The organism is Geovibrio thiophilus, assembly GCF_004087915.1.
Taxonomy (GTDB): domain Bacteria; phylum Chrysiogenota; class Deferribacteres; order Deferribacterales; family Geovibrionaceae; genus Geovibrio; species Geovibrio thiophilus.
Genome location: NZ_CP035108.1, coordinates 230,551 through 288,221 on the forward strand (window position 1 = coordinate 230,551; position 57,671 = coordinate 288,221).

Consider the following 57,671-nt stretch of genomic DNA (forward strand, 5'->3'; position numbering starts at 1 on the left):
GAAATGCCCGACAAGGATTTTCCCTTCTTCCTCACTACAGGAAGAGTCGTGGAGCAGTGGCACACGGGAACCATGACAATGCGTATTCCCGAAATAGCGAGAACTCACCCGAACGCATATATAGAACTGCATCCGGATGATGCAAAACAGCTCGGTATAACCGCAGGGGACATGGTGGAGATCGTGAGCAGAAGGGGCAGAAGTTCTATGCCCGCAAGAATAACAAAAGGGACTCTCCCGGGTGTTGCCTTTGTTCCTTGGCATGATCAGGCAATGGCAAGAATGATTAACTTTGTGTGCAATGACGTGGTTGACCCCGACTCAAAGGAACCTGAGTACAAGGTAGCCGCTGTGCGCATTAACAAAATAAGCGGACCGAAAGACGTTGCCGACAAATACATAATCAGTGACGTAAACGCTCCTTTCGCTTAAACCTCCATCTCTTCGGATCCGCCTCTTCGACCTGAGGCGGATCCTGCCTTGTAAGGAGAATTTATTATGATATTCACAGGCAGCATCATCAATTTTGAAGACGGAAAAAAGGAAGCGGCGCTTGAAGTGCTTAAAACCTGTCCGCAGATAGAAGTTCACACCTTTTCGGAGGATGGGCGCAGCGCCGTGGTCTCCATAGAGACCGAAGACAGCAAAGAGCTGGAAGCTATCACGGACAGGCTGAAAAAAGAAAGCAGCATAAAAGATATAGCTCACCATTACATGTACTTCGGAGAGGAGACGGAAAAGCTTCTTTCAGAGAGTGCGCAGTCCCCTGAGCTCGGTGAATTTTTTAAAAGCGCGAGGACAAAAAACGGCAAAGCTGTATGAGTCTTCGTGAAAAGGTAAAAAACTACCTCAGCAAAAACCCGTTCAAGGGTTACTTCAAACGAAACAGACTCCGTCCGCCCGGCGCGGTGACGGAAGAGAGGTTCATGGAGCTCTGCATCCGCTGTGCGAGGTGTATCGAGGTCTGTCCTTACGAATCCGTTAAAAGAGCGGATCTCTTCGACAGGCTCCAGATCGGAACCCCGTACATATACGCTGATGAGAGGGCATGCTATCTCTGCATGCTCTGCCCCTCCGTGTGCCCCACTGGAGCCCTTGATCCCAAGCTTAAGGAGCCTGAAAAGGTGCGCATGGGTCTTGCCTACATAGAGCAGGACAAGTGCCTGAACTACCTCTACGTAAAGGACGAAAACGCAGGCGGAACCCAAGGGTTCGCCACCATCTGCTCCACATGTTACAACACCTGCCCCTACACGGATGAGGCGATCAGGATGGAGCAGTTTCTACTCCCCGTGATAACCGACAAATGCACGGGCTGCGGAATCTGTGTGGAGAAATGTCCCACCGATCCGAAGTCCATAAGCATTATTCCCGCCGGAATGGGGAACGAAGACTTGGCAGGGCTTTATTATCAGCGCTCCCGCAAAAATTTCAAAAAGGCTGAGGAAGCCGAAGGATACAGCGGGGACGACGCCATAAAGAAAAAAATGAGCATAGACACGGCGGGCGAAAAGCCTGAGTTCAAATTTGATTATGAAACCACGGATAAGATAGATGGCTGGACAGAGTAGAATAAAAAAATACAGGCGGCTCGTGCAGACTGCGGTTTTTTTGATGATGTTCATCATCCCGCTGCTGAACATGTTTGAGATATATTTCATCAAGGGAACCTTTTATTCCATTGATGTGGGCAGCGCGGCGGCGGCGGATCCGATCGCTGTTTTTCAGGCGGCGATGTCGTCGAAATCAGTGAATGTTTACATGGCGCTCTCGGTTGTGATACCGATACTGCTGATGCTGCTGGCGGGGCGTGTGTGGTGCTCATGGATGTGCCCCTATCATTTCATAGCCGAGGGTGTGAGCTTCATTAAGAAAAAACTCGGCATGAAAAAGAGCTTTCCAGTTTATTCTCCCGCCGCCAAAAGGCGGACAGAGAACCAGAGGCTTATTATTCTCGTATGTTTTATCGCCCTTGCCGGAGTTGCGGGCATTCCTCTTTTGAACCTTATATCAGCTCCGGGTGTCATATCATCACAGGCGCTTGTGCTGGTTAAATTCCGATATGTCACATTTGAGCTGGTGTTTATCTTAGCGCTGATAACCGCCGAGTTTGTGCTTTTCCCTTTCTTCTGGTGCAGGCTTTTCTGCCCCACGGGAACATTCCTATCTCTGTTTAAGACGGAGCGGGGGATGCACCTGAAAAGAACGGCTGAAAGCTGCTCCATGTGCGGCTCATGCAGAAAGGTATGCCCTATGGGGCTTGACCCTGTGACAGACGGCAGCAGCCTCCTGTGCCACAACTGCGGTGACTGTATTGACGCCTGTCCCGACAACAGAAAAAAAGAAACCCTCCGCTTCATAAGCGGCAGGCAGAACTTCCCCTCATAGACTTCTCCTTACAGCTTCCCTTCTTTCCGAGGCATCGGGAAGAAGGGTTTTTCTTATTCACTCTGAAAGCTGTTTCCGCACTTGTTTAATCTGTTTATAAATAAGAACATTCTTCCTGCAAGCGGAATAAAAGACTTGATCTTGCGTATAAAAATGCTTTATATATCAAATATAGCAATAACCAATATTCAGTTATTCATATTTGATAAGGACAAGGTATTATGTGTAAAATTGAGGTTAAAAACCTTTATAAACTCTTCGGTGAAAATGTCTCCCATGCCATTAATGACATGAAAAAGGGCAAGGGAAAAGAGGAGATTATGAAGAAGCACGGCGCTGCCGTGGGACTTGACAATGTGTCCTTCTCAGTAAAAGAGGGGGAGATTCTTGTGGTTATGGGGCTTTCCGGCTCGGGCAAATCCACGCTGATACGCTGCCTTAACAGGCTCATAGAGCCAACAGAGGGCGTGATCACCATCGATGGGCAGGACATCACCCGCTTTAACAAGGATCAGCTGCGGGAACTGCGCTCAAAAAAGTTCGGTATGGTTTTCCAGCGCTTCGCACTCTTCCCTCACAAAAGTGTCATCGAAAACGCCGCTTACGGGCTTGAGGTGCAGAATGTGCCCAAGGAGGAGAGGCTTAAGCGTGCGGCGGACTCCCTTGAGCTTGTGGGTTTAAAGGGTTGGGAGGAGTATTATCCCGAAAACCTCAGCGGCGGTATGCAGCAGAGGGTGGGACTTGCCAGAGCCCTTGCCGTGGAGCCGGACATTCTGCTCATGGACGAGGCGTTCAGCGCTCTTGATCCGCTGATAAAGCGTGAGATGCAGGATGAACTGCTCTCTCTTCAGGCGAGGGTTAACAAGACTATAGTTTTCATCACCCATGATCTGGACGAGGCTCTGAAGCTGGGCGACAGGATTGTCCTGATGAAGGACGGGCGTGTGGTGCAGATAGGCGAACCCGAGGAGATACTCACAAACCCCGCAAACATGTACGTGGAAAAGTTTGTGGAGAATGTGGATCTTTCCAAGGTTCTTACCGTTTCCAGCGTGATGATAAAACCCTTCGCCGTAACCTATCCGAAGGACGGTCCCAAGTCTGCGCTTCTTAAGATGAAGGAGGCGGGTATATCGTCCGTCATGGTGGTTAACAGGGAAAGGCAGTTCATGGGCATAGTCCATGTGAAGGACGTGCGCAAGGCGGCGGAGCTTAATCATAAGACTCTGGAAGAGGTTCTGGACAGAGATGTTGTGAGCGCTCTGCCGGATGAGAACATAAGCGGGCTTTTCACGGCGGCTAAGTTTCCCATAGCCGTTGTGGACGAAAAGGGCGTGCTGAAAGGCGCTGTTGTGAGGGGTTCGCTCCTCTCCGCGCTATCATTTGAAGGTGGCGTAGGCAATGGATAGCATACCGAAGTTTCCCCTCGGGGATATAATTGAAAAATTTATCGATTTTACCACTGAGCATTTCTCCGATTTCACAAGGGCAGTGTCTGATATAACGGAAACCGCTCTGGATAACCTCATAGACGGGATGCTGTTTTTTCATCCCATATTGTTCATCGCCGTTGTCGGCGGGCTTCTGTTTAAGTTTTCAGGCAGAAAAATAGCCATAGGCAGTGTGGCGGGCTTGCTGTTTATACTGAATCTGGGACTTTGGAACGCAACAGTCTCAACTCTTGCTCTCGTGCTGTCGGCGACTCTGGTATCAATTGCCGTGGGCATACCTTTGGGTATTATGGCGGCGCTCTACAGACCGTTCAACAGGGTGCTTATGCCTCTGCTCGACTTCATGCAGACTATGCCCGCTTTCGTTTATCTGATTCCCGCTATTCCGTTTTTCGGTCTGGGTCCCGTGTCTGCCATTTTTACGACTGTGATATTCGCTATGCCTCCGTCCATAAGGCTCACCTGTCTCGGAATAAGTCAGGTTCCCTCAGAGCTCATTGAGGCTGCGGATGCGTTCGGCTCAACCAAAAAGCAGAAGCTGTTCAAGCTTCAGCTTCCCCTTGCCATGCCTACCATAATGGCGGGCGTGAACCAGACAATCATGCTGGCGCTCTCCATGGTGGTTATCGCCGCTATGATCGGCGCGGGAGGACTTGGCGGAGAGGTCTGGAGAGCTATACAGAGACTCTGGATGGGCAGAGGCTTTGAGGCGGGTATTGCGGTGGTGATCATTGCGATGATCCTTGACAGGGTCACGCAGAGAACAGCAGTTAAAAAGAAATAGAGGATTGCTCAGTGTTATTTCGCGGTCATTGCGAACGAAGTGAAGTAATCTCTTATGCGTCAATCAGGCAGAATGTGCGGGTTGACGCTGTTAAAACAGTTCCAAGTATGGAACTGCGCCGTGCGAAGCGAAGCCGCATTCACTGCGGCGTGAGCGTGTATGCTGAATTTCCATGGATGGAAAATTCAGCATTATCAATACATGGCGTTTGCGGAAACGCAACTACAGTTCCAAGTATGGAACTGCGCCGTGCGAAGCGAAGCCGCATTCACTGCGGCGTGAGCGTGTATGCTGAATTTCCATGGATGGAAAATTCAGCATTATCAATACATGGCGTTTGCGGAAACGCAACTACAGTTCCAAGTATGGAACTGCGCCGTGCGAAGCGAAGCCGCATTCACTGCGGCGTGAGCGTGTATGCTGAATTTCCATGGATGGAAAATTCAGCATTATCAATAAAAGGAGGAAACTTATGAAGAAGATTACAAAGTTATTTACAGCGGCGCTGCTCAGTCTCGTGATTTTCACGGGTGCGGCACAGGCTAAGGAAAGGGTGGAGCTTGTATATGTGGAATGGGCAAGAGCCGTTGCCATAACCCATGTGGCGGGGGTATTGCTTGAGGAGATGGGATACGATGTCAAAACCAGCTCAGTGGCAAACGCCGCCATGTGGGCTTCGGTTGCGGAGGGTGATTCCGATGCTCTTCTCTGCGCTTGGCTGCCCGTTACCCATGCGGATCTTTACACTAAGTACAAAGAAAAAATAGTCGACCTCGGTCCCAACTATGTTGACGCCAAGCTCGGTTTTGTTGTTCCAGCTTATGTCACAATCAACTCTGTCAGAGAGATGGGCGCGAACATAGACAAATTCAGAGGGAAAATAATCGGTATCGATCCCGGCGCGGGCATGTCAAAAGCCGCTGAGGAAGCTATAGCAAAAAATACCGCAGGCATCGGCAAGTTTGAATATGTCTCCGGCAGCGATGCGATAATGGTAGCCTCGCTCTCAAACGCCATTAAAAGAAAGGAATGGATAGTCGTTCCCGGCTGGCAGCCCCACTGGATGTTCGGCGAATGGGATCTTAAGATACTCGATGATCCGGATAAAATATTCGGCGGTGCGGAAACAATCAACACAGTCGTGAGAAAGGGTCTGGATAAGGATATGCCCGAAGTCTACACTTTCTTAAGTAAATTCGACTGGAAGCAGATTGATCTCAGCAGCGCCCTTGTGGACAACAAAAACGGCATGGACCCCAAGAAAAGCGCCGAAAAATTCGTAAAAGCCAACAGAGCCAAGATAGACGAACTGCTGAAAGCAGTGAAGTAAGCTTTTCAGGAAGAAAAGCCGCATTAAGATACTTGAGAAGACCTTTCTTTAATGAAAAAGAAAGGTCTTCTCAAACTCTTCCCAAAGAAACCAGATTTTTGAAAGAGTACAAAAGCTTTGAATAATATTCGGTTTTTTGAAGGGTTAGGGAAACTTTTTTGCCGTAAAAAAAGTTTCCCTAAAAAGTTTAGAATATAAAAAGCCTATTTTACAGGTCTATCTTTTTAACTTCGGGATCAAGCAGGCTGATTATCTTGCCCAGATTCTGGAGAAGATCCCCTGTTTCCTGCTCCGTTACCTTTGTATTGTCAAAAAAACAGTCATGATCAAATATCTGCAGCGATTTTTCCGCAAAGATTTTCCCTTCCTCAGTGAGGCGGAGGTGGATTGCTCTTCTGTCTTTTCCGGTTTTAACCCTCTGAACATAGTTCTTAAGCTCCAGCCTGTCTATTATGCCTGTGATTGCGCTGTTGTTGAGGTTCAGGCGTCTGGTAAGCTCAGTGAGGTTCAGCTCAGGCTCTGCACGGAGCTCATTCAGACAGAGGAGCTGCGGAAGCGTGATATGATACTTGTTGCTGAGGTATTTTGAATATTTGTCCAGATAGCGGGAAAGTTTTCTTATTTCGTTTATAATGCTCACAGTGGTTTCGGTGTTCATCTAAAAAATACCTCGTTCAAATGGTGATGTTGTAAGATTTCCTGTTATAAAAGTCAACAGAATTAGGGAAAACCGAAAGAAAGAGGTTTTTTGAAGGCTATTTTGTGGTTTTAAAACGTGACATTTTGGTGAAGTCCGGCTTCTCTCTTCCGTTGAAGAAACCGCAGGCGGAATAGTAGCGTATGTCCTCAAGCCAAAGGCGGAAAAATTCCCTGTCGTTGGCGAAGCGGCTTAAGAGCCCCGCCGGATGTTCAAAAAACTCCGTCACAGGTCCCAGAAGGGTTGAGGGATCACGGAAACATTCCCAGTCGCACTTGCGGCAGGATGCTTTGATACCGAAGCCTTTTGCCTCAAACTGTTCATACGCTCCCATGTCCTCTCCCTCTCTGAAGCCGCAGGGGTGAGCGTGACCGTTTTTCCCGTCTATGTAGAAGAAGTCTATGCCGCCTCTGCATCCGTAGTCGGCGGTTTCATCTCCTTTGTATTGTCTCAGAAGGCTCAGCAGGGAGGAACGGGGAGTGAATATCCTGAGGCGAGAGCGGTATTCGGGTATGGCTTCAGAAAGAGCTGTGAACAGCTCGATCTTCTCCTCTACAGTAAATTTTACTATGCGGTCTGCGGATTCCGCCCTGTAGACGGTATTTCCGTCAGCGCTCATGGGATAACAGGCGTTGACAATGGTAAACCCCAGATTCTCCGCAAAGGAGTAGAAGCGCCTGAATCCTTCCATAAAGCTTTCCCTGAAAACAGCCTTTGATTCGCCGGAGGTCAACTCAGGAATGTCCCCGAAGGAGACATTCCTGTTTATGCCGAGATTGGCAGAAGGATATATTCCGTATTCGGCAAAGATAGGCAGCGCCTTTTCCATACCTTTTACAACGCCCCTGAGCCCCCGCATTTCCTCGTGAAGCTCTGCGTTCCACGTGTCCAGACTGAACCAGATCGTGTAAAGCTTCGTTGCGGCTATCCTCTCCGCCATGCGTTTCACTTTATCGGTGAAGTCGGGCTTGTCATGCCCTGTGAGGAAATAGGCGTTTGTGCCTGTGCGGATAAATTTTATGCCGTTTTCGGATGAACGGTTTACACAGTTTATCAGAGTATCGGTGTGGAGGAAGGGCTCGCCTCCGGTAAAGGATATTGCGTTTACTCCGTTTTCCGCAGCGCGGTCTATCATGGCGAAAAGTCTTTCATCGCTCAGGCGGTGGCGGTCAAACTTCTCCTGTACACGCATGCCGCATTGAGGGCATCTGGCGTTGCAGTGGTCTGTGAGCTGTATTATTGCCTGCCCGGGCGCCCTGCCCTTGAGGAAGGTTCCGGTGTTTCTGAGGAAATCGCTGAGCTTCAGTGACATCAGGCAACCGAGGCGGAAATTTCCCTGAGCCTGCCATCGCTTTTTTCAGGGAGGCTTTCGGGTTTATTCTTTGCGAAAAGATCACGCAGCACTTTGTCCCAGTTGAACACAGACATGACTCTTGAACGTGCCGCCTCTGAGAACCTGCGGTATTCTGCGGGTTTTGCCGCCGCAAGATCTATCATTCGGGATGCCTTGTGCAGCCAGTCTTCCATATCGTTCGCGTAGGCGACCAGTCCGGTTTCCTTATCGGCGATTATCTCCTTCGGTCCGCCCTCATCGGAGACAATGGCGGGAACGCCGCACGCCTGCGCCTCCAGAACCACCATGCCGAAGGTGTCCGTTGTGCTGGGGAAGAGAAACAGATCCGCCATTGCATATACCTCCGGCATTCTGGCATGTTCTATTTCATTGAGAATAACCACGTTAGGCATACCAGCCGTTTTGCTTTTTAATTCATCGAGATAGGGACCGTCACCCGCCATCACCAGACGGAGACTGCTGTATTTCTCATTCAGTCTGCCGAAAAGCTCAAGCAGGAAGTCGAGGTTTTTGTCCTTAGAAATTCTGCCCGCGTATGCGAGGGTGAATAAGCCTTCCTCCTGCTTTTTCATCGGGCAGAAAAGCCTTGCGTCTATTCCCCTGTGGAAGACGCTCATTTTGTGGCGCGCCATGCCCCGTTCCGAAAGCAGGCTCATGTATTCGGCTGAGGTTGTCTTAAGCTCTGAGACGGAGTCAAAGAACCAACGGGTGTAAGTTTCCACAAGTACCTTGAGGGAGTCGTTGGAGGTTATTTCATAAACTTCCTTGGTGAAGTCGGTGTGGTATATGCCTGAACTCTTCACATTGAGCAGCTTTGCCGCCAGAAGCCCCACCAGTCCCACCGGTCCCGGGGTGGAGATGTACACTTCATCGGGATCGAAGGCATAAATATCCTCAAGCGCCTTGAGCACGGAGGGTATCTTCACAGTGAGCTTTTCGTAGTACGGCATGGAAAATGAGTATATGGGCTTAAGGTTCACATAGTTCGGAGGCAGGCGGTGGTCTATCTCGTCCTCAGTGAGGCAGGAGATTATTTTGAGGTCGTACCCCTGCTCGTGCGCCAGTCTGCCTATGGTGCGCAGAGTGACCGAGACTCCGTTAAGGTCGGTGATGGTATCCGTGAACCAGAGTATCTTCTTCTTTGCTCTGCCGGAGCGTACGGAGAAGCGCTGCTCTATCTCATCCACAAGGTGGCGATCCTTATACATATGCCCGAAGGAGGTGAAGAAAGGAACGCTTAAGAATATTCCCGGCAGAGAGGAGGTAACACTGCGTACCAGCTCTTCCGGTCTGTAGTTTTTCGCGTCTCCGGTGAGCCCTGAGAGAGCCATCTTGGTGTATTCGTCGGCAATATCTGTTGCTTTTTCATAAACAACGGAGAGCTTGCGGTTTATATTGCCGTCCGTGAGACCGCGCACATCCTCTATGAGCTCGGTCACAAGACGTTTTACCTTGCTTCCGTCTGCGGATTTGCGCATCTTCATGCTCTTCAGCTTAAGGCGTTCAAGGAGAGTGGGCTTTTTGTCTTCAAAAATGTATGAGGTTATATTGTTGAAGAGCCCCTGAGCGCCCGCCATGTTTTTGTGATTTCGGGTGAAGTCGTAGGCTATTTTGTAAACTGTGAAGGCAAGGGAGTGAAAGCTGCTGTAGTTTCCGGAGTGTCTGGTCTGCTTGGTTCTTATTTTTTCCAGAAACTCCTGCGGTGACGCCGCTTTTGTGATTGTGTAGGTGTTGCCGAGGAACAGACCCGCATGGTCGTCAGAGCCTCCGGTGAAGCCCTTTATCCACGGGCACGAACCGAAGGTCTTAATTTTATGCTTGGCGGTGAGGTCGTCTATTTTATCGGGAGAGAGCCCCTCAAGGGCGTTTACCCATGTTGTGTTGTGAAGTTTGCCCCGTCCGCCGTTTATCCCCTCAAAAACATCAAAGAGGAGTACAAGCTTTTCAAGGTGTTCAATATTGAGCCTGCTGTTCACTGAGTATGTGGCGTGGGCGACCGAGTAGGCGATGTTCTGTTCTTTTATGTAGTCACGGAAATCGTAAATATCACGCCGTATTTTCTGTATCATCGCGAACTGGCTTTCATTGAGTCCGTAGACGAGGCAGTGTATCTTGCAGCCGTCCTCAGGGAAGTACACGGTGGATTCCACTCCGGTGAAGGTGTCTTCGGGGTATTTCTCATTGAGAATGAGAGAAGCCTCCATCTTGTTATGGTCTGTGACGGTAACAAAGTCCATCCCTCTGTCTTTCATGGTGCGGTATATGTATTCGGGTTCTGTGTATGATTCGGCGGAGCCCAGTCTCTGTAGAAACCATTCTGTCGGGTGGTTGGAATATTTGGAGTGACAGTGCAAATCTGCTTTTGCCATTTGTTTTCTCCTATGTATTGTCATCTGTTTGCTAATGTTTTCTATAAGCCCCCTTTGTCAGTTTTATGTCGCAACTGTGTAAAACAAATGTCAGGTTTATTTTATTTGAAGAATTTCTTACAACGGACGCAATAATTCCTGACAACAAAATAATATCCTCCTGACATAAGAAAACATACGGAGTGGCAGAATGAATGCTGTTAAGAAAGGAAAAATCAGAAAAGCCGCGGATTTTCTTCAGGAGCTCTCCAAAAAGTTCAGGTTCCGCCTGAGAACCTACAGACCGAATGTCACAATTAGTTTGGATTCACGCAAATATCTTGTTAAGACTGTGGAAAACGGAGACGAGCTCGGCGATGTTCTCCGCCTGCGCCACGAAGTTTTTTACCGCGAGCTGCTGGAAAAGAAGCGCTTCCGCGGGAAGGACGTTGATAAATATGACTTTCAGTTCGATCACTTAGTTGTCATAGATAAGGAGGCGGGGCAGATAATCGGCACGTACAGGCTGAACAGCTCCCTTTTCAGCGATAAGTTTTACTCCTGCTCCGAGTTTAAGATGGATAACATAGTGTCTCTTCCCGGGGTTAAGCTTGAACTGGGCAGGGCGTGCATACATCCCGACTACCGCAGCGGAGCGACAATAGCCGCTCTCTGGAAGGGGTTAGGCACATACATAAGCGAAACAGCCACAGACTGCCTTTTCGGATGTTCATCCGTTAAAACCACAGACAACCTCACCATCGCCCTTGTGCACTACTACCTTGAAAAAAACTTTCTGGCGCCGGAGGAACTTAGGGCTATGCCTAAGGCGAAGTTCCGCACGGATAAGTATCACAAAATGCTGGACATGATTCAGGAGAAGCGCTTTGCCCCGTTCCGTGAGGCAGCGGAGAACCTTGTTCCCCCGCTGATGCTCTCATACTTCAAGGCGGGCGGAGTTATCTGCGGAGAACCGGCTTACGACAAGGCTTTTAAATGCTATGATTACCTCACATATCTTGATATAAAAACCATGGACGAATCGTTCAGAAAGAAATTCACGGAGAAGAAAAATGAGGAAGTATGCTGTTAAGTTCCTCATATACCTGCATATAATAACAGGGAAGCTCACGTGCTTTTTTGTGCGGGACGAACTTAAAAAACGAAAGACGCTGAACGCCAATACATCCTTTTTCTGCCGTACAGGGCTTAAGCCTCTTGGTTTAAAGCCCGTTTTCAGCGGGGAGGAAGGGCTTAAGAAAGCGGGCGGCTGTCTGGTTGTCTGCAATCATATGTCATATCTGGATATTATAATAATGGCGTCCATGCGCCCCTTCGTGTTCGTCTCATCCGTGGATATGCGGGAAACCCCGTTTGTGGGGATGATGGCGGAGCTGGGCGGAACATACTTTGTGGAGCGGCGCAATGCCTCCCGCCTCAGGGAGGAGATTAAGGAGCTTGCAGCGCTGATGGAGGCGGGCTTTGCGGTGGTTCTGTTTCCTGAAGGCACAAGCACCGACGGTTCAAGAGTGCTTCCTTTCCGCGCGCCGTTCATAGAATCCGCAAGGAAGGCAGGCGTTCCGGTTTATCCGGCATGCCTGAAATACGAGAGCGTAAACGGCGAGCCATTCGGCGAAAAAAACAGGGATCTGGTCTGCTGGTACGGAGATATGGCGTTTGAGCCTCATTTCGAGTCGCTTTTCAGGATGGATTCGGTGACGGCGTCGGTGAGGATTATGGACCCTGCCGATGCCTCGCATGCTGACAGAAAGGAGCTTGGGGACTATCTGTTCTCTGAGGTGGCTTCGGCTTACTACGCCTGATACGGGGTGCTCAGGGGAAGGCATATCTCAAACACGGTTCCCTTCCCTTCCTCGCTGGTGCAGCTTATGCCGCCGCCGTGCTGTCTTATGATGCCGTAAACTATTGAAAGTCCGAGACCCGTTCCCTTGCCCGGGTCTTTTGTTGTATAGAACGGATCGAATATGCGGTTTTTAATCTCCGGAGACATTCCGCAGCCGGTATCCTCAAACAGAATACAGGCAAATTTCCCTTCGGCGCATTCTTTTATGAATGATGTTATGGTGAGCGTGCCGCCGTCCGGCATGGCGTCTTTGGCGTTGGAGGCAAGGTTCATCAGCACCTGTTCAAGCTGTATGTAGTCCGCCATCACGGGCATGTGCTCCTCCGAGAGATGAAGAACGACACTGACGTGCTCATCCACTATCTTCTCTATCAGATCAACATATTCCCGCAGAAGAATATTCATTTCCAGACATTCAGGGTGGTTGGGCTGCTTTCTTCCGAAAGTGAGCAGACCGTTTGTGAGCTTCGCCGCTCTGGTTACCGCTTTCATTATATGCACAACGTACTCGTGTTCGGGGGATTTTTCATCCAGCTTTTTCTGAAGCCTGTTTGCGAACCCGCCTATGACTAGGATTATGTTTTTGAGATCGTGGGCGAAGCTGCCCGCCATCTCTCCTATGATGTTCAGCCTCTGGGCGTGGCGCACCTGTTCCTCAAGGATTTTCTTGTCGGTGATGTCTTCCTTGAGCCCGATGTAGTTTACTATTTCCCCGCTCTGATCCTTCACGGGGAAGATTATGGCAGATTCCCAGTAGAGCTCGCCGCTCTTCTTTTTATTACAGAACTCGCCCTTCCATATTCTGCCGCCGGAGATCATCGCCCACAGGTCTATGAAGACCTTAGGATCCATTTTATCGGATTTGAGTATTCTGGGGTTCTGCCCTACAACCTCGTCTGCCGAGTATCCTGTGAATTTTTCAAAAACGGGGTTGACGTACTCTATGCTGCCGTCCTTATCGGTTATCACCACAGAGACAGTGCTGTGTTCAATGGCGTTTTTCAGCAGATTAAGCTGTTTTATTGTGCGTATTTTCTCAGTGATGTCCCGAACAATGGAGACTATATATTTGTTTTTGCCCATGGAGAAGGTGTGGCAGCTTATGCGCACGGGAAGGAGCGCGCCGGATTTGCATTTTATGAGTGCCTCTATATGCGCATGTCCTGTTTTGAGGAGTATTTTAGAGGTTTCCCCCATGTCAAACTTGCCGCAGGGGTAGTTAAGTATCTCGGGGCTGAGGCTCATGAACTCTTCCTGAGTGTAGCCGAGTTTTTCGGAGGCGGATTTGTTTACCTCTATGAATCTGCCGCTGAGGACGTTATCTTCGGGCATTTCATGAACAAAGATAGCGTCAGAGGTGTTGTTGAAGAGGACGCCGAATTTTTCGATTAAATCTTTATTGCCTGATTCGGCTCCGATGATTCTGCTTCTGGCGGAGACAGCGCTCATGCAGGCGGCGGTCTCTTCGGTTATCTCCTTCAGCAGGCTGATTTCCTCGGGGCAGAACCGGTTTTTTTCACGGCTGAGAACGGTGAACACCGCTGTAACCTTGCCGCCTGTTTTTACGGGAATCGAGCAGAAGGAATTGATACCGCATTCCAGTGTTTTGTACTGCCAGAAGGAGAAGTCTTCCATTGCGGAGATGTCGTTCACGGCGACTTCGTGCTCCTTGATCACAGCCTCGCCCACGGGACCGCAGTTGGGGTCGTTGCAGCATATACATATTTCGTGGGGGTTTATGTAGTCTTCGTATTCGCCGGAATATGAGGAGGGGATGATGCGCTTATCGGTGAATTCAACAATGAAGCCCGCCCATGCCGCTTCGTAGCCCATCAGCTCCGCCGACAGACGGCAGAGGGCATCCAGCAGTTCGCCCTCATCGCAGGCGCCTGCCGCCGCACGGCTGAGACTTTTGTAAAACTCAGCCGCTTTCACGCTCAGTAACTTGTTCTTATCCGCCGGAGAAGGTTTAATGTTCATAACAGTTTGTATTTTCGGGGATAGTCATCCCGTTTGCAAGCTATTTCACGTCAAAATTGAAAAAAGTCTTGGGAAACGGTTCCTTTTCAAGGGTGTAGTGCCACCACTCCTTTTCATAGTTCACAAAACCGTACTTTTTCATCAGATCCTTAAGCAGAAACCTGTTTGAGAGCTGCTTTTCCGTCAGAGACTCATTCTCCGTGGCGGAAAGCGGACTGAAGCAGTCAAACCCTGTGCCCATGTCTATGCTGTTGTCGCCGAAGCGGCTTGCAGCAGTGTTTTCACAGCTTCGCAGCTTGATATGGGGTATGTACTCCTCCTGCTCGGAGGCTTCATAAGGGATAATGGTGAGATCCACTGTGCTCCCCCGGGAATGACCGGATTTCGAGGCGATGAAGCCTTTTTTGAAGAGAGTCTCCTTTGCCTCTCCGGGGTAAAATTCCGCCTTGGTTTTTGTGTCTTTCGGATCCTTTGCCCAGCGGACGAAGTGGTCTACCGCTTTCTGCGGTCTGTAGCAGTCGTATACTTTCAGGGAAAAGCCTATGAGCTCAAGATCCTGCTGAACCCTGCCAAGGGCTTCCGCCGCCTGACGGGTGAGTATGCAGACCGGGGAGAGATAGCCGTCAACCCTTGTTCCGACAAAATTGTGGGAGGACTGATAGCGTATCTCCTGAACAACTGAGGAATTAACATCGGAGAGGTAGACAAATCCCTTGGGCAGCTCGGCGTGAGCCTGCCGGAATACTGTAAGAACGGATAAAATAAGAAACAGTTTTTTCATTTAGGAGTACCTCCCCGCCTCAGCATGCGTCTTGTCATTAAAGTATTTCTCATAAAAGCACCGCAGTCAACCTATTTGCCTCAAGCGGGTTTATCCGCATAGGCTCAATTATTTGACTGTATGCGGGGCGGTTTTTGCTGTATCATTTATATGTAAAGCTCATGGGTTTATACGAGGTTCGGGGTTGGTTCGCAAATCTATAGCGGTTTTGTTGCTTTTTATTGATATTGCCGGCTGTATTTTTTTGTACGGCAAGCTTCAGGAATCCCGCGAAAACGCGCTGGGAAACGCTGCTTCCATGCTGAGGAGCGAATATGAACGCTCCCTTTCCATGTACTCTCGCCATGTTGACGAGGTTTACCAGTCCATAGTAAATATTCCCGGGCTTACCGAATCAGTCGCCGAGGCGTGGCTCCACCCGGAAAAGCGGGATGCGATGCGTGAGGATGCGGTTCAGAAAACCTCAGTTATTTACAACACCGTGGAAAGGCTGGGCTACACAAAAATCCAGTTCCATTTTCCCGATACGGTGAGCTTTCTCCGCCTTCACGAACGGCAGTTCTACGGGGATGTTCTCGGCGATAAAAGATACTCCGTCTACATAGCGAATATCAAAAACGGCTTCACCGAAGGGCTGGAAATGGGCAGAAGCGGGAATGCCTTCCGTTTCGTCTATCCTCTCTCCCATGGAGGAGTTCATGTGGGAACCCTTGAGATAAGCCTTGATGTGAAAGGCTTCATCACCGGAATGCTTGAAAGCTACGGCAACTACTACTCCATGGGAGTCAAAAAGGAGGTGGCCGAGAGGAAGCTTTTCGCAGATTTTCTTAAGAACTCCGCCTCTTCGGCTTTTTCCGATGACTACATCACCGAGGGTGATCTCACAGGCTATGACTTTGACCTTTCGCAGGACATAATGCCGGCGGAAACATTCACCGCGGTAAACGACAGCCTCAGACAGAGCGTTGCGGAAAGGCTTGCCGCCCATGAAACATTCTCTGTTTATCATAAAGAGCGGGGCATAGGGGTTATCGCGTCTTTTATGCCCATAAAAAGCGTTTCGGGCGATTATGAAACCTATCTGGTGAGATACGCCATAGACACTGAGTTTGACGCTGCGTACATGCGGTTTGTCAAGCAGGCGGTGTCATTTAACCTCACTGTGCTTCTTTTGCTTATGGTTCTTCTTGTTATGGATTCAAACAGGCAGAAGGTTGTACTGGCAAACAGCGAACTGGAAGAGAAGATCAAAGAACAGGAAGAGTTTGAAAAGGAACTGAAAAAAGCCAAAGAGGAAGCGGAAGTGGCAAGCATGTCCAAGGACGTGTTTCTGGCGAATATGAGCCACGAGATCAGAACGCCGATGAACGGTATAATAGGCATGAACAGCCTGCTGCTGAATACAAAGCTTACGGACGAGCAGCGTGAATACGCAGAAACCGTCGCCACATCAGCGGAGGCGCTGCTTGTGGTCATAAATGATATACTCGACTTCACCAAGATAGAGGCGGGGCAGCTTGAGCTTGAGTATCTGGATTTTTCCGTGAGAGAGGTTGTGGAAAACAGCGTGGATTCCATCGCCTACAAAGCCTTTCAGAAGGATCTGGATATGGCTTTTAATGTTGACGGAAAGGTTCCCCGGCTTCTGGCGGGAGATCCGTGGAGGCTGAGGCAGATTCTGCTTAACGTAATCGGAAACGCCGTGAAATTCACCCACGAGGGAACCGTTTCCATAGATGTCAGGCTCCAGAAGGAAACCACCGGATATGTGAAGCTGCTGTTCAGGATTAAGGACACAGGCATAGGCATACCGGAAAACAGGATGGGCAATCTTTTTGACTCGTTCTCGCAGGCGGATCTCTCCATGTCGCGAAAATACGGCGGTACAGGGCTCGGTCTTGCCATAGCCAAACGCCTCACGGAGATGATGGGCGGCGAGATAGGCTGTAAAAGCCGCGCGGGGGAAGGCTCGGAGTTTTGGTTCTCCGCAGTTTTTGAAAGGGTCGCCTCAGCGGGGGCTGTAAGGGAAACAGACAGAAGGCTGGATAAGCGCCGCATCCTGATTGTGGACGCAAATGAGTTTGCGGCCTCATCCGGCGCGGACAAGCTCCGGTCTCTCGGCGCTGCCGCTGAAAAAGCGCTCAGCCTGAAAGAGGCTTCGGAGATGATACACATATCCGCCGCCGGAAACAAAGCCTTTGAGGCTGTGCTTATCTCCGATTCCCTGATTAAAAAAGGCGAGGCGGAATTTGACGCTCTCATGAAGGAGATAAAGCATTATCCGGGCACAAGGACAGTTCTGGCTTATCCCATGGGGCAGCATGTGTCCGCGGACTACCTCACGGAGAAGGGCTTCAACGGGCGCATCTTCAAGCCGCTGAAAGCAAACCATCTCAAAAAATGTCTTCTGGAGCTTTTCGGGTATGAGGCGGAGAACGACACTCCTCACGGAATGAACGGCGGCAGTTTTGCTCCCTATTCCTCAGAGGCGAGGAATAAGAAGATTCTCCTTGCCGAAGACAATATAGTCAACCAGAAGCTGGCGGTGACTATTTTTGAGCGTCTCGGTTATAAGGTCACAGCGGCGGAGAACGGCTTTAAGGCTCTGGAAGCAATGAGAAACGATGATTTTGACATAGTTTTCATGGATATACAGATGCCTGTAATGAACGGAATAGAAACAGTGCAGGCGATAAGGAGCGGCGAAAGCGGTGTCCGCAGAGCCGATATACCGATTGTGGCAATGACAGCGCATGCGCTCAAAGGCGACAGGGAAAAATTCATAAGCGCCGGAATGAACGACTATCTCTCCAAACCCTTCAGACATGAAGAGCTTGTGGCGATACTAAACAGATTCCTTTACAGCACCGATATAAATGAGATCCCTTCGGAGCGCAGAAGCGGGACTTTCAGCCCGGATGAACTGATGTCCATAATGGGAGACAGGGAGTATTTTGTTGAAGTTCTTGAAATATTCATAAACGACACCGAAAAGCAGCTTGACGAGCTCAGGCGCGCCATTGCGGAGGCCAGTCCATGGAGAGTTATTGAGCTTGCGGTTTACCTCAAGTCTTCCTCCGGAGATCTTACCGCCTACGGGCTTGAGAGCATAGCTGCCCGAATGGAAAAATGCGCCGACGCAGAAGACATTGCGGGTGCAGAGGACTGCTACAACGCCTTCGTGAAGGAATTTTATGATTTCAGAAAGGAAGCTTCCGTATATACAGAAAAACAGGACAGAGTAAATTCCTGATTTTATTTTTTTTCATCTTAATGAAGTTTTTTATCAGCATTGATATTCATTTGTGCTATTGTTAAATATACGTTGTTAAAAATACGTGTGATTAAAAAACGGAGGCGTTAAATGCGCGGTATTCGGGTATTGTTATTGTGTGTGGTATTTTCAGTTTTTCTTGTTATGGGCTGCGGCGGAAGCAGCAGTTCATCAGGATCTACTTCGGAGAAGGGTGTTTTTACGGATGCGCCTGTTCAGGGACTCTCTTATTCCGCTGAGCCCAGCGGTCTTTCAGGCGTTACAAACGAAAAGGGCGAGTTTGATTTCCTTGAAGGGGATAATGTAACCTTCAGAATCGGCAATTTGGTTCTCGGCTCTGTGCGGGCAACGGCGTTTGTGACTCCGTTTGACATAGCCGATTATGATAATGCGGTGGATATAGCCCGTCTTCTCCAGAGTGTGGGCAGCGTGAGCAGCGGAGTAATAGTTCTGGACTCTCAGGGCGCATCCTCCGTGAACGGCATAGTCAGTGATAATATGACTCTCAGGGACGCTCTGGATGCCCTTGAAACAGGCAATGTTATTACAACGTCCGCAGAGGATGCGCTGGAGCATATGAACTCCCGTTCGATCTACGGCGCATACAGCGGCTACACCGCGCTTCGCTGCGAGCCTGACGGTTATAAGTCGGTTGATTCCGTTATGGTTTTTGACAAGGGAAAGACATTTGCTTTTAATGTCGGAGGCTATGAAGTTTTAGACTTTCCGGATTCCGTTTCAACACCTTCTGTGGCACTGAGGAGAACTGTCAAAGTCTACAGCGGCAAAAGAACTTCTCAGGATTCTTTCAGGTTTACCGGCCTTGCCGACGAATCGGAGCTTATTTATAACATTTCCGCAAGCTCCGCTGAGGTTTTCAGCACAAGCGTATCATCTCCGGATAATTCGTGCAGCGGCACGGGGTTCATGGTGAGGGTGGCTGATGCGAAAAACGACAACGAATCCTGCGTTATGCCTGAAGAAGGTGATGATGCGGAATACGGCATCGAGCTGTTATCCTCAAATGTATACAGCGAGGACAACTACACCGACATTCCCCGAGATATTCTGCTTAGCGTAAGTGTCAGCGGATGCAGCATAACAGCGGAAGCGGATTTCATGGGTTATGATGAGTCTGACAACTACACAGTACTGCATAAAAAAAGCCTCAAAGGGTATGCCGACATGAGCAAACGCAGCATATTCCTGTCAGATGATTCGGGTAACGGAAGCTATTCCGTTTTCATGATCAGTGTCAGCGATGATTATTTATATCGTTCCGCCGCGTCTGCTCCTATGGCAATAGCAAATCCATTCACCGGATACTATTTTGAATATGCTGAGGACAACGAAACAGGTGCTCCTCTGTGGTCTCTGTTCAGCGTAGGACAAAGTTACAAATAATACTTAGAGGCGGGGGTTCTTTCCCCCGCTTTTTTCTTTTATTGATCAGATATTTAGTTTAAAAGATAAAAAAAGTCTTAATTAATCCTTGCCGAAACCGGAAATCTTCATATCTTGTTGTATAAATACAAGTCGGGAGGTTTCCGATGAATGCAGTGAATTCAGCACCGCTGACCCCGAGTCAGGAAAATTATCTTGAATGGGTGTACAGGTTTTCTGAAAATGGGGAAGTAAGAGTAAGCGATATAGCGAAAAAACTAGGCGTGAGTCTGCCCAGCGTAAGCAGGGCAGTAAGCACACTAGCTAAAATGGGGCTTCTTACTCATGAATCCTACGGCAAAATCGGCATGACCGCTGAAGGAAGAACCGTAGGCAAATCAATAGTAAGACGCGATAAATGCCTCACTAAGCTTCTTGTGGATATTCTGGGAATGGAACCCGAGGAAGCAGATCCGGAGGTGCACAGGCTTGAACATCTTATAAGCGGAAGAGTCCTGCCGAGGCTGGAAATTCTGGTACATTACGCAGTATCGGATCCGGTCTGGCTTGAAAGGCTCCACAGGCAAATCAATGACGGAGCTGAGGGGAAAACAGAAGAATCCTCCTTCGGCATTGGAGAGACCCCGATTCACAAAGGGGCTGTTGTAGAGAAACGCAATAAATGACATTTAACAACGCAAACCCGAACGTCGTGTCGGGTTTGCGTACACGTTCGCGCCGAACAGAGTTCGGCTTCACTTCGCACGGCGCAGCCTCGTCCTTGGGGCTGTAACAGAAAAACACGGAGAATAACGACTTGACAACGCAAACCCGAACGTCGTGTCGGGTTTGCGTACACCTTCGCGCCGAACAGAGTTCGGCTTCACTTCGCACGGCGCAGCCCCGTCCTTGGGGCTGTAACAGAAAAACACGGAGAATAACGACTTGACAACGCAAACCCGAATGTCGTGTCGGGTTTGCGTACACGTTCGCGCCGAACAGAGTTCGGCTTCACTTCGCACGGCGCAGCCTCGTCCTTGGGGCTGTAACAGAAAAACACGGAGAATAACGACTTGACAACGCAAACCCGAACATTGTGTCGGGTTTGCGTACACGCCTAAGTGCATAAAAAATGAAAGCCCGCAGTCGTTTTCAGGCTGCGGGCTTTTCGTTATTTTTCAAAGCTGATTTATTTTATACATTCCAGAATGTCGTACCCTGATCGTCAATTATCCCGAAGAGCGCTCTTTCCTCCGCAATAGTGAGCCCCGTCCGTTCGATGCAGCAGCTTTTTGAAACCACCTGCTCCTCTATAAACAGGGGGACGCTCATGTGAAGCGCCAGCGCAACTCCGTCGGACGGACGGCAGTCCACTGTTTTGGACTCGCCCTCCGTGTGAATGTTGAGTTTTGCGGTGAAAACGCCTTTTTCGACATTGTCTATTATCACGTTTTCCACATAAACTCCGTCCAGAACACCGAGTATTCCGCCGATGAACTGATGAGTCATGGGTCTGGGGCTGGGTATTCTGTTCAGTTCCTGATATATGGCTTCCGCTTCAAAGGTTCCGATTGTTATAGGAATGAGGTATTGACCGCATATTGTCTCGATCATCATCACATAGCGCGATGTTATCGGTTCCTTTATTACGCATTTAACTCCCGCTTCAAACATAAAGCGCTGACCTCCGGAATCTGCATGTGGCTGACAATTTAAAAATACACGCATACATTCAAACTTCAATAGGAAATGATCTTCAGGCTCAAGCCCGATCAGATAAACCGGAAAAGGCGGAACGCTTCACGGAGCCTTCCGCCTCATTTTATCAGTTGGCTGATAATTTATTGATTATGTTTTTAAGATCCTTTTCGGGAATGGAGCCTACAATTATATCAACCATCTTTCCGTCCGGAGCATAAATTATGCTGGTGGGGATAGTGCTTATGCCGAACTCCATGCTGAGGGACTGATCCGCCATGTAAACAGGGTAGTTTACGCCGAATTCGCTGATGTATTTGGCTATGTCTTTTTTATCAGCGTCTGTGGAGAGGGCAACGATTGAGAAGCGCTCCTTCTCCTCACCGTAGACTTTTACGAAGTCGGGTGTTTCTCCTCTGCACGGCGGACACCATGAGGCGAAGAAGTTTACCAGAAGCACCTTGCCCTGATGCTCCTCTTTAATACGCGCCATAGCGCCTGATTTAAGAGTTTCGATGGAATCCCCGGAGAGGGACACGTCAGCGTCTCCCGTGTCCTGCCTGCTGCATGCGGCAAATACCAGTAAAAGCGCCGCGAAAAGCAATACTTTGATTTTCATTAATTCTGCTCCCTTTGTGCCCCGAGGGGTCAAAGTTTAATAATATTCAAATAATACGATTTTTCAACTTCAAAAACGTTCACGGAATATACTTTTTAATTTCGTCCGCGAAGTTTCTCTGCTGTATCCCCAGTTCCGTGAATGCGAAAGTTTCGGCGCATGTGTTGCCCTCCTTAAGCATGATGAACTGATCCCTTGTCACGGGAAAGAACGTGAACCCGCCGAAAAGTGATATGGCGAGGCTGATAACAGCCTCAGGCACAGGAAGGAGGATTATTTTTTTGTCCATGGCTTTTGAGATCTCATAAAGAAGCTCTTTGTATGTGTAGACCCTGTTTCCGCAGAGCGGGTAGGTTTTGCCGATCGCCGTGTCCCTGAATACCGCCTCCGTGAACGCGTCCGCAGTTTCGTAAACGCTCACAGGCTGCATAGGGTAAGAGCCGTCGCCGAAGTAGCTGAAAACAGGTGTTTTTTTCATGTATCCGGCGAGCATGGAGATGAAGGAGTCTCCTTTACCGTAAATAAGCGAAGGGCGGAATATAGTGAAGTCAAGCCCGCTGTTTTTTATATATTCCTCTGCCTGATATTTTGTTTTGTGGTAGCCGGATACGGCGTTTTTCCGTGTTCCGTTCGCGGACATATGGATAAAGCGGCTCACTCCCGCAGCCTTAGCGGCGTCCGCGGCATTTTTAGCGGCGCTGTAGTGCATGTTTTCAAAGGTTATGCCTTTATCCGGAAATTCCCTGATGATGCCCACAAGGTTTATCACAGCGTTAACACCGCGCAGGGCGTCGGCGAAGGTTTCCGGACGCAGTATGTCACCCTGAACCGCCTCTGCGTCGGGATGTGTTTTTTTGTTCCTGACAAGAGCCTTCACGTGGACGCCTTTTTCAATGAGTTTGCTTATGACATGGGAACCGACAAAGCCTGTGCCGCCGGTTACGAAAACTTTTTTCATGGAGTCTCTCCTTAAATAAGTTTCTGAGCCTTCATGCTTAGGAAAGATGTATCTGTAACTATGATATGATCAAGAAGCTTTATATCAAGGGTTTCAAGCGCCTTTGATATGCGTTCGGTTATATTGATGTCCTCCTCAGAGGGGATGAGCGAGCCGGATGGGTGATTGTGGGCGATTATAACGTAGGATGCCTTTCTTCTCAGGGCGAGCTCCGCTATTTCTCTGGGGTATACGGCAGTTCTGTCCACTGTGCCGGAGGAGACCACCTCATAGCTTATCAGCCGCTTGTTTTTGTCCACAAAGAGGCTCACGAAGTTCTCTTTTTCGGATATTCCGATGAGAATACGCAGAAATTTAAAAACCAGCGCCCCCGAATCCAGAACCAGAGGCTCAAAGTTCAGATTTCCGTGCTCCATACGGACATAAAACTCCCGCATGATGTTGAAGAAAAGCTGAACCTCCTCCCCCGCGCCGTTTATCGAAGTGAGATCTGTTCTGAAAACTTTACGCAGGCTTTCCGTTTTATCTATTATATCCTTTGAAAGGACTTTTACATCCCTGCGCGGGATAATATAGGAGAGGATAAGCTCCATGATCTCATAATCGTGGAGTGCGGAGGGACCGCTCCTGAATTTTTCCTTAAGCCTTTGTCTGTGTCCTTTTTTATGATCTTCCATGGAAAAAAAGCATATCATCAGGAAAGGCAGGTGTAAATAGCTGTCCGGCACTCTTGAGAGGGAGCGGAACTATTTCCAGTGGAAGCTTGTCTTGATTTTTGGCGGCAAATACATATTATGCAGTTGAGGTGAATCACATGTTTGGATTCGGAATGTCTGAAATAGTTTTGATTCTTGTAATAGCTCTTTTAGTTGTCGGTCCCGGGAAACTGCCGGAACTGGCAAAAACGCTGGGGAAAGGTTATGCTCAGTTCAAACGCTCGCTGAACGACCTTAAATCCGCCGTAAATATAGATGATCTTGACATCGTCCCCAACAAGACGGTCAAAGACGCCTACAGGGATCATTGGGAAAAGAAAAAACAGAGCGCTGAAAGCACCGCTGAATCATCCGCCGATGTAAAGCCCGAAGAGACTAAAACCGAGGCTGCGCAGGCTGAACAGGTAACATCTGACACTGATGAAGTGAAAGGGAAGGACACAAATGGCTAAAGAGAAAAATCAGGGTGTTGAAGCCCAGATACCCTTAATGGAGCACCTTGAGGAGCTTCGCAAAAGAGTGATATATGTCCTGATAATAGTCATAGCCGTTTTCTCCTTCTGTTACTGGCAGAGCCAGTTCTTTATGGATTTTGTCACAAAACCCCTTGTGGATGTGATGCCGGAGAAATCAAGCATGGCTATGCTGAAGATAACCGAGGGTTTCTTCATGGAGCTCAAGCTCTGTTTTATGGCGGCGCTTTTTTTCAGCATGCCCTTTATCTTCTATCATATATGGAAGTTCATTGCCCCCGGGCTTTATGTTCATGAAAAAAAATACGTTATGGGATTTGTTATCAGCGCTTCGCTGCTGTTCTTTCTCGGCGCGGGCTTTGCGTATTATTTCGTGTTCCCCTTCGGCTTCGCGTTTTTCCTTAAATACGCTCAGGGGTACGTGATAGCGAATCTTTCCATAGAGTGGTATCTGAGCTTTGTAACCAAGATGGTTCTCGGGTTCGGTATAGTTTTCGAGCTGCCTGTATTCACCTTTTTCCTTGCGAAGATGGGTATAATCACGGCAGAAATGATGCGCAAATACAGGAGATACGCTGTTCTCGGCATATTCATTGTGGCTGCGGTCATGACCCCGCCGGATGTTTTTTCACAGCTCATGATGGCAGGTCCTCTTCTGGTTCTGTACGAGCTGAGCATATTCATTGCGGTCATTTTCGGGCGCAAGAGAGAGATAACGGAAGACGAGATATATGAATAATACAGTTAAAGACAGGTTCGGAAGGGAGATACGCTATCTGCGCATCTCCGTTACGGACAGATGTAATTTCCGGTGCAAGTACTGTATGCCCAGCGGCGAATTCAAGCACCTTGAGCATTCGAGCATTCTGCGCTTTGAGGATATGCTTTTCGCCACGGAGGTTTTCGCCTCTCTCGGAGTGCATAAGGTGCGTGTCACAGGCGGCGAGCCTCTGGTTCGCAGGGGCGTGACCGATTTTCTGCGGGAGCTGAATAAAATCGACGGTATAGACGAGGTGACCCTAACTACGAACGGCGCTCTTCTCGGCAAATACGCCGAAGATATAGCCGCCGCAGGGGTAAAGCGCATCAATGTGAGTCTTGATTCCCTCAAGGCGGAAAAATACAGGGAAATCACCGGAGGCTTCGATATTCAGAAGCTTCTGGAGAGCATCTTCATAGCGAAAAAGGCAGGGCTGCGTCCTGTGAAGACAAACAGTGTCCTCATCAGAGGCTTTAACGACTGCGAAATATACGACTTCTGCGAGTTCGCCGCCCGCGCGGACATAGTGGTCAGGTTCATAGAGTTCATGCCCATAGGAAACTCCTGTGAGTGGAAAAAAGAGAACATAATGTACGGTTCGGAGATCATTGATCTCATTTCCAAAAGATACAGAATCGCTCCTATTGAGAAAGAGAAGACCGCCGGACCCGCCAAGAATTATAAGCTCTCCAACGGAGCCACCATAGGAATCATCACTCCTATCTCAAACCATTTCTGCTCCGAATGCGACAAGCTGAGGCTCACAGCGGACGGGAAAATCCGCCCATGCCTCCTTACGGATCAGGAAACGGATATAGTGGACGCAGTGAGAAGCAGGGACAGTGACGCTCTCAAGGCTGCTATTATGGACGCTCTGGGCAAGAAGGACGAGGAGCACCACATCGTGACGGACAACAGAAATGAAAGATTCAAACGCACCATGTCAAAAATCGGCGGATAAGCTGAATATCGCCTTCGGAGAGAAAACTCTTGAGATAGAAACGGGCTTTCCCGTTGATGTTCTCGGAGCGTTCGCAGATTATGCGCCCCTTTCCGATTACGGGATACAGGAGGCGCTGGATCAGTGCGTCTATTCCGAGTCTTACTCTGCCTGTGCGGAACGTGCGGAAAAGATACTGTTCATACTTCCCGACATTACCCGCAAAAGCGGCATGGAGCGTTTTTTCCCATCCATGCTCGCAGAAGCGGAGAAGCACGGAAAAGAGGTGAGCATAATCTTTGCCGTGGGAACTCACAGGGCGGTGACGGAGGATGAGAAGAAGAGGATTCTCGGCGGGGAAATCTATTCAAAATATAAGGACAGGCTTTTTGATCACGACTGCGAAAATCTGGAAGCCCACGCCTTCTACGGTATCACAAAATCAAAAACACCCATTTTTATCAATAAAATATATCTTGAGCACGACTTAATAGTTCCCATAGGCTCCGTGAGTCATCACTACTTCGCCGGTTACGGCGGCGGGCGGAAACTTATCTTCCCCGGAATAGCAGCGAAAAAATCCATACTGCGCAACCATATGCTTGCTCTGGACGTCTCCGGCGGCGGAAGGCATCCTCTCGCGAAGGCGGGGGAACTGAACCATAACCCCGTTCACCGTGACATAGTGGACGCGCTCATGATAAGCCGTTCGGGAAGAAACTTCTTCTCCGTGAACACTGTCCTTGATGAACAGGGAAGGATTCTGGATATGGTCTGCGGCGATTTGTTCATGGCGCATCATAAGGCTTGCGAGATTCTGGACAGCAGATTCCGAATCACTCTTGATAAAAAGTACAAATCCCTCATTGTTTCCTGCGGAGGATTTCCCAAGGACATCAACATGGTTCAGGCGCAGAAGTCGCTGGACAGGGCTGCTTCCGCTGCCGAGGAAGGGGCGGACATATTCCTTTTCGCTGAATGCGCCGACGGCTACGGAAACTCATATTTCCGTGATTTTTTCGATCTGCCGTCCTCAAAGGCTATGCTGGAAAGCCTCCTTGCGGATTACCAGATAAACAGGCAGACCGCTTTTAACCTGAGAACTCTTACGGAACGCTTCAATGTCCGTCTTTACGGCAGCCTCAGTGAAGAGGACTGCGCGCGTATGGGCTTTCAGAAGCTCAATGCTCCCGAAGACATGCTCCGTCTGCTCAAGCCGGAGACAGCTTTTATTCCCTCCGCCTACTCTTTTCTTTTCGGCTGATATTCCCCTGCTTGGTCAAAAATTTGTGTATTCGTGCGGTTTCCCTTTCTTTTTCGGGCAAAACTGCTGATTATATTACAGCAGAGCTATGTCTGTCTTTATTTCGGTGGAAAACCACCGGGTCATGAAATATAATTAATAACGGAAAGCTTTCTTTCCGCGCAGTTTCTGCTGGAGTTTTTTATGAAAAAATCCCTGATTGCGGCAATTGCCGTTCTTTTTATTAGCCTTAGCGCTTATGCTGCAAACCCTATGCTCATAGGCGGCGTGTTCAACGGATACAACAAAGAGACAATAACCGTGGGGGACAGAGTATACACCTACGGAGAGGAGCTCCGTGTTGTGAGGCAGTTCCGCAGGGGCGACGCCTTTTATGAGGAATATTCATCCCTGAGAGATATACGGCGCGGCGCGGAAGTTGTTGTAACCGCTTACGGCAGCTACGCTGTTCATATTCTGATAAAGGGTGACTGACATGAAAAAAATAAGCCTGCTTCTGTTTATTTTCCTTTTATGCCTCAAGCCTGCCTCCGCCGATATGATGAACTACTGCGGAAGCGGAAACAATTCCAGTCTTCCTCCCTTCCTTTCCTCAAGTGTTTCTCCGCTGGTGATGTTTGTCATGGGGCGGGATCACAAGCTTTACTACGAAGCGTACAACGACGCCACAGACCTTGACGGAGACGGTTTCATAGATATAGGCTACAAACACGATATAGACTATTACGGCTACTTCGATTCATATAAATGCTACACCTACACCACCTCCGGCACAGCCCGCTTCAATCCCTCCGGCACAACTGACGACAAATACTGCGGCGGAACAGGGGAGTGGAGCGGAAACTTCCTGAACTGGCTTACCATGTCCCGGATGGATGTTCTGCGCAAGGTTCTTTACGGCGGGCACAGAAAAACTGACGGAGCGGATGAAACGGTTCTCTCCAGCACCTATATACCCCGTGACGCACACTCATGGGGCAAGGAATACTGGGGCAGCGACACAAGGGATCTCACCCCTTATGACGCTCCTTCAAACTTTACATGCGATATGCCGGATGCCGCCACTCCTTGGAATGCGGCGAGTCAGATACTGTTTGTTACCTACCGTGACGGTGTGGATAAGGGCTGCGGCACAAGCCATGACAACATGATTTCCACTTTCAGCCCGCAGGACTATACAGGGCATAAGTTCGTAACATCAATAAACTACAGCGACACCGGACAGGGCAATCAGATCAGCAGTCACGGCAACATAATGTATGTTATGAAATTCCGTGTGCCGAACAGCAGATGGTATCATTTCTCAGTAGATTCAGATGACGGCGGCGAGCTTGAGGTAAACAACACCATAATCGCATCCTATTACGGCTGCCACGGCTACACAGGCAATACAAACTACAATGGCAGCATATATCTTCAGTCCGGCACTGACCACACCCTGATAGTCAGGGTGAGGGAAAGCGCAGGGGATGACGGCGCAAGGGTTCAGTACAGGATAAGAAACAGCGCCAACAACGGGTGGTCAACCGACTGGAAGATCCTCAGCCAGACGAATATGAATACAGACAGCATAACCTTCCGCGCTCCGAATGTTCCCTCCACCACTCAGGGACAGTGCAGCCTGAAAACAAACGATTTTATAAACACCGGCGAACCGTTCTACGGAGCGGATGTGAATACCGTTTCCAAACGTCACCTCTTCTGTATGACCTCAGACGCGGTTAACGCGGATCACCTTATAAAGGTTGCCAGAAACCAGACCAAACGCAAATGGGAATGGGCGTCAACCGAGCGTCCTGTCTGCTCCGACAGCGTTGTATCCCCCGATGAAAAGAGATATGTGCGTGTTAAGGTCTGCGATTCCTCCGCTGGAGAAGAAACCAACTGCTACGACTACGGCTCCGGAAGTAAGAAACCTACGGGTCTGCTCCAGAGGTACGGCACGGGCAGCGGAGAAACGATCTGCTCCAAAACCAATGAGAAAGCCGCCTCATGCGTGGACGGGGACGGCTTCCTAGTGAAGGAATCCCCGATGTATTTCGGCATGATCACCGGCTCATACGAGAAGAACCTCTCCGGCGGTGTATTGAGAAAAAATATCACCTCCATGGCGGAAGAGATAAACGCCAACGGAACATTCGTAACCACCGTGCCGACAAAGGGCAGCATAATACGCTCACTCAGCACATTGCAGATAAATGACTATGATTACGGCAGCGACTCCTACAACAGCAACTGCGGCTGGATAACCGACGGACCCCTTGAGGAGGGGGAATGCAAGGCGTGGGGCAACCCCATAGGCGAAATGTACTGGGAGGCTCTGCGTTATCTGGCGGGGAAAGGTTCTGCCACATCCGGCTACACCTACTCAAGCTCCACAGACGGGGGGCTGAGCCTGCCCAAACCCTCATGGGTTGATCCTTACTCCAATTTCCCCTACTGCGCCAAACCGAATATCATCATACTCAGCGATGTTAACCCCAGCTATGATGACGGTGTGCCTGCTTCGGGAACTCTTGAGGATTACAACAAATCCGAGCTGTTCAGCGGAATGAGCCAGAATGAGGAGCTTTCAGGCAATTATTTCATAGGCAACAACGGTATACTGAACGATTTCATGTGCTCGGCAAAAAGCCTTTCATCCCTCGGCAGCGCCCTTGGTCTCTGCCCTGAGGAGCCCACGAAGAAGGGAACCTACAACACCGCGGCGCTTGCTTACTACGCAAAAACAAAGTTTACGGATAACTCCGACGCGCATCCGGTTACGGATTACCTGCCTAATATCGACACCCACTCCGTTGCCCTCGCCTCCCCCCTGCCTGAGATCGTTATAAATGTAAACAGCAGCAGTCAGGTTAAAATAGTTCCTCTCGGCAAATCAGTGGGCGGCAGCGGCATAAGCTGCGGTTACTCCATTAATAACAGTACTTACGGGCTGATACTCAACGGTACGGGCTTTTGCCCCTCCAACGGGATTGTTGACTTCTACGCCGAAACGATAAGCGAAACAAGCGGACGCTTCCGCATCAACTTTGAGGACGTCGAGCAGGGCGCCGACCATGATATGGACGCCATAGCAAGGTATGACTATGTGGTGAACGCAAACGGAACGGTTACCATAAGTCTCACTTCGGAATACGCTGCGGGCGGAATCAATCAGGCGATGGGCTTCATCATCACCGGAACATCTGCGGACGGCGTCTACCTGCCTATATCGGATTTAGCTGACGGGTCAAGCAATGCTGCGATAAACGGTCTGCCTTTGACATGGTCAAAGACATTTACCCCCGGGGGCACCAACGCTTCACTCCTGAAGGATCCCCTTTGGTACGCGGCGAAATACGGCGGCTTCAACGACTCCAACGGGGACGGTCTGCCTGATCTGGACGCTGAGTGGGACGAAGACGGCGACAGCGTGCCGGACAACTACCATTTCATAACGAATCCCCTTGAGCTTGAGCAAAAGCTCGCGGAGGTATTTCAGGACATACTTAAAAAGGTTTCCTCCGGTACGGCGGTTTCCATAGATAAAACCAAAAACAACGGCATGCTGCTCAACCACGCTGTGTTTTACCCTAATAAAGACTTCGGCGATTCGTCAGCCTCCACCACCCTTTCTTGGATAGGGCAGCTCTTCACATACTGGTTCTACTCAAAGGACAGTTACCAGAGCATAATCGAAGACACTGACAAGAATAAGATACTTGAGATGGGAGAGGGAAAGGATAAAATACTTGAGTTTTACATAGACTCCTCAGGCACTCTCCAGATCGATAAATATGCCACAACCGCTTACGGCGGCAAGGGAGCCAGAACCAACTACAATACCTCTCTGGATGATGTGGCTTATCTCTGGGAGGGCGGAGCTTCTCTGGCGCAGACGCCTGCCGCTTCAAGGATTGTCTACACAAACGTGGACGGTAGTCTGGTGCGGTTTACTCAGGCAAACGCCGATCAGTTCCTCGGTAATTTCGGCAATCTCGCAGAAACCTGCCTCGGCAGTGCGGCAAACCTTATTAATTATGTACTTGGTGTTGATACAGCCGGATGCCGTTCCAGAACATACACGGATTCAGACGGAAATCAGGTTGTGTACAAGCTCGGCGACATAATTAACTCAAGCCCTGTTATGATAAATCATCCGAAAAAGACAGGCAAGCCGGGCTATGTCATGACATATGTAGGCGCCAATGACGGCATGCTCCATGCCTTCCGTGCCGGCAGGGTCATGAGCGCCATAGGCGGGATGAAGCTCAGCGACGACACAAGCGTAACCACCGGCGCTAATCTCGGAAAAGAGGAATGGGCATTCATTCCGAAAAATGCCCTGCCCTATCTGCGGTATCTGGCAGATCCGGATTACTGCCATCTTTACTATAACGATCTCACTCCCCATATAATAGAGGAAGACGGCAACAATGACGGCTATATCGACAGAAGAATACTCATCGGCGGCATGAGGCTCGGCGGTGCCTGCGGCGTGAGCGGCGGTGATTCCGTCAACCCTCCGTCCGATACATGCTCTGATACGTCAAGCGCGGACTGCGTTGGGCTTTCGTCCTATTACGCCCTTGATATAACCGACCAGAACAATCCCGCGCTTCTGTGGGAGTTCAGCGAGCCTCATCTGGGCTTCAGCTTCTCCGGTCCCGCTTACATAAAAAAAGGCGGCAGCCGCTACATAATGTTTCTCTCAGGTCCCACGGACTACGCTGGCTCCTCGGCGCAGAGACTCAGTGTTTTTGTGTTGAATCTCAACAGCGATTTCACGCTCAAGTCAACAGGCGGCATAGTTAAATTCACCGGAGAAAGCAGATCGGGCTTTTATAATGTTTCCGCTCTTGCCCCTTATACCAATACCTTCGGCGGAAAACTGTTCAGCAAAGGCGTTGATTACGGCGGCGACGGGGATACGGATACAGTTTTCTTCGGAGTCAGCCAGTATAAGAGCAGCGCATGGACAGGCAACGTGCTCGGCGTATCCATCACTTCCGAGACACCGTCTGAATGGACGTTCAACAATGTGTTCGACAGCAGCTACGGAGCGGCGAAGCCTGTTACGGCAAGTGTTGAGCATATGAGCTGTTTTGATATGAACTATATCTACTTCGGAACCGGAAGATGGTTCTATAAGACAGACGAGTCCGGCAGCGGCTCAAGCGACCGGAACTATCTCTACGGTGTGCGCATCGACGGCTGCAAGGACGGTGATTGTGATCTCAGCGAGGCGGAAAGTGACGTATGCAGCGATATAACGGGACCAAACGATAAATACGCATGGAAGAAAGCGCTTCTCGGAAGGGGGGTGGATGACCTTATGGAAAGGCTTATCGCCAATCCCGCCACCACTCAGTATTCCAATGTGGTGTATTTCAATACCACTATGCCGAACGCGGATATATGCGCGGCCGGCGGTCAGCACAGGATATGGTCAATAAACTGCGCCACAGGCAAAAACGCCCCCGACTATACATGCCCCGGATACAGTGTGACAACTGTGCCGTCGGTTGTGGATCCCGGCGCCGCGCCGACTATTATTGATGATTACTGCGCCGAGCACCCCGATGATAAAAGATGCGATCCGAATTACTGCCTGCAGCATCCGGATGATCCGGATTGTCTGGAGGAGATTCCCGATCCGGAATTCAGCCCTGAACCGGGCACGGGAGAGCCTGATCCGCTTGAACCGGACAGAACCACCCGCAAGGGCAAGCTCCTCTTCTGGATAGAGAGATGATGAACAAAAAGGGTCTGACGGCGATAGAGCTTATGGCGGTTATGACTATAATGGGGATCGTTCTCACTATAGCCGTGATCAATTACAGGAACCTTATGGTTAAGGCGAATGTAGAATCCGACACGAGACGTATTCTTACCATGGTTACATCCGCAAGGCAGTATTCCTTCACAAGGAAGGTACAGCTTCATGTGGCTGTGGACGGGAAAACCGTGAGGATAGAAACGGAAGACGGCAATTTATACGAAGGTCTCAGCTTCACGGGCTCAACTGATTTTGAAACGGAAGACGATATAACCTTTGTGAGCGGCTTTGTCACTGTAACGGGAACCATAACCTCCGGCGGCGGAAGCCGTGCGGAGTATGACTGCATACTGTTTGAGACAAACCGCATAAAAGCGGGCAGATTTGTAAACGGAGCATGCGATGCGAGATAACAGAGGCTTTACCCTTATGGAAGTGCTTGTATCCATGGTTATCATGTCGGTAATCATGCTCAGTCTCGCCTACGGCTACATCATCGTTAAACAGCGCAATCTCAGCGACCTTATGCGTCATAAAGCGGAAGAGGTTATTCAGACGGTGTTTGAAGAGTTCCGAACCATGGATTTTGATGATCTGGAGGATCAGCCTGCGAGTCTGCCGGATGATCTTGAGTTTGACGAAACTCAGAATCTGAATGCCTACTGCGATCCTGAGGACGATGAAGTGCCGGATGATCCGATCTGCACGGGCAGATTTGTTTTCCGCAGCTCCTCCGGTGAGGATGTTGGGCGTGTGGATTATGAAGTTGTCTACAAGGTTTTCAGTGATGATGCTGACAATCTGGGGCTCGAAAACTCGGCTTCAGTTGTCGCCACAATCTGCTGGAGGCACAGAGGCGATTTAAAGTTCCTTTCCAGAAAATCCGTAATAATGAAAGAAGGAATGTTATGAGAAAAAAAGGCTTCTCGCTCATTGAGCTTCTTGTGGTGCTTGTGATAGCGGGCGTGCTTGTCACTGCGCTTTATACAACCTACATAAGCCTGTATTCAGGCTCCAAGCAGCTTTCAAAAGTAGCCGAATCAAACATAGAGAATATAATAAGCTCGGAAATAATCAGAGTCGATCTCAGCAACGCGGGCTTTGGTCTCGCCAGAGGCGAAGAGACGGCAGCGGGCGATACTCTCTACCCTGTGGGCTGGGATGACGGAACATTGCAGATTTTCACCACCTACGACAGGCTCGAACCCCGAACACACGGCTGGGTGCTGCTCAAATGCGAGGAGGAAGGAGTAAGCTGCGAGACAGACAACGATTCGGACAGAAGAGAAGCCGTTCATTTCAACGGGCTCAAGGTGATCGATACGGGAACGAACAGAATCATTGAACATGATCTGAACAGCGTTACGACTCTGGATTTCCGTTATGCGGTGGGCTATCCTTATGATACCGGCGCGGCGGAAAAATTCAGGGAAATAAACTACAGGATAGCCGATGACTGCGACGATGACGGTAATGCGGACATATCCGACAGATGCAGCCCGAATACCTCCGTTCTGTGCAGGGGCACGGTTCCCGTAGCGGACTGCGTGGGCGGCTGGGCAGTGTATGCCGGTTATGATGACGGCGGAGAAATAGTTTACGACACTCTGGCAAATGTCATTACCGACGATCCGGATAACCTTTTTAACCTCAGAAGGCTTGTGCTGTACGTTTTGGTGCAGGAAGGACAGTTTGACCGGAATTTCAACTTCGGGGCGGATGAGATGGTGAAAGAACTTGATTTTGACGCAGAGGACAATGCACTGGATCAGTTAAGCATGCCCCTCCCCGACGAAAGCAGAAATTACCGCTGGAACATTATGACTATTGATACGAAAACATACAACATAGGTGATAAGTATGATAACGAATAATAAAGGTTTCTCGCTTATCGCCACTCTTGTTATGTCGGCTGTAGTGCTGGCTTTTCTCAGCGCTCTTATTTACTTTGTGCAGTCAGGCTCTCGAACCTCCGCCTCTCTGGACTCTTATAAAAGCTCGCTGGAAATAGCCAAGGGCGCCTCAGAGCTTATTATGAAGGGCGTGGATGATGATGAGATCGAATGTTCGGACGATGCGGACTACATCGATGAAGTGCAGGAGTTTATGGCTCCGTACGATGATGACACAACCACGCATGTGATCAATGTAGCCTCTTACAGATGCGAAAAATTTTACACCGAAAACAGCGAAAGGGAGATCTATATCTTCACTGTTCAGGTGCAGCGCAATAACACCGATGAGAGAGCCGAGGTTGATTTCGGCTACATGAAAAGCGCTTTGCAGGATCCATAGGGAACATCTGTATACACTGTGCAGAATATTCCACAATTGATTTTTCTGTGTCATTTGCCTAAACTCTTATTTATTGCTTTTTATACGGTGAAATAATGAAAATTCTCGCTCTTATCCTCGCTGCGGGCAAGGGAACCCGCATGAAATCCTCCAAGCCCAAAGTTCTTTTTGAATCGGCAGGAAAACCGATGATAGATTATGTCATAAACGCTGCCTCCTCCTGCGGGGCGGATGCCGTGAATATTGTAATAGGCAGCGGCGCGGAGGATGTTAAGTCCCATATCGGGGGGAGAGCCTCCTTCAGTCTTCAGGAAAACCAGCGCGGAACAGCGGACGCTGTGCTGGCGGCTGAGAACGCAATACAGAACCACGGCGGGCGTGTGCTGATCCTCTGCGGGGATATGCCCCTTGTCAGACCTGAAACCCTTTCCAAGTTTATCGAAGCAGCCGGAAACCATGCCGTGAGCTTTATCAGTGTCAGCGTAAAAAAACCTTTCGGATACGGGCGTGTGGTCAGGGGAGGCGGCGGCTCTGTCATTAAGATAGTCGAAGAGAAGGACGCAAACGATCAGGAAAAAAAGATAAATGAAGTAAATACCGGAATATATTTCTGCGACTCCGCCGTTCTGCTGGACAGGCTCTCCCGTGTGGGCAGCAATAACGCCCAGAACGAGTTCTATCTCACTGATATAGTTAAAGAAGGCGCCTTCGCGTACAAGGCGGAGGATGAGAACGAATTTTTAGGCGTGAACAACCGTGTTCAGCTTGCGGAAGCTTCCAAGGCTCTCTGGAAGCGCAGGGCGGTAAGATTCATGGAACAGGGGGTCAGCATTTTCGATCCCGATACGTTTTATGCGGATGAGGAAACAGAAATAGAAAACGATGCAGAGATATATCCCAATGTTTATCTTCACGGGAAAAATATAATAAAAACCGGAAGCGTAATAATGTCCGGCTGCCGCATAACTGATTCGGTGATCGGTGAGAACTGCGAAATCAAGGACAACTGCTGTATAACCGAAAGTAAAGTCGGCGCCGGCAGCTCGGTGGGTCCCATGGCGCAGCTCCGCCCGGGCACAGTGCTTGAGGGGAAGAACAAGATCGGCAATTTTGTGGAAACAAAGAAGGCTGTTCTCGGTTCCGGCAGTAAGGCAAGCCACCTTACTTATCTCGGAGACGCCGAGATAGGCAAAGATGTAAACATAGGCTGCGGTACAATTACCTGTAATTATGACGGGATAAAGAAGTATAAGACTGTCATAGAAGACGGTGTTTTTGTGGGGAGCGATGTTCAGCTTGTGGCTCCGGTGAAGATCGGCAAAGGCGCACTTCTGGCGGCGGGTTCCACCATTACAAAGGATGTGCCCGCAGACGCTCTCGCTATGACAAGGGCGGATATGAAGATAAAGGAAGGCTGGGTCTCCCGCTGGAAAAGTACAAAGAAGAAAGATAAATAGAAGCATGCGGAGGGCATACGGATGTGCCGACGCCGTGCGCAGCGAAGCCGTTTTTTAAACGGCGCGAGCGTGTATCAGAATCTGACAGGATGTTGCGGGTTCAGATTATTAAGGAAGAGGCACAGGATGTGCCGACGCCGTGCGCAGCGAAGCCGTTTTTTAAACGGCGCGAGCGTGTATCAGAATCTGACAGGATGTTGCGGGTTCAGATTATTGAGGAAGAGGCACAGGATGTGCCGACGCCGTGCGCAGCGAAGCCGTTTTTTAAACGGCGCGAGCGTGTATCAGAATCTGACAGGATGTTGCGGGTTCAGATTATTGCGGAAGAGGCACAGGATGTGCCGACGCCGTGCGCAGCGAAGCCGTTTTTAAACGGCGCGAGCGTGTATCAGAATCTGACAGAATGTTGCGGGTTCAGATTATTGCGGAAGAGGCACAGGATGTGCCGACGCCGTGCGCAGCGAAGCCGTTTTTAAACGGCGCGAGCGTGTATCAGAATCTGACAGGATGTTGCGGGTTCAGATTATTGCGGAAGAGGCACAGGATGTGCCGACGCCGTGCGCAGCGAAGCCGTTTTTTAAACGGCGCGAGCGTGTATCAGAATCTGACAGGATGTACAGATTCTGATTATTATTTAAGGAGACAATATGTGCGGAATCGTAGGATATATAGGCAGCTCAAAGGCATCAAACGTTCTTCTGGAGGGTCTTTCCAGACTGGAATACAGAGGGTATGACTCTGCGGGTCTCTGCCTGCTTGAAGACGGGGTGATAGAGATAACCCGCAGCGTGGGAAAACTCGTTAACCTCAAGGAAGCGGTGAAGGACAGGGATTTCAAGGCAACTGCGGGCATAGGTCACACACGCTGGGCGACACACGGCAAGCCTTCCTTCGAGAACGCTCACCCGCATAAATCAAAAAATATATCCCTTGTGCATAACGGCATAATTGAAAACTATCTGCTGCTTAAGGAAAAACTCACAGAGAAAGGCTACAGCTTCAAATCCGAGACTGATACGGAGGTCATAGCTCACCTTATAGAATCCCTTTACGAAGGAGATTTGCTCAAAGCTGTTCAGGCGGCGCTGGCGGAGCTGAAGGGCTCATATGCCCTCGGCGTTATTTCAGAAAAAGAACCGGATAAGGTGATTGTCGCCAGAAAGGACAGTCCTCTTGTTCTCGGCGTGGGCAGCGGAGAGATGTTCGCTGCGAGCGATATTCCCGCCGTGCTGAGCCATACCCGCACATTCGTTTTCCTTGAGGACGGCGATGTGGCGGAGATAACCAGAAACGGCTACACCATATACGATGCCGCCGGAAGCGCTGTGGACAGGGAGACCAAAAATATAGACTGGAACCCTGTAATGGCGGAGAAGGCGGGATACCGTCACTTCATGCAGAAGGAAATAAACGAGCAGCCCAGAGCGTTGATAGATACGATCAGGGGCAAATACAGCCTTGAATCAGGTGATGTATTTTTCGACCTTTCCAAGGATCTTAAGGAATCTCTCAAGGATATAACCCGCATTGTCATAGTCGCCTGCGGAACAAGCTGGCACGCGGGGCTTGTGGGCAAGTTTTATATAGAAAAATTCGCCCGTATCCCCGTTGAGGTGGATATAGCCTCCGAATACCGCTACCGGGATCTGATAGCCGATGAAAAGCTTCTTTTTATAGCTATCAGTCAGTCCGGCGAGACTGCGGATACGCTTTCCGCAATGCGCATGGTAAAAAAGATGGGAGCTAAGGTCATATCAATATGCAACGTGGTGGGCTCGTCCATCGCAAGGGAATCTCACAGCGTGATATACACACATGCGGGACCTGAGATAGGCGTTGCCTCCACAAAGGCTTTTACCACTCAGGTGGCGAGCCTGTTTCTGTTTGCCATGTATCTCGGCAGGCAGAGGGAGACAATGAGCGCCGGAGAGAGCAGAGAATTTCTCAAGGAGCTTGTGGGCATCCCTGATAAGCTTGAGCATGTTCTCAGGCTGGACGGTGAGATCGAAGATCTCGCAAAGAAATATAAGGACGCTTCCGACTTCCTTTATCTGGGCAGAAACGTCAACTACCCTATAGCTCTGGAAGGTGCGCTTAAGCTCAAGGAGATCTCGTACATCCACGCCGAGGGATACCCCGCAGGAGAAATGAAGCACGGTCCCATTGCTCTCATAGACAGTGAGCTGCCGGTATTTGTTATAGCGGTTAAGGGCTCTGTTTATGACAAAACCGCCTCAAATGTAGAGGAGGTCAAAGCCAGAGACGGCATAGTCATAGCCATTGTTACCGAAGGCGATACCGAGCTTGCGGGCAAGGCGGATCACATCATCGAAGTGCCCGATGTGCCGGAGGAGCTTTCTGTCTTCCTCACGGTTACGGCTACACAGATATTCGCATACCACTGCGCCAATCTTCTCGGGCTTGATGTGGATCAGCCGAGAAATCTGGCGAAATCAGTCACGGTGGAATAAGATTATAAAGCCTCCTTAAATACGGAGGCTTTTCCTGAATAGTGACCTGACACTGCGAAAAAGTTTAATTTTGAGCGGTTGCTTCAGTTTCTTCGCCGTGAAGCTTGATTTTAAGAGCTTTAGCCATTGTCTGTGCAGCACTTCCTGAATCCTGACCGTTTTTGTAATCAAGATTCACTGTCATAATCATCTCACCGCTTTGGACACTTATTACTCTCGCGGTTGCTGTTTTTATGACAGAATTGAGTTTGGCTCCGCCGAACATACTGTATTTTGTTTTATTTGTTGTTTGGGCGTTGAGGATAACAAGAGCATCGACACCTCTCAAAGAAGAAAGACTAGACATTTCATTCTCTGCGACTCCTGCTGCTTCCAGACCTTTTTCAGACATGATCAGGCTGAGCTGATCTCTTTCCATGACTTTATACCCAAGACTCATAAGTTCCGTGGAAAAAGAATCTGCAAAGATTGTCATGGTATCTTCATTGCCTGAACCCTGAAATACTGACATCAAAGCATTCGCTCTCATAGCAGGGTCATTGTTGCTGCTCTGCTTGCGCTCTCTCAGCATGACAGCCACGTATTTCACTTCTGCAAGCTGTTCGGGTGTGATTCCCTGCGCTATGTTGGCTTTTACGTCAACATCTTCAAATTCGATGTTTCTGATTGCTGACTGAGTGGCGCTGGCAGTCAGGCTTGCGACCGTTCCTACGCACCCCGAAAGCATGAACCCTGATAATACTGTAAAGATAAGCAGAAAATAACGTAAGTTCATATTAACCTCCTATACATATAGTTTTTATAATTTCTGTGCCGTATATATGTCAATAAAAACAATTAGATAAGCTCTATAAAGTAATATATTTTCTCATTAAACGATCGTATGAGCGGCATCGGGTGTTGCGCAACTTCTTAGGACAGAAAAGATAAGGTTTAGTTAGCTTTCTTAGCTTTAGGAAAGAATAAATCTGAAAAATGCAGTCAGGAATAGCAGGGAATTATTTACACCCGAGACGTATCGGTTGCCAATATAAAGGTATGGCTCATAAATCTTCTTTATTCCGCTCCGTTTTCGGTTTATACATGAATGTTCCCTGCGTATTTTTCTCCCGGAGTGAAGATAATGGAAGAACTCATTAGAAAAGCGGATGTGCTCATAGAGGCGCTTCCGTATATTCAGAAGTTTTACGGCAAAACCATAGTTATCAAGTACGGCGGTCACGCCATGGTGGATGAGGAGCTTAAGCTCAGCTTCGCCAATGATATAGTGCTGATGAAGTACATAGGCATACGTCCCATAATAGTCCACGGCGGCGGTCCCCAGATAGGGGATATGCTGAAGAAGCTGAATATAAAAACTGAGTTCGTTTCAGGGATGCGTATTACGGACGCAGAAACTATGAATGTTGTGGAAATGGTTCTGGCGGGCAAAATAAATAAAGATATAGTGAGACTGATAAATAAAAACGGCGGTGTCGCCATAGGTCTTTCCGGCAAGGACGGAAACCTTATCCGCGCCGAGAAACTCCGCCTTGAGGATGATCCGGCATTCATCAGAACGCCGGAGATAATCGATCTCGGTCATGTGGGCAGGGTGAAAAGTGTTAATGTCGGCGTGCTTGAAAAGCTCGCTGACAGCTATATCCCCGTTATAGCCCCCGTTGGTGTGGGCGATGATTACGAGGCGTACAACATAAACGCCGATCTTGTGGCGGGCAGCATAGCCGCCGCGCTTAAGGCGGAGAAGCTGGTTCTTCTCACTGATGTGCCGTATGTCATGGATAAGGAGAAAAAACGCATCTCCACCATACACCTTGATGATGTGGATAAAATGAAGCTGGATGAAGTTGTCACAGGGGGGATGATCCCCAAGGTGGACTGCGCTGCGGAAGCTGTGAGAGGCGGTGTGAAAAAGGCGCACATCATAGACGGGCGTGTGCAGCACTCTGTACTGCTTGAAATGTTCACAACGTCCGGCATCGGCACGCAGATAGTGGAATAATGCACAGAAATCTTATCCCTCAGAGCTTCATAACTGATATAGTCGCCCCTGCCTGCGGAAGTGACAAGCGGATTCTTGAGGCGTTTCTCACAACTCCGCGGGCTAAGTTCATTGATGAGGCAATGTGCCGCCGTCCTTATGCGGATGACGCTTTGCCCATCGGCTTCGGGCAGACAATCTCCAAGCCCTCAACGGTTGCCCTCATGACCAAGGCGCTTCAGGTGGATAAAAACCACAGGGTGCTTGAAATAGGCAGCGGCTCCGGCTTTCAGGCTGCAATCCTCAGCAGACTCTGCGCAAGGGTCTACACAGTCGAGAGAATACCCGAGCTTTACCGCAGGGCAATGAGCATCATTCACAAAATGCGGATTATCAATATCAAATTTAAACTGGATGACGGAAACCTCGGCTGGGCGGAAAATGGTCCGTATGACAGGATTATAGCCACTGCTGAGGCTAAGGATCTGCCGCCGGAGCTTATCGCTCAGCTTGCGGAAGGCGGCATAATGCTGATTCCTCTTGGTGGATCAATTATTGAGATCGTTAAGGAAAACGGGGAGACCCGCCGCCGTAAAATTGCAGATTGCAGCTTTGTTGATTTTGTGTGCGGGAAATAGAACGATATTTTCTTAGGGATGTCAGGTATTTCTGTATCAAGCGTTCAAAAGGTGTCAATTTCTTTTTCTTATCAAACTCATGTCTTGGATTTGTCAAATCAGATCAAATTAATCCAAATGGTAATTTTCCCCTTCCCATTTCAATAGAACTGCGTTAAATTATTACTTGTCAAGCGAAGTTGATCAGGAAAAGCAATTTTTTTGATTCTCAGCCTGACGTCTGTCGGCAGGAAATTGTCACGTTCCGTATATCGTGAAAGGTGTGCGGCTCTTCATTCTTATTCAGGTTCGTGGCAGCACGGTATTGATCATGTTTTTATTTTATTTTTTTACGGAGTGTTTATGATCAACGATGATATACTGCAGAAAAGCGAACCGGAAATCGATGAAGAAACCGATGTTGAAATAGACATCAGCATCGACATCGAAGAGGAAGTGGTCCAGATCGAAGTCGAGGATATAAAACCCGACTACAACTCCGAAGATCTGGAAGTTTTCAAAATATATCTCAATGAAATCTCCCGTTATCCTGTCCTCACCAGAGAGGAGGAAGTTGATCTCGCCAAAGGGATCGAGCAGTCTGACAGGGCGGCGAAGGAGATGATGATCAAGTGCAATCTGCGTCTTGTGGTTTCCATCGCAAAAAAATATATCAACAGAGGCATGAACCTTGTGGATCTTGTTGAGGAAGGGAACATCGGTCTTCTGAAAGCTGTTGAGAAATTTGACTACACCAAGGGCTTCAAATTCAGCACATACGCCACGTGGTGGATCCGTCAGGCTATTGAGCGCGCCATCATAAACCAGTGCCGCATGGTGCGCATTCCCGTGCACATGTCGGAGAATATCAGCAAGGTGCTTAAGGTTCAGGCGGATCTCCAGCAGAAGTTCGGGCGGGAACCGTCAATTCTGGAAATATCAACGGCGGCGAAGATGCCGCTTTCCGCCCTGAAAAAGGTTTTTGACGCGATCAAGCAGGACACTTCGCTGGATATGCCCGTCGGCGGTGACGAAAGCAGCACCCTGCACGAATTTATAGCTGATGATGAAAAATACCTCGATCCGTATATGAAGATAGAGTCCGAGAGCAAAAAGGACACGATCTTCAAATGGCTCACATTTTTAAGCGACAATGAGAGAGAGATAATAATCCGCCGTTACGGGCTCAGCGGGAACGATCCCGAGACCCTTGAGGCGATCGGCGCTGATCTGGGCATAACCCGTGAGAGAGTGCGCCAGATAGAGAAACGGGTGCTCAGCAAGCTGAGAAACCTGCTGAAAACAAAGAATATATCTTTGGAGGAACTGCTTTAATGACATTTACGCCCGAAGAACTTGCTCACAGGCTGGAAAAATTCAGAACTAACCTCACTAAGCAGGATGCGGGCTGGGAAAAAGCAGTCCTCATGGACAGAATAAACAATTACTATTTCACCGGAACTTTGCAGAACGGCGTGCTTGTTGTCCCCCGTGACGGAGCCGCCGTTTTTTATGTGCGCCGCAGCTTTGAAAGGGCTGTGGAGGAATCGGCATTTCCTGAAATTATACCCTTCAAGAGTTTTAAGGAGCTTAAGCTTGAAAGCGGCGGAACTCTTTACTGTGATATGGAGAAGATCCCCCTCGCCCACTTTGAGCGTTTCGGCAAATATTTCACCTTTGAGAAGGTGAAGTCCGCTGACCTCGCAGTAGCCAAGGCAATGGCAGTGAAATCCGCGGCTGAGCTTGAACTCATGGAAGCCTGCGGCGAGATACACAGAGGCGTTCTGGAGGAGTTTATTCCGTCGGTTCTGCGGGAAGGGATGAGCGAAGTTGAACTCGGCGCCCTTGTTCAGGGAGAGATGCTGAGAAGAGGACACCACGCCGTGACGAGAACCGGAGGCTTCGGAAGCGAGCTTCATCTGGGTCTCTTCTGCTTCGGTGAGAGCGCTCTGTATTTCAACACATTCGACGGCCCGGGCGGAATCAGGGGGCTGCACCCCGCAGTGCCTTTGTTCGGCAATCATCATATAAAGCTCAAAAAGCATTCACCCGTGTTTGTGGATATAGGCTGCAACGTTGGCGGCTATCACACTGATAAAACCTGCATCTACACTATAGGCAGTCTTCCCGCTCAGGCTATGGAGTTTCATGAGGTCTGCGTGAGTATGCAGAATAAAGCGGCTGCCATGCTCAAGCCGGGCGCATTGCCTTCTGAGGTTTTCAGGAGGCACATTGAAGGCGTCGGCGAGGAATTTCTCAGGGAGTACAACGGGTTCGGAGTGGGGAAGGTCAAGTTTCTCGGTCACGGAATCGGTCTGCATATAGACCAGTACCCTGTTCTTGCCGAAGGGTTTGAGGAACCTATTGAGGAGAATATGGTTCTCGCTGTTGAGCCCAAAAGAGGCATAGCGGGACTTGGCATGGTCGGCGTGGAGAACACCTTTGTCGTGACTCCAGACGGCGGCAGAAGCATCACCGGACACAGGTTCGGTGTTATCGAAGTCTGATAAGCTCATAATATTTTTTACTTCTTAATCCTGAGAGAACCTTTCCCAAGAAACTGGTTCTTTGTAACTTCTAAAATACAAGCCTATGCTTTCTCTGCGGATCAGGTGAGTTTTTGAAGGGTTTCAGGGAAACTTTGTTCCTAAAAAGTTTCCCTGAGGGCTGTATCAATACCAAAGAGTTACAATGCTTTGCCGAAATAAAAGTGTTCAGTTCCGAAAATCTTCTCTTCAATCAGCCCTGATTCCAGCATATCTTCTATTATATCTGAGACCGCTGTTTCTTCCGAACCGAAGACGGCGCATATCTCCCTAACCGTGCAGGGGCGCATTCTGAGGAGAGCGGCTATCCTCTCCGGCAGGTTTTCATCCGCTCCCTTGCTGAGAGCCTTAACGAAGTTGCCGACAGGCTCCACATTTATTCCGAAGTCTTTGAAAAAGAGGAATGCGTCTATGAGCTCTTCTTCATTAAGCCCTCTTGTGCCGGAATATGCGGGCGGGCGGAACACTGTGTTCACCTGTACCATGTCGTATCTGCACTGTTTTATCACTTCTGCTATGGCGGCCATCTCTTCCTTTGTGTTGTTTATCCCTTTTACCAGAAGAACTTCGAGATAAATTTTTCCGCTGAAACTGTGGGTGAAGTCCGCTAAGGCTCTGTTGATTTCATTAATGTCAAGCTCCGGCGCCGGTCTGTTTACTGCCTGAAATGCTCTGTCAGTAGCAGCGTCAAGACTGGGAACGACTATATCGAAAAGCATCAGTGCCTCACGCACATCAGGATCGGTGATTGTTGTGCTGTTGGTGAGGATCGCCAGCGGATGCGATGATATTTCCTTTATTCTGCCGGCTATTTCGGCGAGATTTTTATTCAGTGTCGGTTCCCCTGAACCAGTCACAGTTAGCACATCCAGAGAGTTTTGTTCTTTGACGTATTCTCTGCGGAATTCATCAATAATATCATCCGTATTGAAGTATTTCTCACGCCCGCAGGAAAGCTCTGTGGTTTTGCCTACCTCACAGTAAACGCAGTCAAGGCTGCATATTTTTGAGGGTATTATGTCTATGCCCAGTGAACGTCCGAGTCTTCTTGAGGGAACCGGACCGAAAATGTATCTTCCTGCCATATGTATTCTCCGTAAAGGAACAATATAGTCCAAAAATACGGAATTTCAAACCCGAACAGTTTATTGATTATTCACTTCAATAATTTATGAACATACGTGATGCTGCGTCACACGTTTTTTTATTTTCGTATTACCAAAAATGTTTAAACAAAAATGGTTTATAACACTGTTAGAGTTGATCTTGTGAGCGTATGGTGATAATCTTGCAGTAAAGAGAGGGTCAGGCATGTGTGGCTTATGCTCTTGTTATCAGCGCTTTTTTGAGTGGGCGTCCGGTTTCCGGCAGCCTGTTTTTGTGCGCTTATGAAACGATGCGTAACGTTAACTGCCGAATATCAGAAAAATGTTTTAGGACAAAACAATATGCTTGGTAATATCAGAATATGCCGGTTTATGAGTTTTTAAAGGATATGTTTATCCTGAATGGAGGTACTGTTCATGGGACTGCGTGAGAAACTGGAACTGCTGGGCGTCAGCAGAAGGGACTTTCTGAAATTCTGTACAGCCGTGAGCGCTACGCTGGCTCTTCCGCCGGCTATGGCTCCCAAAGTTGCCGAGGCTCTGGAGGACGACAACCGTCCGCCTGTTATCTGGCTTGAGTTTCAGAGCTGCTCGGGCGATTCCGAATCACTGCTCCGTTCAGGGCGTCCCAAGGCGGGGGATCTCGTGCTTGACGTGATCTCTCTTGATTATGCCGAGGTGCTCATGGCAGCCGCCGGACATTATGCAGAGCAGGCAAAGCATGACTCAATGGAAAAAAATAAAGGCAAATATGTTCTCATAGTCGAAGGCTCAATCCCCGTGGATGAAGACGGCATATACTGCTGCATAGCGGGCGATACCGCAGTGAACCATCTTAAAAAAGCCGCCGCAGGCGCCGCCATGGTGATAGCTGTGGGCAACTGCGCCAGTTTCGGCGGAATCCCCGCCGCGTACCCCAATCCCACGGGAGCTAAGGGCGTTGCCGATCTCGTCAGAGGCGTTCCGGTTGTGAATCTTCCCGGCTGTCCGATGAACTGTGACAACCTCACCGCCCTCATCGTACATTACCTGATTTTCGGCACTCTTCCCGCCCTTGATAATCAGCTCCGTCCGAAATTTGCCCACGGCAAGCGCATACACGACAACTGCGAAAGGAGAGGTCACTTTGACGCCGGTCAGTATGTGGAAAAATGGGGCGACGAAGCGCACAGGCAGGGCTGGTGTCTCTATAAAATGGGCTGCAAAGGTCCGCAGACATGGCACAACTGCCCCACTCTCCGCTGGAATGACGGTCTGAGCTGGCCTGTTATGGCAGGTCACGGCTGTGTGGGCTGCTCCGAACCCGGCTTCATAGACACTATGAGCCCGTTCTACAGAAGACTGCCCGAAGTTCCGGGCTTCGGCGTGGAATCCAGCGCTACAAGCATCGGTCTGAAGCTTGTGGGCGTGGCTACGGCGTTCTTTGCCGTTCACGGCGTGGTGAGCGTCATCCGCAACCGTGGTGCAGTTAAAAAGGTGGAAGAAGAGTACTACGAAAAAGAAGAAAAGTAGGCGAGGTGTTTAAATGGCTGACAGAATTGTCGTTGACCCCATTACCAGAATTGAGGGGCATTTAAGAATAGAGGCAAAGGTAGAAAACGGCGTCATAACCGACGCGTGGTCAAGCAGCACCATGTTCCGCGGCATAGAGAAAATCCTTCAGGGGCGTGACCCCCGCGACGCGTGGTACATTACCCAGAGGTTCTGCGGAGTCTGTACCACAGTTCACTCCATAGCCTCCATCAGGGCTGTGGAAAACGCCGTGGGGATGAAGGTTCCCTTCAATGCAGAGATGATCAGAAACGTTATCATGGGGATGCAGTATGTGCAGGACCACGTGATACATTTCTATCACCTCCACGCTCTGGACTGGGTGGATATAGTATCAGCCCTGTCTGCCGATCCGGTTAAGACGGCGGCTCTTCAGGAGTCGATCTCCGACTGGAAATACAGCAGCGCGGACTACTTCAGGGGCATACAGGAGAGGCTTGCCGCCTTCGCTAAAACAGGCAGGCTCGGACCCTTCGGCAACGCGTACTGGGGACACCCCGCGTACAAGCTTCCGCCGGAGGCTAACCTTATGGCTGCTTCCCATTATCTTCAGGCTCTTGAGGTGCAGAAAGAGATAATCAAGGTGCACGCCATCCTCGGCTCCAAAAACCCGCACCCGCAGACCTTCCTCACAGGCGGCATGTCCATCCCATGCGATCCGAACAGCCAGAACGCTATCAACGCCGACAAGATAGCAATGATCATGGAATGCAACAAAATAGCGAAAGAGTTCGTGGAAAAGGTATATGTTCCGGACATCATAGCGGTTGCCCCCTTCTACCTTGACTGGGCGGCAATAGGCAAAACCTCCGGCAACTATATGTCCTACGGCGAATTTCCCGACGGAAGGGAGGGTTATCCCAATAACCTCTGGCTTCCCGCCGGAATAATTAAAAACGGTGATCTTTCAACAGTTCATCCCGTTGACCATACGAAAATAACTGAGGATGTTGTTCACTCATGGTATAAGGACACGGGTCCCAGACACCCGTGGGAAGGCGCAACCGATCAGAAATATACAGGTCCCAAGCCTCCCTATGAATTTCTCGACGTTGAGCAGAAATACTCCTTCGTGAAATCGCCCAGATATGAAGGCGCTCCCATGGAGGTCGGTCCTCTGTCAAGGATGCTTGTAGCCTACGCCTCAGGTCATAAAGAGGTTCAGGATGCGGTAAACTATGTACTTACCACGCTCGGGGTGGGTCCGGAAGTTCTGTTCTCAACCCTTGGCAGAACAGCCGCAAGAGCAGTGGAAACACTTGTAGTTGCAGGAAAAATGGAAACATGGCTTATGGCTCTCGCCGCTAATATCAATACAGGCGACTACGCCATACAGGATAACTCCAAGTGGGATCCCACCACATGGCCTGTGCAGGCTCAGGGTTACGGCTGGCACGAAGCTCCCAGAGGCGCTCTCGGTCACTGGATAGTTATCCAGAACAAGGAGATCAAGAATTATCAGGCTGTTGTCCCCTCAACATGGAACGCTGCTCCCCGAGATGACAAGGGTGTGAGAAGCCCATATGAGGAAGCTCTCATCGGAACTCCAATAGCGGATCCTGAAAGACCTCTTGAAATTCTCAGAACCATACACTCGTACGATCCGTGCCTCGCATGCGCAGTGCATGTGTATGATGAAAAGAACGAACTGAAAAGCAAGGTTCAGATACTGTAAAAGAAACGGGGGGCTCTTCGGGGCTCCCTTTGTTTGCTGCAAATAATTGCAGACTGCCGCGTCGCTTACGCTCCTTGCGGTGACGCTGTTTTGGGTACTGCAAACGGGAGCGAAGGACTCTACTAATTATTAACGGTGGTTTAATGAGGCTTCTTGTTCTGGGAATCGGCAACGTGCTTATGAATGACGATGCTGCGGGTGCGCTTGTCGTCCGCAGTCTGGAGGAGAAGTACGCGGATGCGGATGAGAATCTCCGTGTGATAGAGGGAGGAACCCTCGGTCTTGATCTGCTTCCTCTTGTGGAATGGGCGGACAGACTTGTGCTTGCAGATGCGGTGGATTTGAATTTACCTGCCGGAACTGTGGTTAAGATAGAGGGTGAGGATGTTGCCCCTGTTTTCGAGAGTAAACTTTCACCCCACCAGATGGGGATGAAGGATCTGCTGCTCACCGCCGAGCTTGCCGGATACCGCCCGCCGGAGGTTGTTCTTTACGGTATTCAGGTTAAATCCATCCAGATGGATATGACACTCTCCCCCGAAGTTGCCGAAGGCTGTCCGAAGCTAAGGCATTATATTGAGGATGAAATAGAAAATTTTCTCTCCGCCCGTGCAGAGGCAGAATAAATTCCAAATGTTATTTTGACAAAAAAAGCCCTCAGTGTTATTTTTACCTCAAAGCATCATTCGATGGCGGGGTATTTTGTGCCCCATAATCTTTATAATCTCGCAGAAGGTGAACATGGGTATTGCGTTCTGGAAAATGAGCGGAAGCGGGAACGATTTTATCATCATTGACAACCGTGACGGCAAAATGAATAAGTTCGATCCCCGACAGTTTATACCGAAAATATGCGCACGGAGTCTTTCCGTCGGCGCTGACGGTGTTTTTTACATAGAAAATTCGGACGAAGCGGATTTTCAATGGCAGTTTTTCAACTCAGACGCTTCAGTGGCGGAAATGTGCGGAAACGGCGCCAGATGTGTCGCCAGATATGCCTTTCTCAACGGAATAGCCGGAAAAAACATGCGCTTTAAGACTCTTGCGGGAATTATAGAAGCGGAGATCAAGGAGAGCGTTAACGTCAAGGTACTTATGACTAAGCCTTTTGACTACAAAAAAGGCATAGTGCTTGACGTTGCGGGCAGCAAACGGGAGCTGTCCTTCATCAACACCGGAGTCCCCCATGCCGTTATCCTCACAGATGATATTGACACCTTTGATGTTTTCAATACAGGCAGAGCGGTGCGCTACCATGATTACTTCGCGCCGAAGGGAACAAACTTCAACGTTTATGCCAAAACGGGCGAAAGCTCATTTAAGATAAGAACATACGAAAGAGGCGTGGAGAACGAAACCCTCGCCTGCGGCACAGGCTCAGTTGCCTGCGCCATATGCGCCGTTAAGGACGGCATTGCGAAAAGTCCGGTAACTCTCCGCACTATGGGCGGAACAGACCTCATGGTACACATCGAAAGCGACGAAAAGGTGTTCCTTGAGGGCGAGGCAAGGGTGATTTACACCGGAGAGTTCACCGAAGAATCCTATATGTACTGATGAACGGAGGGAATAGATGTTCAGAGGCAGCTTTGTAGCTATAGCGACCCCCATGAAAAACGGAAAGGTTGATGAGGAAAGTTTAAGAAACCTTATTGAGTTCCAGATAGAGAGCGGCACGGACGGTGTTGTCCCCTGCGGAACCACAGGCGAATCAGCCACACTCACTTATGAAGAGCATTGCAGAGTAATTGAAATAGTCATAGATCAGGTGAAGAAACGTGTTCCTGTTGTTGCGGGCTCAGGCTCAAACAGCACTCATGAGTCGATATTTCTCACGCAGCACGCGCAGAAGGCGGGCGCCGACGGAGCGCTTGTTATCACCCCGTACTATAATAAACCCACGCAGGAAGGGCTTTATCAGCACTTTAAAGCTATAGCCGAGTCCGTGAAGATTCCTCTTCTGCTTTACAATGTTCCCGGCAGAACCGCCGTTAACGTGCTTCCGCAGACTGTTATCAGGCTTTCAAAAGTCGACAATATCGTCGGCATCAAGGAAGCCAGCGGTTCAATGGATCAGGCGGGTGAAATTATCGCCGGAACAGATTCCTCATTCGCGCTTCTCAGCGGCGAGGATTCACTCACCTATCCCCTTTACTGCATAGGCGCAAAGGGAGTGATCTCCGCCTCCACAAATGTTGTGGCGAAAGATATGGGCGATATGTGGGACTCTTTTGAGAAAGGGGACATGGAGACTGCAAGAAAGCTCCACTACAAGCTGCTCCCCGTGTTCAAGGCTCTTTTCCTTGAAACAAACCCCATACCCGTTAAAAAGGCTCTGTATCTTATGGGGCTTGCGGGTGATGAGATCAGGCTTCCCCTTGTGCCCATGACGGAGGAAGGAACAGCGAAACTCAGAACCGCACTTACAAACGCGGGCATAAAATTGACAAGGTAATATATTAATGGATAAGGTTAAAGTTTGTATGGTCGGCGCCGCAGGCAAAATGGGGCGCCGCATAATCTGCCTTCTGGCGGAAAGTGATAAGGCGGAGCTGAAAGGCGCTCTGGAACATTCGGCAAGCTCATTTCTGAGTATGGACGCGGGAGAAGTGGCAGGCTGCGGCAAAAACGGCGTGAGCATAACTTCGGATCTTGGTACTGCTGTGAAAGGTTGTGATGTCATTATAGATTTCACAGGCTGCGAGCCGACAATGCACGCTCTCCCCGGATATGTGCGCTTTGGTGTACCTGCCGTCATCGGCAGCACGGGCTTTACTCCGGAGCAGACTGAGAAGCTTAAGGAAGCATCGGAGAAAATGCCTCTTCTTGTTTCCCCGAATATGAGCCTCGGCGTTAACCTCACCTTCAAGGTGCTTGAAATGGTGGCGAAAGCCATAGGAAATACATACGACATAGAGATTGTGGAGGCTCACCACAGGCTTAAAAAAGACGCTCCCAGCGGAACAGCCATGAAGATGGGCGAGGTTGTGGCGAATGCCACAGGACGCAACATCGACAAGGACGGAGCTTTCTGCCGTAAAGGCATAATCGGTGAGCGCACCGACAGAGAGATCGGAATGCAGACCCTCCGCGCGGGCGATATTGTCGGCGAGCATACTGTTATGTTCTGCGGTCAGGGCGAGCGCATAGAGATAACCCACAGGGCGCACACCAGAGATACCTTCGCTCAGGGAGCAATCTCCGCCGCCGCATGGCTGAAGGGGAAAGATAAAGGTCTGTACAATATGTACGATGTGCTTGGGCTGTAGTTAAGTTAACTTCCTAATATGAAATAAATAAGGGAACCTGTCACTGGTTCCCTTTATTTTTTTACTGCTGATTCTGCTTTGACTGCGCAATTATTTTATCGTAACAGTTTTCACAGAAGCAGGGACGCCATTCGTACTGAGTGAGAATCTCCGAAGGAAGCGGAGGCTTGCCCACACACCAGCATGTGCCGTTTGATTTTTTCAGCGCAGCGCACTTATTGTCTTGCCCGCACATAGGGCATTTGTCAGCAGATTCCCGCATTTATCCTCTTAATGAGTATGAACATCCTGTGTCATTTTTATCAGTTCGGCGGCGTTTGCCAGTCCGTTTTGCTGAACAGAGACTTTACCGTCCGCGTCGAATATTATAAAGGCAGGCGACTGAATGTTATAATGAAGAAGCGAATCCATATTCTCCGATGCGAGAAAAACTCCCGCAGTAAGTTTGATCCCGCCGGACATGCTGTTGAACTTCGCTATTTCGGCTTGAACCGCATCGCCTTCCTGAGGCGCGTTGACAAACTGAAGAAGCGGCAGCGCGCCTTCGGCTTTTGCCTTCGCGATGAACATGTTGACTGGTTTTCTGGAATCAACTATGGACGGCCATGCGCTCATCAGAATCATGGCTCCCACTGCCAGAATAAATACAGGTATAAAAATTTTCTTCATTTTTCCTCCGTTAATTAAGAACTATTCATATGGGTTATAAGGTCTGAACATATCACCGGAGTTTTGTTCAGAACAAGTTAGTAAATTAAAAAAAGGAGGCATACGCCCCCTTCATTCCTTTGGACTCTTTAAAGATAATTGTTTTCGGAAACAGCCCTTAATAATAAAATAAAGCTATTTCCATGAGAGCCTTCCGAAAGAAGAAGGACTCCCCCCTCAGGGATTACTATAACATAATTTTTAAAAATTCAAACTTATTTTTCATAAAATCACATTAAACTGCTATAATTTCTTTCATAATAAAAAAAGAATTTATTCAGAGTGAACATATAAACATTAGATTTATGCAGCCGACATACATTTTTCTTATAAGTAATTTAATCAATCAATTGAGTGTTGGTTTCATCATTGTTTTAATGTATTCTGAGCTTTATAATGTGTAAAAAGTTTTCTTACATATAAAGAGTCTTAAAAGGTGGATTATGCTGAAAGACTGCATATTTGAAAAAGGCGAGTTTATTTCGGTGTTCAGCGGATATTACGAAAATGAGAACGGAGCGGCGCCGGATCATGAAATTCTTTTCGGAGCCGGACAGTTTTTTGACAACTGCTTCACCGATATTCCCGGAAGCAAGCCGGCGGAGGATTTCAGCAATGCCGTAAGAGACGCGGGACAGAACGGACAGACTGTGGTGGTTCCGCTTACCAGAGCTATAGCGTGGGCGCTGTGCAGAATTTGTGATGATATAAAAAACAGCCCAGTGAAGCAGGGTTCACATGCCCGCCTTCTGGAAGCGCTTGAACTTCTCCGCAAGCCGCTGAAAAAGTTAGAAACAACAGACGGCTCCGAAGTAAGAGATATGTTCAGGTTCATAAAGAACAACGATACTACCGCAAAGCTGCTTAATTCATATAAAGGGTTAAGGGTCTTTCACTCCGCTGAGATACTGGAGATCTGCGGGGATGACCGCATTATAATGCAGGTGCATCCTGAACAGATAAAGGCTCTTGAGATTGAAGGTTATACATGTATTACCCATAAGCTTCTTCCCCAGCAGATCACTGCGGATGTCAAAAGCATGGACTCTGCAAGCGGCGTTGTTGAGTTCGTCAATCTTGTTATCCTGAAAAAACCTTTTGACAGAAGGAAGATCTACCGCCTCCAACCGGAGAAGCCCATTACCGCGGTGCTTTTTGCGGAAGGAAACCGCACAGAGGTTGAGATTGTCGATGTTTCTCTGCGAGGAATTTCACTCCGCCTGAGAGAGAATACTGTCGGCTCCGAATCGGAAGTCAGAATCAGCTTTACGCTCCCGCTCGATGAGGGCAAGGAGATGATTCTTCGGGGCAAGCTGAAATATATTTTCTGCGAAGAGATCTGCAAGATGGGGCTTGAGACCTTTCCTGATCATTCGCAGGAGGCTCTCATTAAGAGGTATCTCATCGAAAGGATGAAGAAAATAGAAAAAGAACTCACCTGAGAGGAGGAACAGAAGCTTGGGAAATCCTGCCGCTCAGACTGATTTTGAAAAACATAACCGCTATCTGGAAAACATCTGCCGGGAGCTTTCCGCAGGCGCAGTCCAAGCGCCGATAAGCTGGATGCTCTATGAAAAAGAGCATTCACTGCTCACCCGCAGGGAGACTGAACAGGTTCAGCAGAGGATACTCGCCGTGCTGCGGGAGAATTATATCTACCCTGCGGCACAATCCGGCGCCATAAGCCATGAGCTCATCCGTGCGGCTGATCTTGTTTTCAGAAGCGGATTTAAGGTGCTGAAAAATTCGTCGGACGGTGTCTGTTATAAAAAAGCTTCCGAAGCGTTTTCTGCGATAAAAGATGATAAACAGCATTACAGCAGGCTGAATCTGGCGTTCTGCATGTTTGTTCTGGATGTTTTCAGAGGATCAAGGGACGCGAAAGCGGATCTCTTAGAGCGTATCTGCACACTCAACACAAACACATTTCTCCCCGGGCAGCAATACCTGAACGGTTTCCTTGAGCTTATGCGCTCTCTCTTCACAAAGGAATCCATTCTTGATATTTTTATAAACCGAATCTTTAAGGGCAGGTTCTGGAACAGTGATCTTAACTCCAAGAAATCCTGCTTTCTCTGGGTCTTCCCCATATTCTGGACATGCTTCGGCATAGAGCGGGAGTTTAAGGCTGTTTATCCTGTCTGGCTGGACATTTTCAGAAAAGCGATGCAGAAAAATATGACGGAGCTTGTGTTTTTCATGCACCTTCACCTTTCCCATGTTTATATGAATCTCGCCCACACTCAAGGAGAGTTCAGGCAGTTTAATGAAGAGGTTGAGAAGCCTTTCAGCAGGTACATTCTTAATAACGTCATCCCTGAATACGGCATAAAGCCCTGCGCACGGGAGAAGAAAACCGACGGCGCAAAGAGAATCGGCTTCGTCTTTGACCGCATAGTGGGGAGCTCCCCTGTGAAGCTGCTTTACTCTCTTCTTGAAAAGCTGAAAAAAGAGGGGAGTAAAGACGAATACACTGTCTATGACTACGAATGTATAGAGAAAAGTCCGTCCGATCAGAAATATATAATGATGATAACTATGCTGGGCGTGAAATATGTCAGCGCCCATTCCCTGATACCTGACAGAAGCACAGGCAGTTATTACAGCAGGTTTGAGAAGTGCCGCATTTTCCGTGAAAGGATCATGAATGACGGCATCGATCAGCTTATCATGTGCAACAACAGGGAGATATTCAACTTTCTGTTCGCCTGCCGCACAGCGCCGGAGCAGGTCTACTGGTGCCACGGCAATTTCGAGTACGATGTGGACGGTATAGACAGGCGCATAACCCATATCGGAACAAATATGCAGGAGAATGAACTGGAGTTTGAGCGGTTTCCCCTGAAGCAGAGTGATATTTTCTTTGCCGAGGAACAGCAGGCTCTGAAAAAGAGGTCGGCGGAGATACGGAAAAAATTCCCCGAAGGAGCTGTTGTTTTCGGCAGCATCGGCAGGCTTATCAAACTGGAGGGGGAAGGCTATCTGGAGACAGTCGCTGAGATAATGCTCGCCTGCCCTGACTCTGTTTACGCTGCCTGCGGAGACGGAGGCACGGATAACATACTGCCGAAACTGAAAGAATACGGGCTTGAAAACCGCTTCTTTTTCGAGGGGAGGGTGGAGCCGCAGGTTTATGCCTATGTGGTAGATGTTTATCTGAGCACATTCCCCTCCCCCAGCGGCGAGGCTTTTAACGAGTATGAAAAACTGAATAACGGAGCCGGAGGTGTGGCGCTGAGAGATTTATCCGGCGGCAGGGTTCACATAGAGGAATATAAAGCAAAAGCGCTGGAATATTACCGACTGCATAAAAAATACGGACGTGAGGCAGTCAGGCAGATATATTGCATAAACGGCGGAAACCGGGCTCTGAACGGGGCTTCGGTAATAGTTAAGAGCATAAGGGCAAGCGCCGCAGAGTTAAGGGGAAAATATCCGGCGGGGGCTGTCTTTATAGGCTTGAACGGAAGTATAAAACACGCGGATGAGAGGCTGAAGAGCTTTCTCCGACAGCTTGAAAATGCTGTGATTGTGTACACAGACAATGCCGATGGAGAGCTGTTCGCCCCTTTAGGGGAGAGGGCTGTTCATCGGCAGTTCGGCTCAGTGAGCGCTTATATACGTGGTCATCTTTATAATATTTATATGGTACATTATTCGGCTGAGCCTCAGGCTCAGCTTATAAAGCTTTTACAGGCTTGCTGTGTGCCTGTTCTGCTCCCATATGTGCGGAAATTTATCAGTGAGGCTGATTTCAGTTTCGGCAAGGCTGAACAGCATTCATATGAGTATTGCTTTACCCTTATGTTCGCAGGGCTGTACGATGAGCTTAAAGAGATTCTGCATCTTCACAGGGACGTTTCCGCAACAGGGGATATTGAAGCGCTGTTTCTGCGGAATTATCTTCGCTTGAGTGAAGGTGCTGAAATTGCAGAAGAGGAGTTCCTGCCCGGCAGCTTTATGACAGGAAAAAATATTACGGTACAAAAACTCCGTCCGCTTCTGATGCTCATGTTCAAATATCTTGAGCGTGACAAAACGCCCGAAGGCGACCGCAGAGTGGTGGGGCTGCTGAGGGACATGATGCTGATGGAACATGCCGCAGGGAATCTTGATCCCACGGGGCTGGATTTTCTGATTCGTGCACTTATCCACGGCGGCAGAGCGGAAGAGGCAGCAGAGATTCTGGCAAGGGAGACTGCCGCCGGAAATATAAAAAACGAGCAGTACATTCTTTATTCGGCTCTTTTTGTTTTGTACGGAGACCTGAGTGAGGCAAGACAGTTTATGGAAAAGGCGGATACTGACTGCGTTCTTTCTCCGCTTTCTCTTCTTCAGGCTGCGTTCGTGAAGGTTTTTCTGGCGGATTTTGAATCTGCCCACGCTTTTATGGGGCGGCTGTATGAGGAAGATAAGGACATTTTTTCAAATACCAATCTGCCGTCATTGTATTTTCTTCTTGCGCTGGTTTCCGGAGGGCTGAGGTATGGGGACGCGGAGAGGCTTCGTGACTCTTTCGCCCGTCAGGATAATTTTTATACATACAGGGAACACTTATGGGATAGGATACCTGTTGCTGAGAATGCTTTTCAGGCTCACTATTTCACCGGAATTTACGATACATAGCTTATCTCTATCTTTACAGAAACGGAGTGTTTTTTGAACGGATTCATTGAAACGCTTTTCGGCTCAATGCCTGCCGATTTTGGCTGGCTTGAGAAGCTGAAACAGGCTGCTGACGCAGAACCTGTTGAACTTTTTGAGGCTGAAACAGCCGCGGAAAATATATATAAAACAGATGATGAATATAAAAACGCTCTATCCCGCCTTGCTTATTATCTCGCCTATGCGGAGCAGTATGATGAGGCTCTCAGACTGTTTGAAAAGGATGCCAAATCCGGCAGGCAAACATGGTGGGGAAAGCTCCGCCATGCTGAATGTATTGCACTGAGCGGTGACGCTGCCACTGCTTCCGCAATGGTTCAGGAAACATACTCAGAATCTCCCGCAGCAGTGAACGGCTTCGGTCATATGGGGTGGGCTCTTCTCCGCACCGGAAAGGCTGAACGCGCGGAAGTTATTGAAATTGTAAAAAGGGATATTGAACTCGGCCGCATTACAAACGGATTTAAGCTTGTGGCTGGGCGGATTATTGCGCCTGTGCAGGCAGAC

50 protein-coding genes (2 of these 50 only partly in view) are annotated in these 57,671 nt (G+C 49.1%); 37 read left to right on the top strand and 13 right to left on the bottom strand.

All coding sequences use genetic code 11. The features are described from left to right. The 7 genes from EP073_RS01075 to EP073_RS01110 all read left to right on the top strand — a co-directional run. On the top strand, window positions 1-432 hold the 3' end of the coding sequence (locus tag EP073_RS01075) for a molybdopterin oxidoreductase family protein (RefSeq protein ID WP_128465328.1). 1,950 nt of this gene lie to the left of the window's left edge; 432 of the gene's 2,382 nt are visible here — the last part of the coding sequence; the start codon falls outside the window, past its left edge; the stop codon is at window positions 430-432. Between the two features lie 66 nt (window positions 433-498). Next, window positions 499-822, top strand: coding sequence for a chaperone NapD (locus tag EP073_RS01080; protein WP_128465329.1), 324 nt, complete (start codon window positions 499-501; stop codon window positions 820-822). Beyond that, on the top strand, window positions 819-1,571 hold the full coding sequence (locus tag EP073_RS01085; RefSeq protein WP_128465330.1) for a 4Fe-4S dicluster domain-containing protein: 753 nt from the start codon (window positions 819-821) through the stop codon (window positions 1,569-1,571). The genes EP073_RS01080 and EP073_RS01085 overlap by 4 nt, the downstream gene beginning before the upstream one ends. Further along, window positions 1,555-2,388 carry a 4Fe-4S binding protein gene (locus tag EP073_RS01090; protein ID WP_128465331.1) on the top strand — a complete coding sequence of 278 codons (834 nt, stop codon included), beginning with the start codon at window positions 1,555-1,557 and terminating at the stop codon, window positions 2,386-2,388. The genes EP073_RS01085 and EP073_RS01090 overlap by 17 nt, the downstream gene beginning before the upstream one ends. 221 nt (window positions 2,389-2,609) lie before the next feature. Continuing rightward, the gene (locus tag EP073_RS01095; protein ID WP_128465332.1) at window positions 2,610-3,797 is read left to right on the top strand and encodes a quaternary amine ABC transporter ATP-binding protein; all 1,188 of its coding nucleotides are present in this window, start codon (window positions 2,610-2,612) and stop codon (window positions 3,795-3,797) included. Continuing rightward, window positions 3,790-4,623 (top strand): ABC transporter permease, encoded by an 834-nt coding sequence (locus EP073_RS01100; protein ID WP_128465333.1) that lies wholly within the window; start codon window positions 3,790-3,792, stop codon window positions 4,621-4,623. Before EP073_RS01095 ends, EP073_RS01100 begins: the two co-directional genes overlap by 8 nt. A gap of 472 nt (window positions 4,624-5,095) precedes the next feature. After that, window positions 5,096-5,953: a glycine betaine ABC transporter substrate-binding protein gene (locus EP073_RS01110; protein ID WP_128465335.1), complete on the top strand. Its 858-nt coding sequence runs from the start codon at window positions 5,096-5,098 to the stop codon at window positions 5,951-5,953. A gap of 208 nt (window positions 5,954-6,161) precedes the next feature. Here the strand turns inward: EP073_RS01110 and EP073_RS01115 are convergent, their stop codons facing one another. The 3 genes from EP073_RS01115 to EP073_RS01125 form a co-directional block, all read right to left on the bottom strand. Continuing rightward, a complete protein-coding gene (locus EP073_RS01115) occupies window positions 6,162-6,611 on the bottom strand; it encodes a MarR family winged helix-turn-helix transcriptional regulator (RefSeq protein WP_128465336.1) in 450 nt (149 codons plus the stop codon). 97 nt (window positions 6,612-6,708) lie between these two features. Continuing rightward, complete coding sequence (locus tag EP073_RS01120) at window positions 6,709-7,962, bottom strand: radical SAM protein (protein WP_128465337.1); 1,254 nt, start codon at window positions 7,960-7,962, stop codon at window positions 6,709-6,711. After that, a complete protein-coding gene (locus EP073_RS01125) occupies window positions 7,962-10,373 on the bottom strand; it encodes a glycosyltransferase (protein WP_164885233.1) in 2,412 nt (803 codons plus the stop codon). The genes EP073_RS01120 and EP073_RS01125 overlap by 1 nt, the downstream gene beginning before the upstream one ends. A 190-nt stretch (window positions 10,374-10,563) precedes the next feature. Here EP073_RS01125 and EP073_RS01130 point away from each other — a divergent pair, with 190 nt between their 5' ends. Both EP073_RS01130 and EP073_RS01135 read left to right on the top strand, forming a co-directional pair. Continuing rightward, window positions 10,564-11,445 carry a GNAT family N-acetyltransferase gene (locus EP073_RS01130; RefSeq protein ID WP_128465339.1) on the top strand — a complete coding sequence of 294 codons (882 nt, stop codon included), beginning with the start codon at window positions 10,564-10,566 and terminating at the stop codon, window positions 11,443-11,445. Then, window positions 11,426-12,175 carry a lysophospholipid acyltransferase family protein gene (locus EP073_RS01135; RefSeq protein ID WP_128465340.1) on the top strand — a complete coding sequence of 250 codons (750 nt, stop codon included), beginning with the start codon at window positions 11,426-11,428 and terminating at the stop codon, window positions 12,173-12,175. The genes EP073_RS01130 and EP073_RS01135 overlap by 20 nt, the downstream gene beginning before the upstream one ends. Here the strand turns inward: EP073_RS01135 and EP073_RS01140 are convergent. Further along, the gene (locus EP073_RS01140) at window positions 12,166-14,196 is read right to left on the bottom strand and encodes a PAS domain S-box protein (protein ID WP_128465341.1); all 2,031 of its coding nucleotides are present in this window, start codon (window positions 14,194-14,196) and stop codon (window positions 12,166-12,168) included. The two genes, EP073_RS01135 and EP073_RS01140, sit on opposite strands and share 10 nt — an antisense overlap. A gap of 40 nt (window positions 14,197-14,236) precedes the next feature. Next, on the bottom strand, window positions 14,237-14,977 hold the full coding sequence (locus EP073_RS01145) for a M15 family metallopeptidase (protein WP_128465342.1): 741 nt from the start codon (window positions 14,975-14,977) through the stop codon (window positions 14,237-14,239). Between the two features lie 244 nt (window positions 14,978-15,221). Between EP073_RS01145 and EP073_RS01150 the strand changes: the two genes are divergently transcribed. From EP073_RS01150 to EP073_RS01160, 3 genes are all read left to right on the top strand, one after another. Continuing rightward, the gene (locus EP073_RS01150; protein WP_128465343.1) at window positions 15,222-18,230 is read left to right on the top strand and encodes a hybrid sensor histidine kinase/response regulator; all 3,009 of its coding nucleotides are present in this window, start codon (window positions 15,222-15,224) and stop codon (window positions 18,228-18,230) included. Between the two features lie 111 nt (window positions 18,231-18,341). After that, the gene (locus EP073_RS01155) at window positions 18,342-19,655 is read left to right on the top strand and encodes a hypothetical protein (RefSeq protein WP_128465344.1); all 1,314 of its coding nucleotides are present in this window, start codon (window positions 18,342-18,344) and stop codon (window positions 19,653-19,655) included. A gap of 146 nt (window positions 19,656-19,801) precedes the next feature. Further along, window positions 19,802-20,320 (top strand): metal-dependent transcriptional regulator, encoded by a 519-nt coding sequence (locus tag EP073_RS01160; protein WP_128465345.1) that lies wholly within the window; start codon window positions 19,802-19,804, stop codon window positions 20,318-20,320. A gap of 508 nt (window positions 20,321-20,828) precedes the next feature. On the opposite strand, the gene EP073_RS01165 is transcribed toward EP073_RS01160, so the two are convergent. The 4 genes from EP073_RS01165 to EP073_RS01180 form a co-directional block, all read right to left on the bottom strand. Beyond that, on the bottom strand, window positions 20,829-21,308 hold the full coding sequence (locus EP073_RS01165; RefSeq protein WP_164885234.1) for a bifunctional nuclease family protein: 480 nt from the start codon (window positions 21,306-21,308) through the stop codon (window positions 20,829-20,831). Between the two features lie 151 nt (window positions 21,309-21,459). Next, entirely contained in the window at window positions 21,460-21,951 is a 492-nt protein-coding gene (locus EP073_RS01170) for a TlpA family protein disulfide reductase (protein WP_128465347.1), read from the bottom strand. Between the two features lie 79 nt (window positions 21,952-22,030). Then, entirely contained in the window at window positions 22,031-22,909 is an 879-nt protein-coding gene (locus EP073_RS01175; RefSeq protein WP_128465348.1) for an NAD(P)H-binding protein, read from the bottom strand. A gap of 11 nt (window positions 22,910-22,920) precedes the next feature. Further along, the gene (locus tag EP073_RS01180) at window positions 22,921-23,586 is read right to left on the bottom strand and encodes a JAB domain-containing protein (protein ID WP_164885235.1); all 666 of its coding nucleotides are present in this window, start codon (window positions 23,584-23,586) and stop codon (window positions 22,921-22,923) included. A 137-nt stretch (window positions 23,587-23,723) separates the two neighbouring features. Between EP073_RS01180 and EP073_RS01185 the strand changes: the two genes are divergently transcribed. The 12 genes from EP073_RS01185 (at window position 23,724) to glmS (ending at window position 39,046) form a co-directional block, all read left to right on the top strand. Then, complete coding sequence (locus EP073_RS01185) at window positions 23,724-24,077, top strand: twin-arginine translocase TatA/TatE family subunit (protein ID WP_128465350.1); 354 nt, start codon at window positions 23,724-23,726, stop codon at window positions 24,075-24,077. Continuing rightward, window positions 24,070-24,837: a twin-arginine translocase subunit TatC gene (tatC, locus tag EP073_RS01190; RefSeq protein ID WP_128465351.1), complete on the top strand. Its 768-nt coding sequence runs from the start codon at window positions 24,070-24,072 to the stop codon at window positions 24,835-24,837. Before EP073_RS01185 ends, tatC begins: the two co-directional genes overlap by 8 nt. Continuing rightward, window positions 24,830-25,819 carry a GTP 3',8-cyclase MoaA gene (gene moaA, locus EP073_RS01195; RefSeq protein ID WP_128465352.1) on the top strand — a complete coding sequence of 330 codons (990 nt, stop codon included), beginning with the start codon at window positions 24,830-24,832 and terminating at the stop codon, window positions 25,817-25,819. Before tatC ends, moaA begins: the two co-directional genes overlap by 8 nt. After that, window positions 25,779-27,062 carry a nickel-dependent lactate racemase family protein gene (locus EP073_RS01200; protein ID WP_128465353.1) on the top strand — a complete coding sequence of 428 codons (1,284 nt, stop codon included), beginning with the start codon at window positions 25,779-25,781 and terminating at the stop codon, window positions 27,060-27,062. Before moaA ends, EP073_RS01200 begins: the two co-directional genes overlap by 41 nt. Before the next feature lie 183 nt (window positions 27,063-27,245). Beyond that, window positions 27,246-27,536: a hypothetical protein gene (locus EP073_RS01205; RefSeq protein ID WP_128465354.1), complete on the top strand. Its 291-nt coding sequence runs from the start codon at window positions 27,246-27,248 to the stop codon at window positions 27,534-27,536. Between the two features lies 1 nt (window position 27,537). Then, a complete protein-coding gene (locus tag EP073_RS01210; RefSeq protein ID WP_128465355.1) occupies window positions 27,538-32,799 on the top strand; it encodes a pilus assembly protein in 5,262 nt (1,753 codons plus the stop codon). After that, window positions 32,796-33,236, top strand: a complete 441-nt coding sequence (locus EP073_RS01215; protein ID WP_128465356.1) for a pilus assembly FimT family protein — start codon at window positions 32,796-32,798, stop codon at window positions 33,234-33,236. The genes EP073_RS01210 and EP073_RS01215 overlap by 4 nt, the downstream gene beginning before the upstream one ends. Beyond that, on the top strand, window positions 33,226-33,735 hold the full coding sequence (locus EP073_RS01220; protein WP_128465357.1) for a type IV pilus modification PilV family protein: 510 nt from the start codon (window positions 33,226-33,228) through the stop codon (window positions 33,733-33,735). The genes EP073_RS01215 and EP073_RS01220 overlap by 11 nt, the downstream gene beginning before the upstream one ends. Continuing rightward, window positions 33,732-34,697: a prepilin-type N-terminal cleavage/methylation domain-containing protein gene (locus EP073_RS01225; protein WP_128465358.1), complete on the top strand. Its 966-nt coding sequence runs from the start codon at window positions 33,732-33,734 to the stop codon at window positions 34,695-34,697. The genes EP073_RS01220 and EP073_RS01225 overlap by 4 nt, the downstream gene beginning before the upstream one ends. Beyond that, window positions 34,684-35,118, top strand: a complete 435-nt coding sequence (locus tag EP073_RS01230; protein ID WP_128465359.1) for a hypothetical protein — start codon at window positions 34,684-34,686, stop codon at window positions 35,116-35,118. Before EP073_RS01225 ends, EP073_RS01230 begins: the two co-directional genes overlap by 14 nt. Before the next feature lie 95 nt (window positions 35,119-35,213). Beyond that, the gene (gene glmU, locus EP073_RS01235) at window positions 35,214-36,575 is read left to right on the top strand and encodes a bifunctional UDP-N-acetylglucosamine diphosphorylase/glucosamine-1-phosphate N-acetyltransferase GlmU (RefSeq protein WP_206617482.1); all 1,362 of its coding nucleotides are present in this window, start codon (window positions 35,214-35,216) and stop codon (window positions 36,573-36,575) included. A 647-nt stretch (window positions 36,576-37,222) separates the two neighbouring features. Next, entirely contained in the window at window positions 37,223-39,046 is a 1,824-nt protein-coding gene (gene glmS / locus EP073_RS01240) for a glutamine--fructose-6-phosphate transaminase (isomerizing) (RefSeq protein ID WP_128465361.1), read from the top strand. A 64-nt stretch (window positions 39,047-39,110) separates the two neighbouring features. On the opposite strand, the gene EP073_RS01245 is transcribed toward glmS, so the two are convergent. Beyond that, a complete protein-coding gene (locus tag EP073_RS01245) occupies window positions 39,111-39,821 on the bottom strand; it encodes a CsgG/HfaB family protein (protein WP_128465362.1) in 711 nt (236 codons plus the stop codon). Window positions 39,822-40,169: 348 nt separating this feature from the next. Between EP073_RS01245 and argB the strand changes: the two genes are divergently transcribed. The 4 genes from argB (at window position 40,170) to EP073_RS01265 (ending at window position 44,151) form a co-directional block, all read left to right on the top strand. Beyond that, window positions 40,170-41,048: an acetylglutamate kinase gene (gene argB / locus EP073_RS01250; RefSeq protein ID WP_128465363.1), complete on the top strand. Its 879-nt coding sequence runs from the start codon at window positions 40,170-40,172 to the stop codon at window positions 41,046-41,048. Then, on the top strand, window positions 41,048-41,665 hold the full coding sequence (locus tag EP073_RS01255) for a protein-L-isoaspartate(D-aspartate) O-methyltransferase (RefSeq protein ID WP_128465364.1): 618 nt from the start codon (window positions 41,048-41,050) through the stop codon (window positions 41,663-41,665). The genes argB and EP073_RS01255 overlap by 1 nt, the downstream gene beginning before the upstream one ends. Before the next feature lie 342 nt (window positions 41,666-42,007). After that, on the top strand, window positions 42,008-42,979 hold the full coding sequence (locus tag EP073_RS01260) for a sigma-70 family RNA polymerase sigma factor (protein WP_128465365.1): 972 nt from the start codon (window positions 42,008-42,010) through the stop codon (window positions 42,977-42,979). Continuing rightward, a complete protein-coding gene (locus tag EP073_RS01265; RefSeq protein WP_128465366.1) occupies window positions 42,979-44,151 on the top strand; it encodes a M24 family metallopeptidase in 1,173 nt (390 codons plus the stop codon). The genes EP073_RS01260 and EP073_RS01265 overlap by 1 nt, the downstream gene beginning before the upstream one ends. Window positions 44,152-44,330: 179 nt before the next feature. Here the strand turns inward: EP073_RS01265 and EP073_RS01270 are convergent, their stop codons facing one another. Continuing rightward, the gene (locus EP073_RS01270) at window positions 44,331-45,275 is read right to left on the bottom strand and encodes a radical SAM protein (RefSeq protein WP_128465367.1); all 945 of its coding nucleotides are present in this window, start codon (window positions 45,273-45,275) and stop codon (window positions 44,331-44,333) included. A gap of 423 nt (window positions 45,276-45,698) precedes the next feature. Between EP073_RS01270 and EP073_RS01275 the strand changes: the two genes are divergently transcribed. From EP073_RS01275 to dapB, 6 genes are all read left to right on the top strand, one after another. Beyond that, on the top strand, window positions 45,699-46,808 hold the full coding sequence (locus EP073_RS01275) for a hydrogenase small subunit (RefSeq protein ID WP_241654023.1): 1,110 nt from the start codon (window positions 45,699-45,701) through the stop codon (window positions 46,806-46,808). Between the two features lie 13 nt (window positions 46,809-46,821). Then, window positions 46,822-48,522 carry a nickel-dependent hydrogenase large subunit gene (locus EP073_RS01280; RefSeq protein WP_128465368.1) on the top strand — a complete coding sequence of 567 codons (1,701 nt, stop codon included), beginning with the start codon at window positions 46,822-46,824 and terminating at the stop codon, window positions 48,520-48,522. Between the two features lie 143 nt (window positions 48,523-48,665). Continuing rightward, window positions 48,666-49,148 carry a HyaD/HybD family hydrogenase maturation endopeptidase gene (locus EP073_RS01285; RefSeq protein WP_128465369.1) on the top strand — a complete coding sequence of 161 codons (483 nt, stop codon included), beginning with the start codon at window positions 48,666-48,668 and terminating at the stop codon, window positions 49,146-49,148. Between the two features lie 115 nt (window positions 49,149-49,263). After that, window positions 49,264-50,079 (top strand): diaminopimelate epimerase, encoded by an 816-nt coding sequence (dapF, locus tag EP073_RS01290; RefSeq protein ID WP_206617483.1) that lies wholly within the window; start codon window positions 49,264-49,266, stop codon window positions 50,077-50,079. Window positions 50,080-50,095: 16 nt separating this feature from the next. Then, the gene (gene dapA, locus EP073_RS01295; RefSeq protein ID WP_128465370.1) at window positions 50,096-50,977 is read left to right on the top strand and encodes a 4-hydroxy-tetrahydrodipicolinate synthase; all 882 of its coding nucleotides are present in this window, start codon (window positions 50,096-50,098) and stop codon (window positions 50,975-50,977) included. Window positions 50,978-50,984: 7 nt separating this feature from the next. Continuing rightward, window positions 50,985-51,791, top strand: a complete 807-nt coding sequence (gene dapB, locus EP073_RS01300; RefSeq protein ID WP_128465371.1) for a 4-hydroxy-tetrahydrodipicolinate reductase — start codon at window positions 50,985-50,987, stop codon at window positions 51,789-51,791. 61 nt (window positions 51,792-51,852) lie between these two features. Here the strand turns inward: dapB and EP073_RS01305 are convergent, their stop codons facing one another. Both EP073_RS01305 and EP073_RS01310 read right to left on the bottom strand, forming a co-directional pair. Beyond that, a complete protein-coding gene (locus tag EP073_RS01305) occupies window positions 51,853-52,053 on the bottom strand; it encodes a cysteine-rich CWC family protein (RefSeq protein ID WP_128465372.1) in 201 nt (66 codons plus the stop codon). Window positions 52,054-52,061: 8 nt separating this feature from the next. Further along, entirely contained in the window at window positions 52,062-52,460 is a 399-nt protein-coding gene (locus EP073_RS01310; protein ID WP_128465373.1) for a hypothetical protein, read from the bottom strand. Between the two features lie 482 nt (window positions 52,461-52,942). On the opposite strand from EP073_RS01310, the gene EP073_RS01315 reads away from it, so the two are divergent. The 3 genes in view from EP073_RS01315 to EP073_RS01325 are tightly spaced (at most 33 nt apart) and all read left to right on the top strand, a layout consistent with a single transcriptional unit that may run on beyond the window. Continuing rightward, window positions 52,943-53,941, top strand: coding sequence for a PilZ domain-containing protein (locus EP073_RS01315; RefSeq protein WP_128465374.1), 999 nt, complete (start codon window positions 52,943-52,945; stop codon window positions 53,939-53,941). A 16-nt stretch (window positions 53,942-53,957) separates the two neighbouring features. Next, window positions 53,958-57,125 (top strand): tetratricopeptide repeat protein, encoded by a 3,168-nt coding sequence (locus EP073_RS01320; RefSeq protein WP_128465375.1) that lies wholly within the window; start codon window positions 53,958-53,960, stop codon window positions 57,123-57,125. Between the two features lie 33 nt (window positions 57,126-57,158). Then, window positions 57,159-57,671: the 5' portion of an FkbM family methyltransferase gene (locus EP073_RS01325; RefSeq protein WP_128465376.1), read on the top strand. It continues 1,206 nt past the right edge of the window; the window shows 513 of its 1,719 coding nt (coding positions 1-513); it begins with the start codon at window positions 57,159-57,161; its stop codon lies beyond the right edge, outside the window.

What these genes read in the sequence shown, in the direction of transcription:
- EP073_RS01080 (WP_128465329.1), top strand. Translation starts at nt 499, where the DNA reads ATGATATTCACAGGCAGCATCATCAATTTTGAAGACGGAAAAAAGGAA.
- EP073_RS01085 (WP_128465330.1), top strand. Translation starts at nt 819, where the DNA reads ATGAGTCTTCGTGAAAAGGTAAAAAACTACCTCAGCAAAAACCCGTTC.
- EP073_RS01090 (WP_128465331.1), top strand. Translation starts at nt 1,555, where the DNA reads ATGGCTGGACAGAGTAGAATAAAAAAATACAGGCGGCTCGTGCAGACT.
- EP073_RS01095 (WP_128465332.1), top strand. Translation starts at nt 2,610, where the DNA reads ATGTGTAAAATTGAGGTTAAAAACCTTTATAAACTCTTCGGTGAAAAT.
- EP073_RS01100 (WP_128465333.1), top strand. Translation starts at nt 3,790, where the DNA reads ATGGATAGCATACCGAAGTTTCCCCTCGGGGATATAATTGAAAAATTT.
- EP073_RS01110 (WP_128465335.1), top strand. Translation starts at nt 5,096, where the DNA reads ATGAAGAAGATTACAAAGTTATTTACAGCGGCGCTGCTCAGTCTCGTG.
- EP073_RS01115 (WP_128465336.1), bottom strand. Translation starts at nt 6,611, where the DNA reads ATGAACACCGAAACCACTGTGAGCATTATAAACGAAATAAGAAAACTT.
- EP073_RS01120 (WP_128465337.1), bottom strand. Translation starts at nt 7,962, where the DNA reads ATGTCACTGAAGCTCAGCGATTTCCTCAGAAACACCGGAACCTTCCTC.
- EP073_RS01125 (WP_164885233.1), bottom strand. Translation starts at nt 10,373, where the DNA reads ATGGCAAAAGCAGATTTGCACTGTCACTCCAAATATTCCAACCACCCG.
- EP073_RS01130 (WP_128465339.1), top strand. Translation starts at nt 10,564, where the DNA reads ATGAATGCTGTTAAGAAAGGAAAAATCAGAAAAGCCGCGGATTTTCTT.
- EP073_RS01135 (WP_128465340.1), top strand. Translation starts at nt 11,426, where the DNA reads ATGAGGAAGTATGCTGTTAAGTTCCTCATATACCTGCATATAATAACA.
- EP073_RS01140 (WP_128465341.1), bottom strand. Translation starts at nt 14,196, where the DNA reads ATGAACATTAAACCTTCTCCGGCGGATAAGAACAAGTTACTGAGCGTG.
- EP073_RS01145 (WP_128465342.1), bottom strand. Translation starts at nt 14,977, where the DNA reads ATGAAAAAACTGTTTCTTATTTTATCCGTTCTTACAGTATTCCGGCAG.
- EP073_RS01155 (WP_128465344.1), top strand. Translation starts at nt 18,342, where the DNA reads ATGCGCGGTATTCGGGTATTGTTATTGTGTGTGGTATTTTCAGTTTTT.
- EP073_RS01160 (WP_128465345.1), top strand. Translation starts at nt 19,802, where the DNA reads ATGAATGCAGTGAATTCAGCACCGCTGACCCCGAGTCAGGAAAATTAT.
- EP073_RS01165 (WP_164885234.1), bottom strand. Translation starts at nt 21,308, where the DNA reads ATGTTTGAAGCGGGAGTTAAATGCGTAATAAAGGAACCGATAACATCG.
- EP073_RS01170 (WP_128465347.1), bottom strand. Translation starts at nt 21,951, where the DNA reads ATGAAAATCAAAGTATTGCTTTTCGCGGCGCTTTTACTGGTATTTGCC.
- EP073_RS01175 (WP_128465348.1), bottom strand. Translation starts at nt 22,909, where the DNA reads ATGAAAAAAGTTTTCGTAACCGGCGGCACAGGCTTTGTCGGTTCCCAT.
- EP073_RS01180 (WP_164885235.1), bottom strand. Translation starts at nt 23,586, where the DNA reads ATGGAAGATCATAAAAAAGGACACAGACAAAGGCTTAAGGAAAAATTC.
- EP073_RS01185 (WP_128465350.1), top strand. Translation starts at nt 23,724, where the DNA reads ATGTTTGGATTCGGAATGTCTGAAATAGTTTTGATTCTTGTAATAGCT.
- tatC (WP_128465351.1), top strand. Translation starts at nt 24,070, where the DNA reads ATGGCTAAAGAGAAAAATCAGGGTGTTGAAGCCCAGATACCCTTAATG.
- moaA (WP_128465352.1), top strand. Translation starts at nt 24,830, where the DNA reads ATGAATAATACAGTTAAAGACAGGTTCGGAAGGGAGATACGCTATCTG.
- EP073_RS01200 (WP_128465353.1), top strand. Translation starts at nt 25,779, where the DNA reads ATGAAAGATTCAAACGCACCATGTCAAAAATCGGCGGATAAGCTGAAT.
- EP073_RS01205 (WP_128465354.1), top strand. Translation starts at nt 27,246, where the DNA reads ATGAAAAAATCCCTGATTGCGGCAATTGCCGTTCTTTTTATTAGCCTT.
- EP073_RS01210 (WP_128465355.1), top strand. Translation starts at nt 27,538, where the DNA reads ATGAAAAAAATAAGCCTGCTTCTGTTTATTTTCCTTTTATGCCTCAAG.
- EP073_RS01215 (WP_128465356.1), top strand. Translation starts at nt 32,796, where the DNA reads ATGATGAACAAAAAGGGTCTGACGGCGATAGAGCTTATGGCGGTTATG.
- EP073_RS01220 (WP_128465357.1), top strand. Translation starts at nt 33,226, where the DNA reads ATGCGAGATAACAGAGGCTTTACCCTTATGGAAGTGCTTGTATCCATG.
- EP073_RS01225 (WP_128465358.1), top strand. Translation starts at nt 33,732, where the DNA reads ATGAGAAAAAAAGGCTTCTCGCTCATTGAGCTTCTTGTGGTGCTTGTG.
- EP073_RS01230 (WP_128465359.1), top strand. Translation starts at nt 34,684, where the DNA reads ATGATAACGAATAATAAAGGTTTCTCGCTTATCGCCACTCTTGTTATG.
- glmU (WP_206617482.1), top strand. Translation starts at nt 35,214, where the DNA reads ATGAAAATTCTCGCTCTTATCCTCGCTGCGGGCAAGGGAACCCGCATG.
- glmS (WP_128465361.1), top strand. Translation starts at nt 37,223, where the DNA reads ATGTGCGGAATCGTAGGATATATAGGCAGCTCAAAGGCATCAAACGTT.
- EP073_RS01245 (WP_128465362.1), bottom strand. Translation starts at nt 39,821, where the DNA reads ATGAACTTACGTTATTTTCTGCTTATCTTTACAGTATTATCAGGGTTC.
- argB (WP_128465363.1), top strand. Translation starts at nt 40,170, where the DNA reads ATGGAAGAACTCATTAGAAAAGCGGATGTGCTCATAGAGGCGCTTCCG.
- EP073_RS01255 (WP_128465364.1), top strand. Translation starts at nt 41,048, where the DNA reads ATGCACAGAAATCTTATCCCTCAGAGCTTCATAACTGATATAGTCGCC.
- EP073_RS01260 (WP_128465365.1), top strand. Translation starts at nt 42,008, where the DNA reads ATGATCAACGATGATATACTGCAGAAAAGCGAACCGGAAATCGATGAA.
- EP073_RS01265 (WP_128465366.1), top strand. Translation starts at nt 42,979, where the DNA reads ATGACATTTACGCCCGAAGAACTTGCTCACAGGCTGGAAAAATTCAGA.
- EP073_RS01270 (WP_128465367.1), bottom strand. Translation starts at nt 45,275, where the DNA reads ATGGCAGGAAGATACATTTTCGGTCCGGTTCCCTCAAGAAGACTCGGA.
- EP073_RS01275 (WP_241654023.1), top strand. Translation starts at nt 45,699, where the DNA reads ATGGAGGTACTGTTCATGGGACTGCGTGAGAAACTGGAACTGCTGGGC.
- EP073_RS01280 (WP_128465368.1), top strand. Translation starts at nt 46,822, where the DNA reads ATGGCTGACAGAATTGTCGTTGACCCCATTACCAGAATTGAGGGGCAT.
- EP073_RS01285 (WP_128465369.1), top strand. Translation starts at nt 48,666, where the DNA reads ATGAGGCTTCTTGTTCTGGGAATCGGCAACGTGCTTATGAATGACGAT.
- dapF (WP_206617483.1), top strand. Translation starts at nt 49,264, where the DNA reads ATGGGTATTGCGTTCTGGAAAATGAGCGGAAGCGGGAACGATTTTATC.
- dapA (WP_128465370.1), top strand. Translation starts at nt 50,096, where the DNA reads ATGTTCAGAGGCAGCTTTGTAGCTATAGCGACCCCCATGAAAAACGGA.
- dapB (WP_128465371.1), top strand. Translation starts at nt 50,985, where the DNA reads ATGGATAAGGTTAAAGTTTGTATGGTCGGCGCCGCAGGCAAAATGGGG.
- EP073_RS01305 (WP_128465372.1), bottom strand. Translation starts at nt 52,053, where the DNA reads ATGCGGGAATCTGCTGACAAATGCCCTATGTGCGGGCAAGACAATAAG.
- EP073_RS01310 (WP_128465373.1), bottom strand. Translation starts at nt 52,460, where the DNA reads ATGAAGAAAATTTTTATACCTGTATTTATTCTGGCAGTGGGAGCCATG.
- EP073_RS01315 (WP_128465374.1), top strand. Translation starts at nt 52,943, where the DNA reads ATGCTGAAAGACTGCATATTTGAAAAAGGCGAGTTTATTTCGGTGTTC.